The organism is Tenacibaculum sp. SDUM215027, from assembly GCF_050566205.1.
GTDB lineage: Bacteria > Bacteroidota > Bacteroidia > Flavobacteriales > Flavobacteriaceae > Polaribacter.
In genome coordinates this window covers 1,196,759-1,254,429 of sequence record NZ_JBNXUE010000001.1, presented here as the reverse complement: position 1 = coordinate 1,254,429, position 57,671 = coordinate 1,196,759, and the positions used below count along the sequence as shown (strand labels likewise).

The 57,671-nt window shown below is 32.8% G+C and carries 47 protein-coding genes, 2 tRNA genes and 1 pseudogene (1 of these 50 cut by a window edge); 19 read left to right on the top strand and 31 right to left on the bottom strand.

The annotated features are described in order from the left end of the window. Window positions 1-71 carry the final stretch of a T9SS type A sorting domain-containing protein gene (locus ACQYZ7_RS05910; protein ID WP_430728832.1) on the top strand. 1,717 nt of this gene lie to the left of the window's left edge, so the window shows 71 of its 1,788 coding nt (coding positions 1,718-1,788); the start codon falls outside the window, past its left edge; its stop codon occupies window positions 69-71. A gap of 68 nt (window positions 72-139) precedes the next feature. On the opposite strand, the gene ACQYZ7_RS05905 is transcribed toward ACQYZ7_RS05910, so the two are convergent. The 7 genes from ACQYZ7_RS05905 to ACQYZ7_RS05875 all read right to left on the bottom strand — a co-directional run bounded on the left by ACQYZ7_RS05905 (window position 140) and on the right by ACQYZ7_RS05875 (window position 7,790). After that, a complete protein-coding gene (locus ACQYZ7_RS05905) occupies window positions 140-2,257 on the bottom strand; it encodes a peptidylprolyl isomerase (RefSeq protein ID WP_430728831.1) in 2,118 nt (705 codons plus the stop codon). A gap of 107 nt (window positions 2,258-2,364) precedes the next feature. Further along, window positions 2,365-3,657, bottom strand: coding sequence for a hemolysin family protein (locus ACQYZ7_RS05900; protein WP_430728830.1), 1,293 nt, complete (start codon window positions 3,655-3,657; stop codon window positions 2,365-2,367). Then, on the bottom strand, window positions 3,657-3,854 hold the full coding sequence (locus ACQYZ7_RS05895; protein WP_099215922.1) for a hypothetical protein: 198 nt from the start codon (window positions 3,852-3,854) through the stop codon (window positions 3,657-3,659). Before ACQYZ7_RS05895 ends, ACQYZ7_RS05900 begins: the two co-directional genes overlap by 1 nt. Beyond that, a complete protein-coding gene (gene lptC / locus ACQYZ7_RS05890; protein ID WP_430728829.1) occupies window positions 3,854-4,426 on the bottom strand; it encodes an LPS export ABC transporter periplasmic protein LptC in 573 nt (190 codons plus the stop codon). Before lptC ends, ACQYZ7_RS05895 begins: the two co-directional genes overlap by 1 nt. A gap of 9 nt (window positions 4,427-4,435) precedes the next feature. Beyond that, the gene (locus ACQYZ7_RS05885; RefSeq protein ID WP_430728828.1) at window positions 4,436-5,746 is read right to left on the bottom strand and encodes a hypothetical protein; all 1,311 of its coding nucleotides are present in this window, start codon (window positions 5,744-5,746) and stop codon (window positions 4,436-4,438) included. 15 nt (window positions 5,747-5,761) lie between these two features. After that, window positions 5,762-7,030 (bottom strand): hypothetical protein, encoded by a 1,269-nt coding sequence (locus ACQYZ7_RS05880; protein ID WP_430728827.1) that lies wholly within the window; start codon window positions 7,028-7,030, stop codon window positions 5,762-5,764. Beyond that, window positions 7,023-7,790 (bottom strand): type III pantothenate kinase, encoded by a 768-nt coding sequence (locus ACQYZ7_RS05875; RefSeq protein ID WP_430728826.1) that lies wholly within the window; start codon window positions 7,788-7,790, stop codon window positions 7,023-7,025. Before ACQYZ7_RS05875 ends, ACQYZ7_RS05880 begins: the two co-directional genes overlap by 8 nt. Window positions 7,791-7,863: 73 nt before the next feature. On the opposite strand from ACQYZ7_RS05875, the gene ACQYZ7_RS05870 reads away from it, so the two are divergent. From ACQYZ7_RS05870 to ACQYZ7_RS05845, 6 genes are all read left to right on the top strand, one after another. Then, window positions 7,864-7,936, top strand: a tRNA-Phe gene (locus ACQYZ7_RS05870). A gap of 62 nt (window positions 7,937-7,998) precedes the next feature. Continuing rightward, window positions 7,999-8,071 (top strand) — tRNA-Phe (locus ACQYZ7_RS05865). A gap of 552 nt (window positions 8,072-8,623) precedes the next feature. Then, a complete protein-coding gene (locus ACQYZ7_RS05860) occupies window positions 8,624-10,444 on the top strand; it encodes an AAA family ATPase (protein WP_430728825.1) in 1,821 nt (606 codons plus the stop codon). Between the two features lie 4 nt (window positions 10,445-10,448). Next, window positions 10,449-11,084 carry a 4Fe-4S single cluster domain-containing protein gene (locus ACQYZ7_RS05855; protein ID WP_430728824.1) on the top strand — a complete coding sequence of 212 codons (636 nt, stop codon included), beginning with the start codon at window positions 10,449-10,451 and terminating at the stop codon, window positions 11,082-11,084. Beyond that, window positions 11,081-17,275: a protein kinase domain-containing protein gene (locus ACQYZ7_RS05850; RefSeq protein ID WP_430728823.1), complete on the top strand. Its 6,195-nt coding sequence runs from the start codon at window positions 11,081-11,083 to the stop codon at window positions 17,273-17,275. The genes ACQYZ7_RS05855 and ACQYZ7_RS05850 overlap by 4 nt, the downstream gene beginning before the upstream one ends. Further along, window positions 17,272-18,606 (top strand): hypothetical protein, encoded by a 1,335-nt coding sequence (locus ACQYZ7_RS05845; protein ID WP_430728822.1) that lies wholly within the window; start codon window positions 17,272-17,274, stop codon window positions 18,604-18,606. The genes ACQYZ7_RS05850 and ACQYZ7_RS05845 overlap by 4 nt, the downstream gene beginning before the upstream one ends. A 136-nt stretch (window positions 18,607-18,742) precedes the next feature. Here ACQYZ7_RS05845 and ACQYZ7_RS05840 read toward each other — a convergent pair whose 3' ends face one another. Beyond that, a complete protein-coding gene (locus ACQYZ7_RS05840; protein WP_430728821.1) occupies window positions 18,743-19,630 on the bottom strand; it encodes an endonuclease/exonuclease/phosphatase family protein in 888 nt (295 codons plus the stop codon). Between the two features lie 192 nt (window positions 19,631-19,822). Here ACQYZ7_RS05840 and ACQYZ7_RS05835 point away from each other — a divergent pair, with 192 nt between their 5' ends. Beyond that, on the top strand, window positions 19,823-20,287 hold the full coding sequence (locus ACQYZ7_RS05835) for a Spy/CpxP family protein refolding chaperone (RefSeq protein WP_430728820.1): 465 nt from the start codon (window positions 19,823-19,825) through the stop codon (window positions 20,285-20,287). An 83-nt stretch (window positions 20,288-20,370) separates the two neighbouring features. On the opposite strand, the gene ACQYZ7_RS05830 is transcribed toward ACQYZ7_RS05835, so the two are convergent. The 3 genes from ACQYZ7_RS05830 to ACQYZ7_RS05820 all read right to left on the bottom strand — a co-directional run bounded on the left by ACQYZ7_RS05830 (window position 20,371) and on the right by ACQYZ7_RS05820 (window position 23,912). After that, a complete protein-coding gene (locus ACQYZ7_RS05830; RefSeq protein ID WP_430728819.1) occupies window positions 20,371-20,886 on the bottom strand; it encodes a gamma carbonic anhydrase family protein in 516 nt (171 codons plus the stop codon). 6 nt (window positions 20,887-20,892) lie between these two features. After that, window positions 20,893-21,627, bottom strand: a complete 735-nt coding sequence (locus tag ACQYZ7_RS05825) for a LytR/AlgR family response regulator transcription factor (protein WP_430728818.1) — start codon at window positions 21,625-21,627, stop codon at window positions 20,893-20,895. An 83-nt stretch (window positions 21,628-21,710) separates the two neighbouring features. Further along, window positions 21,711-23,912 carry a tetratricopeptide repeat-containing sensor histidine kinase gene (locus ACQYZ7_RS05820; protein ID WP_430728817.1) on the bottom strand — a complete coding sequence of 734 codons (2,202 nt, stop codon included), beginning with the start codon at window positions 23,910-23,912 and terminating at the stop codon, window positions 21,711-21,713. Window positions 23,913-24,150: 238 nt separating this feature from the next. On the opposite strand from ACQYZ7_RS05820, the gene ACQYZ7_RS05815 reads away from it, so the two are divergent. Further along, window positions 24,151-25,281, top strand: coding sequence for a VWA domain-containing protein (locus ACQYZ7_RS05815; protein WP_430728816.1), 1,131 nt, complete (start codon window positions 24,151-24,153; stop codon window positions 25,279-25,281). Window positions 25,282-25,330: 49 nt separating this feature from the next. Here the strand turns inward: ACQYZ7_RS05815 and ACQYZ7_RS05810 are convergent, their stop codons facing one another. The 3 genes from ACQYZ7_RS05810 to ACQYZ7_RS05800 are packed head-to-tail and all read right to left on the bottom strand — an operon-like array spanning window position 25,331 to window position 27,962. After that, entirely contained in the window at window positions 25,331-26,125 is a 795-nt protein-coding gene (locus tag ACQYZ7_RS05810; RefSeq protein ID WP_430728815.1) for a glucosaminidase domain-containing protein, read from the bottom strand. Next, window positions 26,125-27,066, bottom strand: coding sequence for a 1-aminocyclopropane-1-carboxylate deaminase/D-cysteine desulfhydrase (locus ACQYZ7_RS05805; RefSeq protein ID WP_430728814.1), 942 nt, complete (start codon window positions 27,064-27,066; stop codon window positions 26,125-26,127). The genes ACQYZ7_RS05810 and ACQYZ7_RS05805 overlap by 1 nt, the downstream gene beginning before the upstream one ends. Before the next feature lie 32 nt (window positions 27,067-27,098). After that, window positions 27,099-27,962 (bottom strand): winged helix-turn-helix domain-containing protein, encoded by an 864-nt coding sequence (locus ACQYZ7_RS05800; protein WP_430728813.1) that lies wholly within the window; start codon window positions 27,960-27,962, stop codon window positions 27,099-27,101. Between the two features lie 480 nt (window positions 27,963-28,442). Here ACQYZ7_RS05800 and ACQYZ7_RS05795 point away from each other — a divergent pair, with 480 nt between their 5' ends. Continuing rightward, window positions 28,443-29,903: a serine hydrolase gene (locus tag ACQYZ7_RS05795; RefSeq protein WP_430728812.1), complete on the top strand. Its 1,461-nt coding sequence runs from the start codon at window positions 28,443-28,445 to the stop codon at window positions 29,901-29,903. A 52-nt stretch (window positions 29,904-29,955) separates the two neighbouring features. On the opposite strand, the pseudogene ACQYZ7_RS05790 reads toward ACQYZ7_RS05795, so the two are convergent. Then, a pseudogene (locus ACQYZ7_RS05790) lies at window positions 29,956-30,069 on the bottom strand (IS110 family transposase); the annotation flags it as partial. A gap of 462 nt (window positions 30,070-30,531) precedes the next feature. Here ACQYZ7_RS05790 and ACQYZ7_RS05785 point away from each other — a divergent pair. Then, on the top strand, window positions 30,532-31,653 hold the full coding sequence (locus tag ACQYZ7_RS05785; protein ID WP_430728811.1) for a sensor histidine kinase: 1,122 nt from the start codon (window positions 30,532-30,534) through the stop codon (window positions 31,651-31,653). A 32-nt stretch (window positions 31,654-31,685) separates the two neighbouring features. On the opposite strand, the gene ACQYZ7_RS05780 is transcribed toward ACQYZ7_RS05785, so the two are convergent. Continuing rightward, on the bottom strand, window positions 31,686-33,602 hold the full coding sequence (locus ACQYZ7_RS05780) for an ABC-F family ATP-binding cassette domain-containing protein (RefSeq protein ID WP_430728810.1): 1,917 nt from the start codon (window positions 33,600-33,602) through the stop codon (window positions 31,686-31,688). A gap of 119 nt (window positions 33,603-33,721) precedes the next feature. Between ACQYZ7_RS05780 and ACQYZ7_RS05775 the strand changes: the two genes are divergently transcribed. Next, a complete protein-coding gene (locus ACQYZ7_RS05775) occupies window positions 33,722-34,117 on the top strand; it encodes a DUF983 domain-containing protein (protein WP_430728809.1) in 396 nt (131 codons plus the stop codon). Between the two features lie 57 nt (window positions 34,118-34,174). Here ACQYZ7_RS05775 and ACQYZ7_RS05770 read toward each other — a convergent pair whose 3' ends face one another. The 7 genes from ACQYZ7_RS05770 to topA all read right to left on the bottom strand — a co-directional run bounded on the left by ACQYZ7_RS05770 (window position 34,175) and on the right by topA (window position 43,629). After that, window positions 34,175-35,224, bottom strand: coding sequence for an NAD(P)/FAD-dependent oxidoreductase (locus ACQYZ7_RS05770; protein WP_430728808.1), 1,050 nt, complete (start codon window positions 35,222-35,224; stop codon window positions 34,175-34,177). Between the two features lie 76 nt (window positions 35,225-35,300). Further along, a complete protein-coding gene (gldN, locus tag ACQYZ7_RS05765) occupies window positions 35,301-36,161 on the bottom strand; it encodes a gliding motility protein GldN (RefSeq protein ID WP_430728807.1) in 861 nt (286 codons plus the stop codon). A gap of 19 nt (window positions 36,162-36,180) precedes the next feature. Next, complete coding sequence (gldM, locus tag ACQYZ7_RS05760) at window positions 36,181-37,716, bottom strand: gliding motility protein GldM (RefSeq protein WP_430728806.1); 1,536 nt, start codon at window positions 37,714-37,716, stop codon at window positions 36,181-36,183. Between the two features lie 43 nt (window positions 37,717-37,759). Beyond that, window positions 37,760-38,398: a gliding motility protein GldL gene (gene gldL / locus ACQYZ7_RS05755; protein ID WP_115900183.1), complete on the bottom strand. Its 639-nt coding sequence runs from the start codon at window positions 38,396-38,398 to the stop codon at window positions 37,760-37,762. A 50-nt stretch (window positions 38,399-38,448) separates the two neighbouring features. Next, window positions 38,449-39,828: a gliding motility lipoprotein GldK gene (gene gldK, locus ACQYZ7_RS05750; protein ID WP_430728805.1), complete on the bottom strand. Its 1,380-nt coding sequence runs from the start codon at window positions 39,826-39,828 to the stop codon at window positions 38,449-38,451. Between the two features lie 96 nt (window positions 39,829-39,924). Continuing rightward, complete coding sequence (locus tag ACQYZ7_RS05745; RefSeq protein WP_430728804.1) at window positions 39,925-41,085, bottom strand: formimidoylglutamase; 1,161 nt, start codon at window positions 41,083-41,085, stop codon at window positions 39,925-39,927. A 57-nt stretch (window positions 41,086-41,142) separates the two neighbouring features. Next, a complete protein-coding gene (topA, locus tag ACQYZ7_RS05740; RefSeq protein ID WP_430728803.1) occupies window positions 41,143-43,629 on the bottom strand; it encodes a type I DNA topoisomerase in 2,487 nt (828 codons plus the stop codon). A gap of 200 nt (window positions 43,630-43,829) precedes the next feature. Between topA and miaB the strand changes: the two genes are divergently transcribed. The 7 genes from miaB (at window position 43,830) to groL (ending at window position 50,435) form a co-directional block, all read left to right on the top strand. Further along, window positions 43,830-45,284, top strand: coding sequence for a tRNA (N6-isopentenyl adenosine(37)-C2)-methylthiotransferase MiaB (gene miaB, locus ACQYZ7_RS05735; RefSeq protein WP_430728879.1), 1,455 nt, complete (start codon window positions 43,830-43,832; stop codon window positions 45,282-45,284). An 84-nt stretch (window positions 45,285-45,368) separates the two neighbouring features. Further along, on the top strand, window positions 45,369-46,601 hold the full coding sequence (locus ACQYZ7_RS05730) for a sigma-54 interaction domain-containing protein (RefSeq protein WP_430728802.1): 1,233 nt from the start codon (window positions 45,369-45,371) through the stop codon (window positions 46,599-46,601). 52 nt (window positions 46,602-46,653) lie between these two features. Next, complete coding sequence (locus ACQYZ7_RS05725) at window positions 46,654-47,163, top strand: LptE family protein (RefSeq protein WP_430728801.1); 510 nt, start codon at window positions 46,654-46,656, stop codon at window positions 47,161-47,163. 2 nt (window positions 47,164-47,165) lie between these two features. Then, a complete protein-coding gene (locus ACQYZ7_RS05720; RefSeq protein WP_430728800.1) occupies window positions 47,166-47,909 on the top strand; it encodes a hypothetical protein in 744 nt (247 codons plus the stop codon). Beyond that, a complete protein-coding gene (gene secG, locus ACQYZ7_RS05715) occupies window positions 47,910-48,254 on the top strand; it encodes a preprotein translocase subunit SecG (RefSeq protein WP_430728799.1) in 345 nt (114 codons plus the stop codon). Window positions 48,255-48,417: 163 nt separating this feature from the next. Further along, window positions 48,418-48,693, top strand: coding sequence for a co-chaperone GroES (locus ACQYZ7_RS05710; RefSeq protein ID WP_115900175.1), 276 nt, complete (start codon window positions 48,418-48,420; stop codon window positions 48,691-48,693). 107 nt (window positions 48,694-48,800) lie between these two features. Beyond that, entirely contained in the window at window positions 48,801-50,435 is a 1,635-nt protein-coding gene (gene groL, locus ACQYZ7_RS05705) for a chaperonin GroEL (protein ID WP_430728798.1), read from the top strand. A 94-nt stretch (window positions 50,436-50,529) separates the two neighbouring features. Here groL and ACQYZ7_RS05700 read toward each other — a convergent pair whose 3' ends face one another. The 8 genes from ACQYZ7_RS05700 to ACQYZ7_RS05665 form a co-directional block, all read right to left on the bottom strand. Then, a complete protein-coding gene (locus ACQYZ7_RS05700) occupies window positions 50,530-51,507 on the bottom strand; it encodes a polyprenyl synthetase family protein (protein ID WP_430728797.1) in 978 nt (325 codons plus the stop codon). A gap of 328 nt (window positions 51,508-51,835) precedes the next feature. Next, window positions 51,836-52,876, bottom strand: a complete 1,041-nt coding sequence (gene rlmN, locus ACQYZ7_RS05695; protein WP_430728796.1) for a 23S rRNA (adenine(2503)-C(2))-methyltransferase RlmN — start codon at window positions 52,874-52,876, stop codon at window positions 51,836-51,838. 68 nt (window positions 52,877-52,944) lie between these two features. Beyond that, complete coding sequence (gene queA, locus ACQYZ7_RS05690; RefSeq protein WP_303509811.1) at window positions 52,945-53,994, bottom strand: tRNA preQ1(34) S-adenosylmethionine ribosyltransferase-isomerase QueA; 1,050 nt, start codon at window positions 53,992-53,994, stop codon at window positions 52,945-52,947. 67 nt (window positions 53,995-54,061) lie between these two features. After that, window positions 54,062-55,291 (bottom strand): 3-phosphoshikimate 1-carboxyvinyltransferase, encoded by a 1,230-nt coding sequence (locus ACQYZ7_RS05685; RefSeq protein WP_430728795.1) that lies wholly within the window; start codon window positions 55,289-55,291, stop codon window positions 54,062-54,064. Between the two features lie 6 nt (window positions 55,292-55,297). Next, on the bottom strand, window positions 55,298-55,546 hold the full coding sequence (locus tag ACQYZ7_RS05680) for a hypothetical protein (RefSeq protein ID WP_115900168.1): 249 nt from the start codon (window positions 55,544-55,546) through the stop codon (window positions 55,298-55,300). Next, window positions 55,547-55,873: a nucleotide pyrophosphohydrolase gene (locus ACQYZ7_RS05675; protein WP_430728794.1), complete on the bottom strand. Its 327-nt coding sequence runs from the start codon at window positions 55,871-55,873 to the stop codon at window positions 55,547-55,549. 48 nt (window positions 55,874-55,921) lie between these two features. Then, a complete protein-coding gene (locus tag ACQYZ7_RS05670) occupies window positions 55,922-56,299 on the bottom strand; it encodes a VOC family protein (RefSeq protein ID WP_430728793.1) in 378 nt (125 codons plus the stop codon). After that, window positions 56,296-57,507 carry an MDR family MFS transporter gene (locus ACQYZ7_RS05665; RefSeq protein WP_430728792.1) on the bottom strand — a complete coding sequence of 404 codons (1,212 nt, stop codon included), beginning with the start codon at window positions 57,505-57,507 and terminating at the stop codon, window positions 56,296-56,298. Before ACQYZ7_RS05665 ends, ACQYZ7_RS05670 begins: the two co-directional genes overlap by 4 nt. Window positions 57,508-57,671 lie beyond the last annotated feature (164 nt).

Genomic DNA, 57,671 nt, shown 5'->3' with positions numbered 1-57,671 from the left:
ATAGTGGTTTTTATATCGCTATTTTATATAAAAGCGGAAAGACTAAAAGTTTTAAATTGATAAAACAATAAAAGAAACTTAAACCTAAAAAAAAACCGAACTTTAAAGTTCGGTTTTTTTTATTGTATGACATTATTCCTTATTGAATTCCATAAAAAGAACTCATGTTATCTTCAATATCAGACGCTTTTTTAACCGCCTCATACATTTGGAATGTTTTATTCTTTCTTTCGTTTACAATACGCTTTCTGTAAGTATCGTAATTAGGTAACGCTGTTGGTAATTCTTTCTTTTCAACAACAAAAGCAAATACTCCTTTATCACCTACTACATTTTTAACTACTTCGTTTTCTTTTGCGTTAATCATTGCTCCTACTACTTTAGGTTCGAAACCAACACCTGAAATAGTTGGTGATTGTAAATTTACATCAGTAGCAGCTCTTACTGTTTGACTTGTTGACTTAGCAATTTCATCTAATGTTGAACCACTAATTTTATCTTCAATCATTTTTGCTTTGCGCTTATTTGTTAAGATAGGACGTACACTTGCAGTTGCTTTATCAACAGGCATTAAACCTTTTACCGTTTTAGCAGTTAATACAGCTACTACATATCCTCCTTCAATATCAAAACGTTTAAAACCTCCTTCGTTTACTTCTTTATCAAATGCCCAAGTAATGATTTGTCTTTCATTTCCTAAACCTGGTACATTTTCATCTAATGATTTTAATCCAACAGCAGGCAAAGAACTTAAGTTCTTTTCTTTTACAGCTTCATCAAAAGCTTTTCCATTTGCTAACTCTAAAGCAAATGTTTCTGCGTTTTGAAATACTGCATTTTCTGTTTCTTCTGAAGCTTCAATCTTACGTCCAAAAGTAGCTAACTTCACTACTGGTTGAAAGTTCTTTTGTCCGTCTATTTTTATTACGTGAAATCCAAATTGAGATTTTACAACTCCCATATCTCCTTCTTTTCCTTCAAAAACAAAGTCTCTAAACGAAGGTACCATTCTGTTGTAAGCAAACCAATCGTAGAATCCTCCTTTTTCAGCAGAACCTTGATCTGATGACATTTCTTTAGCTAAATCTGCAAACTTAGATTTATCAGCCTTTACAACTGCTAATAAACTATCTGCTGTTTTCTTAGCTTCTTCCTCTGTTTGAACAACTGTTGCATCGGCACTAGCAGAACCTACAAAAGGAATTAAAATATGACTTGCTTGTGCAGAGTCTGGTAATTGCTTTACCTCAGTAATTTTAGATAACTTAAAGAATCCTGCATCTTTATATGGTCCAAAAACGTCTCCTTCTTTACCGTTGAATACTTCTTCAGCAATTACTTGAGGAACTTGAATTTTAAACTTGTAATTATTATCTAGTCTTAAATCAGATTCATTTTCTTCTAAAAACACACTGTAGTCTGTAGTGTTTTTTAACCCCTTAACAGGTGTGTTATTCACAACTGAATCTTCAATTAACTTCGCTATATTAGCTTTCATAGCTTCTTCATCTTCTGATGTTGGCTCGATATTAAATTTTACAAAGTTAATATCTCTTGAGGCTTCAACTTGAAAAGCATCTTGATGTTTGTTTATATAATCTTGAACATCACTTTTCTTTAAGGTCACTAAACTATCTGCAATTGTAGTGTAAGGTACATATACATATTTACCAGACACTTTAGTGTTTTCTGATAAATACCTAGACTCTCCTTCTTTTAATGAAGCACCTAAACCAGCAGCAACTAAATTATCGTATGTTGTTTTTTCTATATTACTTTTTATAGAAGCCATATATTTTTGCCAAGCTCCCCATTCTTGCCCATTTTCTTCTTTAATGGTAGCTAAATGCTCTTTTAACTTATTTTTATCGAAAATACCAGAAGTTTGAAATCTAGCATCATTTTGAATAACTGGAGTTTCGTATAATGCATTTAAAATGTCTGCATCACCAACTGTAATTCCTGCTTCTTCTAACTGCTTTTTGTATATTTTTTGACGGATTAAGTTATTCCATACTGCTTTTGCAGCTTGCATTTCAGACATGTTATTTCCTGTCTGTGCTTTGTAAGCATCCAGAGCTTCAGCAAACTCTTGACGAGAAATTGCTTCGCCATTAACTTCACCTATTTCATTTACTTTACTTGCACTAAAAAAGTCTGATATTGTAGAAGGGTCTAATACAAAAGCAAAAAGTGCTAAACCAATTACAAGAATTAAGAACATTGAACGTTCTCTAATTTTCGATAAAATTGCCATACGTCATTTATTTTATTAACAGTGTGCGAAAATACAATTTCACATTAAATAATGCAATGTTTTTTTATGCTGTTTTTGAGGGAGTTCTCTCAGGAAAAGGAGGAAAGTTAATCTTCTTTATGAATTACTTTAAAATATATATCATCAATCTTAGTTGCACTTACTTTTAATATTTTAATTTGAAAGTTTTCTATACGTAATATTTCGTCTTGTAGTGGTATTGTTTCTGTATGGTTTAAAATAAAGCCTCCTATTGTTTCGTATGCCTCTTCTTTTGGAATACCTAGATTGTATTCTTCATTTAGGTAATCAACCTCTAAACGAGCCGAAAAATTAAATTCATTTTCACTAATTCTTTCTTCTAATAGTTGCTGATTATCGTGTTCATCTTCAATCTCTCCAAATAGTTCTTCAACAATATCTTCAACCGTGATAATGCCTGAAGTACCTCCATATTCATCAACTACAACTGCAATGCTTTTGCGTTTTTTTATTAAGTTATTAAGCACATCGTTAATAATCATAGACTCTGGCACAAATTCTACAGGTAATAAAATTGATTTGATAGTACGTGGTTTTTTAAAAAGCTCAAAGGCGTTTACATAACCTAAAATATCATCTAACGAATTTTTATAAACCAAGATTTTTGATAAGCCAGTAGTAATGAATATTTTTTTAAGGTTGCTTACTGTCTCATGTAAATCTACAGCAATTATTTCTGTTCTTGGCACCATAATTTCACGAGATTTTACTTTGTGAAACTCTAAAGCATTTTGAAAAATTTGAATTTCAGAATCTACCGCTTCTTCATCATTTCCAGCATCTAATTGTTCCGATATATAATTACCAAGCTCCTCTTTACTAAATTCTGTTTGAACTTCATCTTCTTTTGTTCGGAAAAAAACATGCAAGCAAAAATCTGAAATTTTAGTAATTACCCATGTAACACCGTAAAAGATAACATAAAAAACATAGGCTGGTATAGCAAAAAACTTAAGCATCTCATTTGCATAAATTCTAAAAATAGCCTTTGGTAAAAACTCTGCGGTTACCAAAATAATTACTGTTGAGATGAGTGTTTGCGTTAGTAAGCTTATATCAGACAACACATAGTTTACAACTGTATAACCGGAGGGTAAAAAAGATTGAAACCACCTCATTAACATCTCACCCATAAAATAACTATAAATAACCAAAGCTACGTTATTACCTACCAACATAGTGGTGATAAACTTTGAGGATTTCCCAGTTAACTTCGTTAAGATTTTAGAAAGTATTCCATCTCCTTTTTTCTCTAATTCTATATGAAGTTTATTGGCTGAAATAAAGGCTATTTCCATACCAGAGAAAAAGGCTGAAAATAAAATAGAAGTAAGAATAATTAAGAGTTCGGGTTGCATTAACGTTCTTTGTTTCTTTTTTCTACTTTTCTTCTAAAATGTCGTTTAAAGAAGAAAATTAATATGATAAAGATAGCAAATCCAAACATAATAAACGCTTCTTGTCTATCAGAATTCCATTTTAAGATTCCCTCAACAAAAAAGATTACCCCTATAACTAAGTATCCGTATTGTAAATATTTCCAAAGTGCGTTCATTATATATCTTTTTGTGTTGTTTCTATATCTCCTGTGATATCTTTAGCTATCCATTTAGTTAAGTCTTCACTTGACTCAAACCCAAAGCCATTAATTACAGATTCTGGAGTTGTAAATCGGAAACCATCTTCTGTAAAGAAGTAATGTTCATTTTGGTCCCAAAATAACTGGTTGGTTTCTAGTTTTGATTGATTTGAATGATTGGTAATTACCACATTTCCTCTAATCTCTGATATTTTTGTTTTATTGTAGGTTAATGCATAATTACCTGAGATTGTTGTTGAGTCTGTCCCTGTCTTATCTATTGTAACAATTTCAATTCCTTTAGGAAACTCGCTATATGGGTGTTCTTTTCTGTTTGAATAATCATAAAAAATAGCTGCTTTTGTTTTTGAACTTATTCTCCCTGAATCTTTATGAACGTGATAAATATTTACTGCCGAACCTACTGGTAAGTTTTTATCAGCTAGAAAGTCTCGTACTTCTTTTTTAGAGTTGGTACAAGAAAAAAACATTGCCACCAAACAAATGGTAGCAATGCTATTGTATATATGTTTTGCTCTTTTAAGCATTAAATTCTATTAAGGTACACGAACAGTTTCTCCAATCCAACATCCTACTCTATAACTACCTCCTGAAGACATCCCTTTTTGGAATATTAACTTTTTAGATGGTACGTTCTTTTTGTAACTAGAAATATATCTTCCTGCTCCACATCCTGGGTCTACTTTTTTAGCTTTTAAAGCTTTATTTAAAGCTGCTACGTATACCATTCTTTTTTCGAACTCATCGCTACCACAAGAGTTTGCACTTCTTTGGTATAAACTTGCTATGAATAAATATGCTTTCCCCATATTAGGATTATACTTTAATGCTTCATAAGCTAAAGCTCGAGCTCTACTTCCCCCAGCATTTTGTGCTTCTCTTAACTTATATTTAGCCTTTTTAAATGGATCTGTCTCTAAGTCAAATGCCTTCTTTCTCATTTCAGCAGCTCCACCATTGTCTCCATTTTTAGCTAAAACACCAGCTAAGAAGTTATATGCATCTGCAGATTGTGTAACCTTAGCATATTCATTTGCTAATTTTTCAAACAAAGGATCTGTTTGACACTCTTTGTTATACATTCTCGATACTGCTCTTTTTAACCAAACACCATCTGTTTTATTTTGTTCGAAATCTCTAGAGTAAATAGGTATTAATCTTTCACATGTTGCTATTTTAGAGATTTTTGCATCTAAACCTCCTTCAACTTTACCTAACAACCCTGAGTTAATCGTATAAGCTCTTAAGTTTCTTTTCTCTCTAGAAGTAATTGTTCCTACAGAATCTTTCTCTTGTAATTTTGCAATCTTCTTACTGTAGTCTTCTAATTTTTCTTCTACAGATTCCATTACATCATCATAGGTATCAAAAACTTTTTGAGGATTAGAGTCTTGATACTTATCCGATATCATTTGGAAATACAAAAAGATATTTTTTACTCCCATATCTTTTGGAGAAATATCATAAGCCTTCTTTAGGATTTCAAAAACTTCATCATCTGACGCCAATTTGTTTTCAATTAAAAAATCTGCATAATCACTATGTGCTTTAGCAGGGTCTTTATCTGGAAAATTAGCTAACCTAGTTTCATATACTTTCTTAGCTAAAACTGGGTCTTTTAAGTTTTCAGCAACCTTAGCTCCATATTTATAAATATTAACAGATAATGTAGCACAATTATCTAATAAGTATTCTAAATTAGGTTTTGCTTGAGTATACTTCTTTGTAGTAGCATCTCCTTTAAAAAGATTATACTTGATATGACACTCTTGGCTTGCTTGCGCTTTCGCTCCATTTACGGCTACAAACAAAAATAATCCTGTTAGTAAATACGTAATTTTTTTCATCGTTCTCAGTTTTTGTTAATCTATTTGTTTTTTTTGGAACCAATTAATACTGTTCAAAGATAAACTTAGTCTTACATTAAAGTAGTTTTCTTTTATTAAGTTATTGTTAGTCGTTCCTCTTTGCCCGTACTCAAACCCTACATTTACGTTTGATAATTGTCTCGGTAATGGCAATCCTAATCCAACATTTATGCCAAAGTCTTTTACAGCAGTGAAATTATCAGTAGTTTTCACTAATAAACCTGTGTCTTCAAAACGCAAACCTGCTCTATAGGTCACTCTATCCCAATAACTTGATATTGAATTTATTTTCGGGATGTAGTATCCTCCTATCGCAAACTTACTTGAATCATCATACTTATGAGATGATCCATCAGCTATAAAAACACTATTGCTTCCTAAAGCACTTTGAAATTCTTGGTTAATTCCTACATACCACTTATTTTCTTTTCCTAGACCAAAACCATAAATACTTTTCAAAGGTGCATTTATGTTTCCGTCTAAAGACCTATTAAATAATTCGCTTCTTGGAACTTCTTGTCCTGAGTTACTAAATGACAATGAGTACATTTTCTCAGCCCCTTTTGCAGATAAATCTGTAGACATGGTAAATGATGCCCCTGTAGATAATTGTAATTTATTTTTTAATTCTGTTTTGTATTGTAAACCTAGCTTAAACTGTCCTCCTCTAACATTGAAAGATTCCTCATGTTTAGTTGCTAATGCTACATCTGCTCTTCGATTTAAAACGCTATTATCTATGTTTCCAAAAATAAAACCAGCTTCTGCACCGATAGACAAGCCTTTATAAACATACATACCAAAACTTGCATATATTTTGTTAGCTCCTCCTTCTCCAGTAAACAAAGTAACGTCATCAGCGTTAGCATCATCTAACAAAGAATACCCCACAGATGAAAAAGGTTGTAAACCAACAGATAAACCTGCTTTTTTTCCAACTGGAAAACCTAATGAAATGTACCTTAAACTTGTTGAATTTCCTGTTTGAGAAGCATCTTGTTCTTTAACAGTTAAAAAAGTTAAGCTACCTCCTATAGCATAAGTTGCAGCTCTTAAATCAGCGTTCGACGCTGGGTTTGTAAAATTTAGGTGATGATAATCTTTCATTGCAACACCAATACCTCCCATAGAAGCTTGTTCTACTGTTACTGCCTCAAAACTTTCACCTATACCAAAATAAGAATATGGCGAAGCACTATTTCTTTGTGCTAATATTGTTGACGTAGTTAGTATAAAAACTCCTAATATAAATCTCTTAATCATTCGCTAAATTGTGTATCAAAATAGTATGTAACCCCTCCAAAACAAAATTTGGATGGGCAAATATGACACTTTTTAATTGTTTTGACAAAAAATATGTATCCCCTCCTGTTAAAACTACTGTTAAATCTGGATATTTTTTTTGATATTGTGCTATAATTCCACCTATTTCATTAGAAACTCCATTGATAACTCCTGAATGGATTGAACTTTTTGTATCAACCCCAATAAAGTTTTCTACTTCCTCCATTTCTAGTAACGGTAATTTAGAGGTAAAAGTGTGTAATGCCTTATACCTCATAGCTACTCCTGGTGAAATAGCACCTCCTAAGTATTCCCCTTCATTAGTGATAAAATCATACGTTATACATGTACCTGCATCTAACACCAATACATTTTTATTTGGAAAAATATTTATAGCTGCTGATGCTAATGCTATTCTATCAACTCCTAATGTTTTTGGCGTTTTATATAAATTTTCAAATGGAACTTTTGTGTTTGAATCCAAAAAAACTGGATTCAAAAGTTCTGCTATTTTTTGCTTTTCTTCTTCTGTTAAATTAGCTACTGAAGATATAATACTATTAGAAATTGAGAATTTTGAAATTATTTTTTTTAGCTCCAAAACTATATTTACTTTCTCAAAAATAAATACTTCCTTAATAGTATCTATTTCAAAAACAGCCATTTTAACTCTTGTATTTCCAACATCAATAATTAGATACATATTTCTTTTCTTAGAGCTTGTAAATTTACGGTACATTTTTTTAAAGTTTTTACTTTGTATAATTAAAAAACGATTGTATATTTGCATCCGCTTAACGAAAGTAGCAACTGGTGCCTTAGCTCAGTTGGTAGAGCAAAGGACTGAAAATCCTTGTGTCCCTGGTTCGATTCCTGGAGGCACCACTATAAAACTTGTAGCACAGGTTACGAGTTTTATTTAGAAATGCTACTTTTTAAAAGCAACTGGTGCCTTAGCTCAGTTGGTAGAGCAAAGGACTGAAAATCCTTGTGTCCCTGGTTCGATTCCTGGAGGCACCACGATAAAAACCCGAACAAATTTGTTCGGGTTTTTTTAGTTTTAAAGAAAAAACAAAACGCCCCATAACTTAAACACTTATTAATCAATTATTTTAAACTTCAATTCTTACCCCCTACCACCTAAGGAGTATTTACTTTTATTTCACAGTTTGGGTACACATAGGACTACGTAATTACTGTTGAAACCCTTATTATATGTAACTTATAAATACTTGCTTTTTGAAAAACTTATATATGCTCAAATTTTCTTTAATCATTTTTGTAGTTATATCTTTGTTTATTTTTAATTTAGTCATGTTAAAATAAGACTAATAAATACTTTTGGAAACCTTATCATATCTTAAAAAGAGGCACGCTAATGAGTAAGGTTGAGAGAGAAGAAAAAAATTGCAAAGCATCAAAATATTAATCAACTCATTAAGTTTTTTACCCTAAATGCAGTAAACGTTATGACACTTTGGTTAACAGATCAAATGTATAATCTCGTAGTTAATGAGAATTAAGCATTGAATACTTTAGAAATTGCGATAAATGAGTTAAAACAAAACAAGAATGAATAATACCAAATCTCGTTGGTTACAAGATTTTAGAAGGTTTGTTCCCTTAAAAAGTCAATTTTTCCTTTCGGGTAATATTAAGGATTTTCAGTTACTGAAAAACGATTTTGGCAGCTACAGTTGGCATCGATTAGAAAATGTAATAGACTCTGAATTAAAAAGCATGGGGTTTGCACATGTAATTTACTACAATCCATTGAATGGTTTTGATATTCCCTTTTTTACAGAAAGCCCAGAAGACAAAAAAGCACTTTTTCAAAAACTTCAAATCCCACTTCAGCAAGAAGGTGTCTATAACGACTTACAAACCTTTAATATCGTATTGCAAAGGATTATTCATTATCCTGATGAGCCCATTGGATTGATTGTCGATTTCGCCTCTCAATTTTTAATGAATCCTGAAAATCTGGTAAAAGCAGAGCACGATTCGTTTAGTATAGCTCATATTTTATCTCAAACTACAGAAACCAGGCCTTACGGAAATCCACCAAATCCTTATTACAATGTCGTAATCTGGATAGTAGATAAAGAAGGCGATTTACCCGATTGGATGGTGGTTAACAACCCAAAAATAAGACATATACCTATTGGAAAACCTAATCACATTGCTCGCAGAAGGTTAGTGCACCCGATTGTGGAGAGTTTAAGTAAAGACAAAACTAATATAGATGCTATAGTTACCGAATTTGTAGACGAAACCGAAGGCTTATTATTGTTAGACTTGGTCGCGATTATAGAATTAGCGAGGTCAGAATCCATACCAATTTCCATGATTGCAGATGCTGTACGACGATACAAAGTAGGTGTGACTGAAGACCCTTGGATGAAAATTGAACGCAGTAAAATTGAAAACGGAGAGGCTTTTATCAAAGAACGTGTAAAGGGGCAAAATCATTCCGTACAACACATCATGGATATTGTAAAGCGAGCCATCACTGGAGTGGGTAATTCTAAAAGAAATAACCGTCCAAGAGGTGTAGTATTCTTAGCAGGACCTACAGGTGTTGGGAAAACCGAATTAGCTAAGACCTTGACCAGTTTATTATTTGGTGATGAAAATGCCTATATTCGGTTTGATATGTCCGAGTTCAGCGCTGAACATTCCGATCAACGGTTAATCGGCGCTCCTCCAGGATATGTGGGGTATGATGTTGGTGGCGAACTCACCAATGCTATTAGAGAAAAACCATTTAGTGTAGTCTTGTTTGACGAAATTGAAAAGGCGCACCCTAGAATATTAGATAAGTTTCTTCAAATTCTAGACGACGGGGTACTTACGAGTGGACGAGGGGACACCGTTTATTTCTCTGAAGCACTGATAATTTTCACATCAAACCTTGGGATTTATAAAAGCTCAACTACAGGTGAACGATTACCAAATGTAACTTATGAAGATAGTTTTGAAACGGTTGAAAAAAAAGTGCAACATGAAATTGGACGCTATTTTAATTTTGAACTCAATCGACCTGAACTCCTCAATAGAATCGGAGACAACATTATTATTTTTGATTATATACGTAAAGATGTTGGTGAAATGATTTTTGATATGATGATGAAAAATAATATCAAAGGGATTCAAAAACAATTAGGTATTATACTACATATTCACCCCGAAGTGATGCAAACGTTAAAAGAATTGTCTGTTGCTGATTTGAACAATGGTGGTAGAGGTATTAGAAATAAAATCGAATATCATTTTATCTCACCTTTTTCCAGAGCTTTGTTCACATTAAATCCAGACAAAGGAGAGACGATAGAAGTAACTTCTATTTCTTTTGAAAACCGAAGTACTACCATTCATCTAATTAAAAAATAATCGAATGGAAATAGGAATCTCACGTTTGCATTTTCCAGTAACTACACTTGGTCCAGGACAAAGAATTGGCATCTGGTTTCAGGGCTGTTCCATACATTGTGAAGGCTGTATTTCGGTAGATACCTGGCAATTCAACACCAATTCGATAAATATAAAAAAAGTGACAAATCTATTAAAAAAGTGGCTCCCCAAATGCGATGGCATTACTATCTCTGGCGGCGAACCTTTTGATCAAGAGCTTGCTTTAGAAGAGTTACTGAAATTTCTTAAACCTTATAAGCTTTCCACTCTAGTATATAGTGGATATTCTTTTCAGAAGTTAAAATATAAAAAAGTTATCCAAGAAGAATTGATCGATGTGTTGATTTCTGAACCTTACGACCATACAAAAACTCAAACCCAAGCCTTATTGGGAAGTGACAATCAACAAATTCATTTTCTTACTGATTTAGGAAAACAAAACTTTGCTAAATATTTGGACAAAAAGCCCGATAAGAAATTGGACATGCAGTTTGATGATCAGACACTTTGGATCGCAGGTATACCTATTAATGGGATGAATAAAATAACAGAAAGTTTTCGGCAAAATGGAGTTGAAATAACCAATACACAAGCGGTAATAAAGCAAAATAAGAAATGAAATACGTACGACTTTGCCCTGCATGTAATAGTGAACGACCAGTAACCGAAATGTATTGCCAAAATATAATCGGTGACTCAACTTGTAGTTGGTTATTGATGAATGTGACTCAAACTCCAGTAGGTGGCCGAGTCGAAATTCAACATGAAACTGAAGAATCAATCAAACGATTTTGTCAAAACGGACATGAAGTTGGAGAAGACGATTTTATGTGTATGGAATGTGGTGCTGATATTCTAGAGTCAACAGTTGAGGAAGAAGAAACCATCAAACAGATCGATGTATATACCATTATTAAATCTGTCAAGATTTCAGGAGCTACCAAAGAATGTTTTTTAGTTAAGGACGCAGATGGAAAACGCTTTTTTCTAACCTATTATCATGAAAATTCTGAACCTGATAAAGCAATTTATGATGTGCTTCACCGGGCAGATGTCGATCATATTGCCCGATTGGTTAAAACAGGCTATTGGAACAATCGCTTTTTTGAAGTTTGCGAACATATCCAAGGGGGATCACTCAATGAGTTAGGGTATATCAGAGAAAACAGAATTGAGACTCTGGTAAATGAAATTGGTCGAGCACTTCGAGATTTCTCAGAAGTGGGCTTTAGGCATCGCGATCTATGTCCCAAAAACATCCTTATTCGTAACAATGAAACCTTTGATTTGGTGATCATCGATTACAGTTCTGCAAGATTATCGGATTACGACCTCGATACCGATACACCTTTGCAATTAACTCGGTATACAGCTCCGGAAGCTATTATTGGTGGAGTAAGCCCTGCTTCGGACTGGTGGAGTTTAGGAATGATAGTTTTAGAACAAATTACCAAAGGAACATTCTTTGAAGGCATCAATGACAAGGCATTTATGATCCATTTGGTAACCAGAGGCGTCCAAATTCCAGAAGGTATTGATGAACGTATACTTTTATTACTAAAAGGGTTGTTGTGTAGAGACACTCTAAAACGATGGCATTGGGAACAAGTCGAAAAATGGCTGAATAAAGAATACGTTGCTCCTCCTATAGAAACTACTATTGGGTTTAATCAGAAAAACGAAAAAACTATACAACTCGGAGATGCATCCTATACTAATGTAAGCTATTTTGCACTTGCAGCAGCAGAGGAAAATAATTGGGAAGAAGGTTTGGCTTTATTTACTTCGGGTGAAATTTCAAATTGGGTAAAAGAAATCCTTGGCGAAGGTAAAATAGCTGCTATCATCAGAAACTTGCGCTCTAAAGAGGATATTGATTTGGAATGGCGATTTTCCTTAGCTTTAATGCACCTCAATGAAGCTTTACCGCTTACTTGGCGAGGGCAAATTATTATTCCTGCATGGTTACTTGGTAACCCAACACTCGCTTCAGAACTTATAGAAGGAAACATTCCTAATTATTTGGATACACTTTCACGCGAAAAATGGTTGGTCAATCTTAAGAACAGAAAGCTAAATGTTTTGCAAAAAGCAAAGAGTTTCGATATTGAATTAGATGATGATAAACTCAAGATCAATGCACTAAGCACCTCTAGGGTGCGATTAAAATCTGAATTAAACCTTTTACGTCAAATTTATCCTGATGCCAAAAACATCAGTCTATCGGATTTGATGGGAGACATCCGACTCAGTGAAGAAGATTTAATACTTATTTTAAGCGCCCAACAGGATCAATTTATTCCCTTAAATCAATTAGTGAAAGATGCCACTAATTTGGCGAGAAAAATAAAAATTGAGCCTAATGAAAACTTCTTTCGAGAGATTCTAATAAAACCCAAATTAGAGATTTACGAATCACTACATGAACATTTAGAGGGATTTTCGCAGAGCAATAACGATCGTTTAAATCGTTGGGCAGATCGTTTCAGAATAGAAAGACGACTACCAATATTGCAATCAATTTTGTGTTTATCAATTCCCAAAGATAAATGGGTTACCCCACCAAAGCATGAATATGCGTCTAGCTTATTGAACTTTTTTGAAAGAAAAATTATTCATGCTGCCTCTAGAGGACCTTTGGTAAGATTGATTATTTCTAAACATTCCCCACGTTTAGATTTAAAAGCATTGGGTACATCCTTAAAACCTTCTGAAAAACTACTCAATAGTATTATTAATCGCTCATCAAGTACGGAAAAAGTAGACCCACTAAGTTTCAGTCAAAACCCATTACTTAGTTACCGAACAAGAAGATTAGTTTTACGGACAGCAAACTTTAAGCGCGATACAGGTTTGGATTCTTTGTATTTAGGGTTTCCTTTCTTAATTAATCAATTCAAAAAAAACAATCGCCCCAGAATCTTACCTATCATCCTATGGCCAATTACACTGGAATTTAAACACCGTTCAAATCCTACATTAGAAATTGGTTTTGACAAGGTTCGTGAAGAAATCCGACTGAATCCAGCACTTTCAAGTTCTTTGGAACCTGAAGAACACAAAAGAATAACACAAATTTATCAAGAGATTTTAAGTAGACAATCTTTAAGTATTTCCGAAGTTATTGATGCTTTCGGTTCATTTGTGGAGTCCAAGACTTCAAAGCTTGTTACTCACCCAGAAATTACTTATATGATGGAAAATATAGGTTTGGAACTACATGGTTCTGGGGTGATTTTTAATGCCAATTTTACAGGTCAATCAATTAGTGAAGATTTGCGTTTGCTTCAAAAATTACCACATTCGGGAACGGCTATGGAACCCATTTTAAGAATAAGCACGCCACAAACACCCGAATATGAGCCTATACAATCAGAAAACGATCGATTTACTGTAGTAAATGTAGACCCGTCGCAAGAACGCGCAGTAATACATAGTCGATTAAAACCTGGTATTGTGATTGATGGCCCACCCGGAACAGGGAAAAGCCAGACGATTGTCAACATTATTTCCGATTGTATTGGAAGGAAAGAAAAAGTATTGGTAGTCTCTCAAAAAAGAGCAGCAATTCAAGTAATTATGAAGCGTTTGGAAGCCGTAGGTTTAGACAAAAGAGCACTATCTATCACTGATATTGCTAAAGACAGACAAGAAATTATCCGGAGTATTCGCGAACAAGTTTCTTTCGATTTAAACGAATCTGAACAACAAAATATACTCGAAAAAATCACATTTAAGCGAAGTGATCTAACCAAACAAATAGACAGACTGGAATCGAGATTGAATACAATTTCTGAAGAGATTCATGTACTTGATGAACAAGCAGGCGCAAGTTATCGAAACATCTTATCAGAACTCATTGAAATTCAATCTGATAACTACATTAACATTCCTGAAGCACGGAATTTTTTAGAAAACATTTCAGCAGATGAATTGAATATTCTTGAAACGGAAATCAGTGCGTTAATACATGATTGGTTACCTTCAAAATATGAAGATAATGCCCTTTCCAATTTAAAAATAACACAATATGATGACGCAACAAAAAAAGCAATTGAGCAAGATATAGAACGATTTTATGGGATTGAAGCAAAAAGATCAGACTGCATAAAACAAACCACAGGAGTCTATGATAATGAACACGCTCAATTCTATAAAACATGGTTGTATAAAAACGAACAAAAACTCCTGAATATTACTGATACAGAAGTCAAAAATGCTAAAATTTGGTTTGATTTAATTTGGGATGAATTCAATGAAAAATCCATTGGCGATGATATTCTTGATGATCTGAAACAATTATTGAAAGATCTCAAAACATTGATTTTTAACTATAAAAAAGTCTATTTTTCGAATTGGTTAATACAAGCTGAAGATGAAACCCTAGAAAAAATAATTCGAGCTTGTGATAGTCATCTAAATAAATCAATTTTTAAATTTCTTAATCCTTTAACATGGGGACATCAATTTCGATTGAAAAAAATTTTCAAAGAACTTGAACTTCATACTGATAAAGAAAATATAAACCTCCTAAAAACAAATTCGGAATACGAAACTACTTTTAGAACGTATCGAAATCACTTTAATACTGTATTAAGAAAGTTAAACAACACAGTAGAACCTATTACCGAACCCAAGTTTCTTGCTGTGAAGATTAGTGGTAAAACCAATGAACTACTGGAAACGAGTACTTTAGCAAAAGCACTAAAACAATGCCCTCTAAAAGACGAAGCTCAAAAAGTTTTGAAATCTGGTAAAGAAGTCGAGTTTCAGAACTTTATAAGAGAAATGAACAATGCCAGTAAACGTTTTGAAAAAAGACAAGAATCGTACGAAAAACTGACTGACTTAAAACAGTGGTTAGAAGATTCAAGTTTTAAAATTTTCCAATCAAACATAAAAAATAACGATACCGATTTGTCGGTTATTCAGAAAATGTCGCAAGACATAAACCACTTTATTCCGTATCAAAAATTCAGAATAAGGTTAGGAGATAAATCTAAACAAGATAATACTTTACAACTTTTAGCTATTTTTAGAAGTTACGAAGATCAAATTACTCAATATACTTCCGAACGTTGGTCTAAAATCATCCGAAAGACAATACGACGAGAAGGTTTGTTAGGTTGGAAACAACGTATTGAAAAACAAACACCAGCCTTACTAATGGCAGATAGTGAAATTGACCAAAATATACAATTGCTGGAAAATGATTTGGCTGAAATAAAAGCATTAAACAAAGAACTACTTAACCTAAACTATGATTTTGAAAAGATTGGCTCAAAATCACGATGGCACGGCATTACACGACTACGAGGACAGAACTATAAAAAACTTCGAGAATTTATTCATTTGGGTGACGATTTAGGTTTAATGGATATTCGTCCAGTTTGGATGATGAGCCCAGAAGTAGTTTCGCAAACCTTACCATTGCAAGCAGGATTGTTTGATGTGGTAATTTTTGATGAAGCCTCTCAAATGTTAATCGATCATTCTATCCCCTCACTTTATCGTGCAAAACGTGTAATTATAAGTGGTGATGAAAAGCAAATGCCTCCTGCAGGTTTCTTTGGACATAAAATGGATGATGACGAAGATGAAGACTTAAATATCGAACTCAGCGAGGATAACTCCGAAGAAGGATTAACACTATACGAAGAGGGTTGGAATAAAAAAGAAGTCAAAGATTGTCCTGATTTATTGACATTAGCCAAAACGGTTCTTCCCACCACAACGCTTCAGATTCATTATCGTTCTCAATACAAAGCTCTTATCAACTTTTCCAATCACGCCTTTTATGCTGGTCAATTACACATTCCTGCTTATCATCCCAAAAACGTAATTGAGAAGATAAAACCACTAGAAGTCATTCGAGTAAATGGTATTTATAATGAACAAACCAACGAAACTGAAGCTGAAGTACTGATTGAATACTTATCTAACCACTGGCAATTACCCGAAAATGAAATTTTGAGCACAGGTATTGTAACCTTCAACAAAAAACAGGCTGATCTTATTGAAGATAAAATTGAAGAAAAAGCACTTTCAGATGAAGTCTTTATGGAAGTTTTAAATCGTGAACGTAACAAACAGCAAGAAGGCGAAGCCATGGGATTTTTTGTTAAGAACGTAGAAAATGTCCAAGGAGATGAACGTGATATGATTTTGTTTAGTACTACATTTGGATTTAATAAACAAGGAGTTTTCCGCCGAAATTTTGGAGCCCTCGGTCATCGTGGAGGAGAAAGGAGACTCAATGTAGCTATTACAAGAGCAAGGCATAAAGTAGTTATTGCCACTTCAATGCCCATCAAAGATATTTCTGACATGCTTTCCACAGGGAGGTCACCATCAAAACCAAGAGATTATATTCAGTCCTATTTGAAATATACTGAAACACATTTTGGCAATCAAATAGAAATTGCTAATCAATCATTAAAAAGACTTTCATTAAGGAAAACCGAAGAAAGCAAAACACTAAAAAATGATGGTTTTAAGAATACTGTTAAAAATTACATTCACAGTTTGGGTTATGAAACCGTAGAAAATAATGATAACAATGTTTTTTATTTAGATTTAGCCATTGAAGACAAAAAAACAGGAAGGTTTGTAATTGGGATTGAATGCGATGTACCTCACAATCCATTACTTAAAAATGCAAGACATCGTGAAATATGGCGTCCATTGATTTTGAAGAAATCAATTCCTCATATACATAGAATCACCTCTTATAAATGGTTACAAGATACAGAGAGTGAAGAATTAAGATTGAAACACGCTATAGAAAATGCTTTAAACAGAACACCATGAGCGGACCAAAAATTGTACGAATCGTTACCCCAGCAGAGCGAAGATTAATAAAACGAAGGTGGTTAATTCGACTAAAAAACAAAATAGAACAAGTAAAGGCTTATGCCATTAAACACAATATGTTTACAGAAGAGCTTCAAGCTGCTTTGAATGAAACATTGGAATATTACCAAAATATTTCAGAAGATGATTATAGAAAAATAGAGCGAGAAGTTTCGGGACAAATTGAGTTTCTAGATAAGGAAAAGAAGGATTTGGTTAAAAAAGTAGTCAAAATTAGAACTTCTAAATGGGAATCATTTAAAAACCTAAAAAGTACACATAACGAATTACTATTCTTATTAAGAAATAAAAATATTGATTTTCAAGACTTTGACACTCCACCAAATATAGACGAAGTAGAAGAATACCGTGAAAAAGTAGATTATTTGTACAACCTTTTAAAAGAATCCTCTTTTGATTCTCAAACATTGACGGATGAACAGAAAGCAATTCAAGAACGGTTATCTTCTGGTGACAGCTTGCTTTCTGTACAAAAATGGCGATGCAATCGTCCTAAAGTGATTTCCAGACTAAAAAAGTTGGAAAACACATTGAAGGAAATGTATATTTCTGAAATTCCTCAGAACAAAATACAGGAGTTTATGGATCGTTGTGCCGAATTGAACGAAGAAGCTCCTAATTACGATTTATTATTGGATTCATTAACTATCCAAGTAGCCGAATTCAGTAAAAATCAATTAGCATTATGGGAAGCTAAAGAAGAACTCAAAACAGCCATTGACCAATTAGAATCTTTAGAATTGAATCTGAGTTTTATTGATAAATGGACGATATTACTTAATTCAAATAATCTAGATGACATAAAAAACACTTTAGAAAAAGCCAAATATTTGTACGCTGAAATTTCGGAGAAAATCATTGTTGAAACCCGACGAGAGGCTATCAAAAAAGCTTTACAAGGTGCAGGTTATGAGGTTAATGACACAATGGAAACTGCATGGGTTGAAAATGGAAGTTTGGTGGTAAAGAAAGCAAAAAGCTCTTTATATGGCGTAGAATTTATGAGCCCAAAAAACCTAAGCCGTATCCAAGCACGAGTTGTTGCCGATAAAAACAGAGGTCATGAGCGTAGCCCAGACCTCGATAAAAATCAGGAGGAGATTTGGTGTGATGAATTCCATGATATCAAAGCTATTTTGGAAAGTCATAATTTATCTATTATTGTAGATAAAGCGGAAGAAGCAGGCTTGGTAAAATTGAAAGAAGTTGCTCTAGGTGATGGTTATTTAAAAAGAGAAATTCAAACGAAGAAAAGAAAAAGGCTTTAAACTTAATAAGTATATGAGATTTAAGATTCTATAAATCGTTGCTCAAACCTTTATACAGCATTATGACAAAACATTACTATTTGAGAGAAAAAATAGAACGATAAAAAAACTCGGTAAACTACCGAGCTTTTTTTATCTATTTCAACTTAAATTTCATTTCTACTGGCAAATGATCTGATGCTTGTCCGAACTCTTTTAATACAGTTCCATCTATATATTCTATAGAATCTTCCGTATAAAAAATATAATCAATACGTTCTACTGGATTTTTTGTATCAAATGTATTTTCAGGATTCTCAACAAAAAAGGCTGCATTTCCTACCCCTTCAGTTTTAAACAGCTTTTTAACAACCGCTTCTTTATCTCTTGCTTTTGAATTAAAGTCACCTAGTAAAATTGTTGGATATTCTTTCTTATACTTATTAAAAAGATTCAATACATATTCAAATTGACGTACTCGTGTTGTTTTATCAAAAGCTTCTAAGTGTAGATTTATAACAATTACTTCTTTTCCTTCTAAAATAACTTTTACCACTTGTACCAATCTATCTAAATACAATGCATCTCTATAAAAAGGGTTGTCAGCTACTCGCTCTAAAACAATACGCTCGTAATCCTTTAAATCATATTTACTTAAAATTGATTGTCCTGAAACTATTTTACCAAAGTGCATACTTGGTGGCCAATAAGGAAAAGGCACATAATGCTCATCCCAATTTATGCCTCTTGCTACATAATTATAACCTAGCTCTGCTAATTTTTCTTCTTGATCTACTCCATAAGATCTTGCTGCATTATAATCAACTTCTTGAAGCGCTATAATATCTGGACTTACTTTTTTTACTTCAGCAAGTACTTTTTTCAAATTTGAATCAAATAGTTCTTTAGGTTTAGCAATTGCTCGGTTATTCGTCATTCCACTTAAATAACCAATATTAAAAGTTACTATACTATAAATTGAATCATTTTTAGTTGTAGTATTGTAATTGTGTGTAATAATTTTAGCGTATTCTTCCTCGTCCATTGTTGGAGAGGACGCCCAGAGAAAAAATATTGCAAACAACCCTATAACAAGTAGTAAAGACCTTAAAACAATTCTGAAAATTGATTTCATATAAAATTAAAAAAATGTTAAAAACGATTTCAAATTTAAACTTTTTTAATCTGGAATGGTCTTAGAAGCGTAAATAATTAAAGAACCTTAAAATTTTATAACATGAAGAAATTACTAACAATCTTGATTTTAGCAGTTGGTTTTACTGTTACTACTCAAGCACAAAGAGGAGATAAAGTTAAACATGAAAAATTAACTGCAGAACAAAAAACAGAATTGGCTGTAAAAAAAATGACCTTACAGCTTGATTTAACTGAAGCTCAACAGAGACAGATAAAACCTTTAATAGCAGAACAAGTTTCCGAAAGACAGGAAATGTGGACTAAAAGAAAAGCTATGAAAGAAAGCGGTAATAAACCTACTGCTGATCAGCGATATGCTATGAAAAGTAAAATGCTTGACAAACAAATTGCTCACAAAACTGAAATGAAACGTATTTTAAATGAGCAACAATATGAGCGCTATGAAAAAATGACTGCGAGAAAAATGAAAAGACATAAAAAGAAAGGTACTTATAAAAAATTCAAAAAAGGAGAACACCATAAAAAGCATCAAGAGGAAAAGTAAACTTTACCTCTTAATAAATTAGTTTTTGATTGAAAAAAGCTCGGTTTTGGAAACAGAACCGGGCTTTTTTATTAATTATCCATTTACTCTTTAAACCAACTCGAGTACTTCACATAGTTATTTGCTATTCTATCAATTTCTCCTGAAATTAATTCTTGTGAAATATCTTTTACTTTTTTTGCAGGTACACCTGCATATATGCTCCCGCTTTCCACGTGTGTATTTTTGGTCACCACAGCTCCTGCAGCAATGATAGAATTAGATTCTACTACACAATCATCCATAATAATACTTCCCATTCCTACTAACACATTATCATGAATGGTGCATCCATGCACTAGGGCATTATGACCAATAGAAACATTATTTCCAATAGTTGTTGGTGATTTTTGATATGTTGCGTGTATTACTGCTCCGTCTTGTATATTTACTTTATCTCCCATTTTTATATAGTGTACATCTCCGCGAATTACCGCATTAAACCATACACTACACTCTTTTCCCATTTGCACATCACCTACAATAGTTGCATTCTCCGCGATATAACAATCTTCTGGAATTTGTGGATGTTTTCCGTTTACTGGTTTTATAATTGGCATAAATTTTTATTTAAAATATGATAATAAGTTTGCTTTTTTAGATGCTGAAACCATAATCTCTTTTCCGTTTGATAGTATCACACTCCCTCCTTTTCCTTTTTTATATTTTGCTATTTCATTAACGTTAACTAAAAACGATTTGTGTACTCTAACAAAGGAACTATCTTTTAAAATATCTTCAAAATGCTTGAGCGTTTTACTTACTAACTTTTTAGAGTTTTCAAAATAGATTTCCGTGTAGTTATCATCAGCTTTACAAAATAAAATTTCTTCAACAGCTACAACTTCAAATCCATCTTGTTGAGGAATAGTAATCTTCCCATTTACTTGATGAGTCATTTTTGGAGTTAACACGGTAGTTTCTAACTCATTTTCTTTCTCTTTAATTTCAGTAACAATAGCTACGGCTTTGATTAACTCGTCTATCGAAATAGGTTTTAACAAATAATAGGTTGCTTGATTGTTTAACGCCTCAATAGCGTAATGGTCATAAGCAGTTACGAATACAGTTTCAAAGGTTTGATTGTCTACTTTTTCTAACAAATCAAAAGCATTTCCAAAAGGCATTTCTACATCTAAAAATACCAAATCTAATTCGTGCTGTTGAATCAGCTTATACCCCTCTTCAATATTACTTGCTTCTCCTAATAATTCTACATTAGGACAATATTTAGCAATATAATTTCGTAGAATATCTCTACTTATTTGCTCGTCTTCAACAATAATTGCTTTTATTTTCATCTGTTTTTTTAAAATTATTTATCAATAGTCAGATGTAACCTTGGATATTTAAAGTAATTATTTTAAGCATCTCGGTTTCATAGCTAATTTTCATCTTTTTTTAATATCAAGGTTACTCTGGTTCCGCTTCCATCTTCAAAAGCATCTGAAACCACTACAGAAACTTTATCTTGATACATATCGTTTAGAATGGCTATTCTATTTTTAATAGTACTCATTCCTTTTGATTTTTGCTTAAGCTGATTTTTGGTTTTCATTTCTATTGATTTCTCTCTTCCAATTCCATCGTCTTCAATCAGAATAGTAATAGCTTCGTTATTTTTTTGAAGCATCGAAATCTGTAACTTCCCTTTTTCTTTTTTATATCTAAGTCCATGCCAAATGGCATTTTCTATATAGGGCTGTAATAACATTGGTGGAATAGAATATTCATTGAGCGATATGCTTTCATCAATATGAATGTTATAATCAAACTTATCTTTAAATCGATTATGTTCTAACTTCACATATAGTTCTAATAACTCAATTTCTTTAGTTAACGGAATAAAATCCTCATCTGAGTTTTCTAAAACCGAACGCATCAGGGTTGAAAACTCCGATAAATATCTGTTAGCGCTTCGCTCATCACTTACTGCAATAAAGCTATTCACCGAATTCAACGCATTAAAAATAAAATGCGGATTCATTTGTGAACGCATCGACTTTAATGCTAATAAATTATTGGCTAATTTTTGTTGTTTATTGATTCTAAACATAAAATACACCAATAAACTCATCAATAAAAAACCTCCGATTAATGAATAAATAATCCATTTTTGACGCTTGTTACTTTCCTGAACCAATTGCTGATCTTTATACGCCAAACTTATTTTACTATCTGCTAATTCTTTATCTTTTTCTAAACTTGCTATTCTGTTCTGGTTATCTGAAATTCGTTTACTAAAACGTTTTACCTGCTGAATTTCCTGTTCTTTTCGCGAGTACAAACTATCTACCAACTCTACATAACCTTGATAAGTCTTTAACGCTCTTGTGTAATCTCCAACAGTCTCATAAACTTCAGACAATCTCTTAGTAGCATCTTTTTGAATAATCAAATCTTCGTTTTTATCAGCATCTTCAATACTCTTTTTTAAATACGGAATTGCTTCTTCGTATTCAGCTTTTTGCATATAGGCATTCCCGATTTTATAGTTGATTTTTTGCGAAGTAATTGAGTCAACCAATGATTCATTATTTTCAGTCTCAACAACCATATCATCTGCTTCTTTTAAACTTTCCTTTCGCAATTGAATTTCCTCATCGTATCGCTGAGATTTATTATAAAAATCGGCTACTTTTTGTTGTTCTTTTAAGGAACGTTTTTTATTTTCTTCTGATGCTAGCTTTAATGAGTTCTTATAATACCCATCTGCTTTTTGTGTGTTTCCTTGTGCTGCAAAAACTTCTGCCAGTTTGGAGTTTAAATCCGTTATTTTCGGAGTAATTAAGTTCTTTTTCGCAATCTCCAATGCTTTTTCATAATTAGCTTTTGCCTGATTGTAGTTCTTCTGTACTAGGTACACATCTCCCAATCCTTGATATGCGGTTAGACTCAAGTAGTTATTGAGTACTCCGCTTTGTAAACTTTGTAAATAGTTTTGCTCACTATTACTATAATCTTCAGACAAAAACGCTGCTTTTGCCAATTGCAAACGAACTCTAGGAGAGTTTACTTCTTGTAAAGAGATTTGATAATTTTCAACGGCTAAATCGTATTGTTTCCAATAAAAATATACATCTGCTAATTCTTTGAATACATTAGCTCTCTGATTTTTACTAGGGTTTGTCAGTAACGTCTTTTCAACAAAAGACAAACTTTTATCAATATCTTTCTTTTTATAAAACTCAACGGAATCTAAATATTGTGAGTATAAACCTACTTGCTTTCTTTTACTATAAGAGCTTGGTTTTGATTTTTTTTTAGATGTAAATCCTTCGACCTCTACCTTTATGTCTTCATCATCTTTAATCGTATAAAAAACACGATCAAAATCAGGATGTGAAACTTCTAATTGGCTTCCTGCTGTAGCTTTTACAGTATAACTTCCTTTTATTTCGGAAAATCGAAAAGTCCGCCCATTCACCTCCACTCTCGCATCTTTAATCAGTTGATGAGTTTCACTATTAACCACTTGAACTTTGACTGAGAATTCTTTAGGTATCTCTTTCTCTATTTGAGAGTATAGTGATGAAAACTTCAGTAGAAGCATAGGGAATAATAGTATGTAAAAAAGCTTTTTCATTCTTTATTTCTTACTGTAAACATACATACAAAAAGCCATACAAAAAAACGTCCACCTCTCTAAAACACTATAAAAAACAGTAGAAAATAAAGGTTACTCATTTAGTTGACCATTTCCCTAAACAAAATGACATGTTCACTCATTCTAGATTTTTTAAGAAAAAAGTTGGAGGTAGTTTTGAATAGAAATTAACACCAATCAAACTTTTAATCCAATTAATAACTAAAAACAAAAAATTATGAAAACGCAGGCATTAAAAGTATTTTTCATTTGCTTAGTACTACTAACAACAACTACTTATGCTAATGAAACGAAACCTACAACAGAAGCTAAAAAACAAACCGTTAAAGTTGCATTGTTACTTGATACCAGTAATAGTATGGATGGACTTATTAACCAAGCAAAAGCACAACTATGGGAAATTGTAAACGAACTATCGTATGCAAAATGTAATGGCATCACTCCAAATTTAGAAATTGCTTTGTACGAATACGGAAATTCAAATTTATCTCCTAAAGAAGGATATATCCGACAAGTTTTACAGTTTACCAGTGATTTAGATGAGATCTCTGAACACCTATTTTCTTTAAGCACAGATGGAGGAAGTGAATACTGCGGACAAGTAATTCAAACCTCATTAAACGAATTGGATTGGGGAGCTAACAAACGTGATTTAAAAATGATTTTTATTGCAGGGAATGAACCTTTTACACAAGGAAAAATTAATTACAGAGATGCTATTACCAACGCTAAAGAAAAAGACATTACGATAAACACTATTTTTTGTGGCGATTACAACCAAGGTATTACTGGAAGATGGCAAGACGGAGCGATTTATGGAGGTGGTGATTATATGACTATCAATCAAAATAAACACATTGTACACATAGTAACTCCGTATGATAATGACATTATTATTTTAAACAAACGTTTAAATGACACTTACATCCATTATGGTTCTTACGGATATTCTAAATACAGTAACCAGGCAAAACAAGATATGAATGCAGAAAGCTTGGATGAAGCTGTGGTGGTAAAACGTGCCGTTACTAAAAGTTCTAAATTATATAAAAATGCTGAATGGGATTTGGTAGATGCTTCGGAAGAAAAAGAAATTGATTACAGTTCTTTGAAAAAGAAACAGCTTCCTAAACAGTTACAAAACAAATCTGCCAAAGAAATTAAAATGTATGTTGAGAAGAAACGTAAAGAGCGTGCTGAAATTCAACAAAAAATTCAAGAATTAAATAAAAAGAGAAAGACTTATGTAGCAAAAAAACAACGTGAAAGTTCTAATAAGAATGAATTAGAAAGTGTTATGATTAAAGCTATCAAAAAACAAGCAAAAAAGAAAAATTACTCTTGGTAGTTTTGATTGGGGTTTGGTTAGTTGAAGCGGAGTTTTTACTCCGCTTTTTTTATTTAACTAGTAAATCTTGACCAATACTAATGTTATTATCGCTTAGTCCGTTTGCTTCTTTTAATCGTTGTACCGAAATATTATACCTTCTTGATATAGAATACAGCGTATCTCCTTTTTGAACTTTATGAGAGCTTGCTTTATAAGTTGGTGTTTTTGCAGCCAAAGAACCATCTCTTCTTACTCTATCGTACTTATCTAAGCTATACTTTCTAATAATCGATATTAATTTTTGAGGATATTTTCTATCCGTAGCATATCCTGCTCTTTTCAATCCATACGCCCAACCTTTATAATCCGTATGTCTTAACCTAAATAAGCTCGAATATCGCTTACGAGTTAGTAAAAACTGTGAATGATCTTCATACGAAGTTTCAGGATACTTATATTTTCTAAAACATTCTCCTTTTTCATCATCATCATGAGTTACGCTATGCCCTTGCCAACCTCTGTGACATTTAATTCCGAAGTGATTGTTTGATCTAAGAGCTAATGCACTTCTACCACTTCCCGATTCTAACACTCCTTGTGCTAGAGTAATACTAGCAGGAATACCATGTTCGTGCATTTTTTTTACCGCTATCGGTGCAAATTTTTGAATATACGCTTCGGTATGATTCGTCGTAGTTTTTAATGGTTTTTGTATTTGCTCTAACTGTGGTAACTCAGGTCTTTTTTCTTCTTGTTGTTCTAAAACTACTTCTCTAGGAGTAGATTTTACCACATTTTTACCTGACCCACAACTTGCCAATACTACAGCACATGCTGCTAAAAAAACTACCTTTATTCTCATTAAACCTTTATTAACTCTTGATTTTTATTCTTTAATTTCTGATTTACTCCTGCTATGCCTTGTAAACCACCTGTATGAATTACTAGTATTTTACTATCTCTCGGAAATATATCTTTTGCTACTAAATCTAGTATTCCGAAGAGCATTTTCCCTGTATAAAGAGGATCTAGTAAAATACCTGTTTGCTCTTTAAATTGGTTTATAAAACGGATTAACTCCTCAGTATATTTTCCGTAGCCTCCAAAATGATACTCTTTTTGTAAACTCCAATGATTATTCCTATTTACAAACGGCTTGATTTCATCCACTAAAAAACCACCTTTCAACGCTGGGAACCCAATTATTTTTTGATGTTTTTTAGCCGAATTTATCAATCCAGAAATGGTTCCTCCAGTACCAACTGCACAACAAATATAATCGAATTTTTCATCTTCATTTGTTAAAATCTCTTCACAGCCTTGTACCGCTAAAGCATTCGTTCCTCCTTCAGGAACCAAATAAAAATCACCAAACTCCTTTTTTAATTGATTGATAAATGCTTCAGAAGTTTTATTTCGATACGCTTCTCGCGATACAAACTTGAACTGCATTCCGTTGTCATGGGCGTTTTTCAACGTGGCATTTTGAGAAAGTGTTGTTTCTAAATTCTTCCCTAGTTCATCTCCTCTGATAATCCCGATGGTTTTAAAACCTGCTATTTTTCCTGCGGTAGCAGTAGCTGCAATGTGATTTGAAAAAGCGCCTCCAAAAGTTAACAAGGTGTCTTTCTCTTGTCGTTTTGCCTCTTCAATATTGTACTTGAGTTTTCTAAATTTATTTCCTGAAACAAACGGATGAATGGTGTCTTCTCGCTTTACAAAAAGTTCAATTCCTTTCGTAGTTAAAATCGGAAGATGGATTTGTTGATTTTCAGGAGTTGAAATTTCTAGTTGAAACAGCATTTTAAAAAAATTATCAGCGCAAAAATAAGCCTTTAATCTATTTCGAGCTTATATCCCACTCCGTGAATGTTGGTTATTTTTATAGAAGTATCGTCTTTTAGTTTTTTTCGGAGTTTAGAAATATAGGTATCTAAACTTCTGCCAACCACAACTCCATTATCTTCCCACACTCTTTTGGTGAGCTCTTCCCTTTTAATAATTTCATTGGGTCTGCTAATAAAGATTTCCAATAACTCACATTCCTTTTTAGATAAACTAATTTCTATTGCCTGTTTTACTAGTTTGTTCTGCTCAGGATAAAACTCAAAACTTCCTAAGGTTAACACAGTACTTAAATTATTAATTGTAGCTGTTTTTCTTTTTCTCTTTTTTTGATATACCGCCACACCAAGTACTACTATTAAAAACAGTAATCCGTAGAAAATAAACTGACTATTATTTGACGTGCTTGTTTTTATAAACTGAACTTCTATAAAATAACAATCCTCAGGTAACAGTCTTCCTTTACAGGGTATGATAGCTTTCTCTTCCTTTTTTCTCATTTCGTAGCTGTACACTACTTCTTCACTAGAGCAATTCTTAACTTCCAATATATAATTAGCCGAAAAATTAGACACTTTAAAATTCCTGTTTACAATAGTTACCAAACTATCGGGTTCAATCTTCAGATTGTTTTGAAAACTTAGCTTAAAGGTTAATTCATTCAACTGTTGTACAGGTAAAACTAATGAGGTAGTATCTTCATTGCTTAGTAATAACTGGTGTCCTACGTTTCGAAGTGAAACTTTTACGCGCTCTAAAAAGTTTTCATTGGTAGTGCACGAAGTAAACAATGCTATTACGGCAAATATGTATAACACTGTTTTGTTAGATGCTAAATTAAAATTCTTACTCATACGATTTACAAATATCTTACTTTTCAACATCTTTAAACAAGAGTTGACACTTCTTTTACACTTTTTTGACATTTTTCACCTCCCGTCATTGCGAAGGAGGAACGACTGAAGTAATCTGTTTATTGAGAATACGCGACTTAAAGATTGCTTCATTAGTACTCGCAATGACTCATTTTGTCATTTCAAACTGAAGTGCAACGGACGTGAAAAACCGCAAGGTTCAGCGGAGTTAAACCTCATTAATTAACAGCTGTCATTTCAACCAGAGGAAGAAACCTTATTAAAACAAGTGACTCACAACTTTGAGATTTCTCAGTCGCTTATAAAATCGCTTATTCGAAATGACATTATTTTACTATATTTAAACTCGAAAATTAAAAAGAAATAAAATTGCTAAAACTTCCGCTTATCCTACCATAACATGGAGTATAACAGTAATTTTATTCTGTATATAAACTAGTTAGGTCTAATTTGAAAAAAATGAAGTACACAAATTTAACATTAGTGCTTTTGATTATTATTTGTGGATGTAAATCGTCTGGAAAAATAGCCGAAAAACAAAATGATAAACAAGATTGGGTAAATTATCTTTTCAGAAATTATATCGGAGAGAAGCCGAGTGCAAGCTTTATAGTAATCAAAGAGGGCAAAACTTTAGATTGCCAAAGTTTTGGATACGCTGATTTAGAGAATAAAGTTTTAGCTAATTCCCAAACAAATTACCGACTTGGTTCTGTTACAAAACAGTTTACAGCAATGGGAGTTTTGATTTTGATAAATCAAGGACAACTAAATTATGACACTAAACTGAACGAAGTAATTACCGAATTTCCAGATTATGGCAAAGAAATCACGATTAAGGATTTATTAACACATCGTTCAGGTCTTCAACCTTATAATAAACTATATCCTAAAGATGCAGAAAAGCAAATTGTCGACAAAGATGTACTCAATCTTCTAATAGCTCAAGACAGCCTTTTATTTCCAGCAAATTCTAAATACAAATATAGTAATTCAGGTTATGCAATTTTAGCTATTATTATAGAACGAATATCTGGTAGAACTTTCAAAGATTTTATGGATAAAGAAATTTTCAATAAAATTGGTATGACGAATAGTACGGTCTACTTAAACGATTTAAATATAAAAAATCGTGCACAAGGTTATAAACTCAATGACACTCTATATGAAAATAATGACCAAAATACCTGGTCAGCCATACAAGGCGATGGTGGTATTTACTCTTCTGTTAGTGATTATCTAAATTGGGATAGAAGTCTATATGATGAAACACTTATAAAAACTGAATTGAGAAATGATGCTTTTTCAAATTGGGATAAAAATGGAAAAAACGACCAAGCAGGTTATGGTTTTGGTTGGCACATTAAAATCAAAAACAATATAAAATATTTAATTCACGGCGGACTTACAACTGGTTTCAGAAATTTTTCTTTACGTATTCCATCAGAAAAAATCACAATAGTTATTTATACTAATATATCTGATTATAGTTATAAAGATATATCCAATAAAGGATTTGCTTTGGCAAGTTTATATTCAGATAATAAATTGCCAATGCCTATTGATTTGGCTATAGAAAGAGAGATTAGCAATAATGGAAGTGAGAACATCAGCAAATATTATAATGAGTTAACTACAAATAAAAACAAGTACGAAATCAATCCCAAAGATTTAACTTCATTAGGTTTTGTTTATAAGAGAAAAAAAGAGGATGAAAGCTGTTTGAATATCTTTAATTTAGTGATTGAGAAATTCCCAGATTACTTTGGTGGTTATTATGGATTAGCTCAATATTATAAGGCAGAAGAAAATAACCAAAAAGCAATTCAATATTATAAAATTGTTACCGAATTAGGAACGAGTAATGACCAATTTCAAATTAATTATTCAAAGAAAATGATTAAACAATTGAGCGAATAAAACTGTGCCTAACAAAGAACTGAGGTAAAAAATAAGAAAATTTCCCAAAACTTTATACCAAAGCACTTTTATAATCAGCATCATACGGTAAACCACTTTTTACAATAGCAAAAGCTTGTTTTAGTAACTTATTACACACCGCTATTAAAGCAAGTTTTTTACTCATACGATTTACAAATATCTTACTTTTCTATATCTTTAAACTAGAGTTGACACTTCTTTTACACTTTTTTGACATTTTTCACCTCCCGTCATTACTAAGGAGAAACGACTGAAGTAATCTGTTTATTGAGAATACGCGACTTAAAAATTGCTTCGTTTTCACTCGTAATGACATATTTTGTCTTTTCGAACGGAAGTGTAACGGACGTAAGAAACCGCAAGGTTCAGCGAACCTAAATCTCATTAATTAACAACTGTCATTTCGACCAGAGTAAGAAATCTTATTAAAACGAGTGACTCACAACTTTGAGATTTCTCAGTCGCTCATAAAATCGCTTATTCGAAATGACATTATTTTTTTATCTTTAAAACTCAAAAAACTAAAATTATAAAAACTTTAGTTTGCCGAATATTACTTTTTTTTTCGATAACTAAACTAATTGCTACAACCTGAAAAGATACAAACATGGAACATTACTTAAAAAAAGAGCTTTATGATTTAATCAAAACAGATAATTCAATATTTTCTTTCATTCAAGAAGGATCTCTAGATGGTTTGTGGTATTGGGACTTAGAAAACCCTGAAAATGAATGGATGAGTGAAAAATTTTGGACAGAGTTAGGGTATAATCCAGAAGATATGCCCCATAAAAGTAATGCTTGGCAAGATATTATAAATAAAGATGATTTAAATATTGCTCTTGAAAACTTCAATAAGCATTGTAAAGACTCTAATCATCCATACGATCAAGTTGTTAGATATAGACACAAAGATGGATCAACAGTTTACATCAGGTGTAGAGGTTTAGTTATTCGAGATAGTCTTGGTACACCTATTAGAATGTTGGGGGCTCATAATAATATTACCACAATTATGACGACAACGACAAAACTAAAAGAAGCCAATGAAATACTGGCTGAGAAGAATAGAGAATTAGAACAGTTTGCATATATAGCTTCACATGATTTACAAGAACCTATAAATACTATTCAAAGCTTTGTTGATATATTATCGCAAGATTTTGAGAGTAGTATTAGTCCTGAAGCTGATGAATACCTCAATTACATATCTGTTTCTGCTGAACGAATGAAAAAACTTATTAAGTCATTACTCGATTTCAGTAAGCTCGGTACTGAGAGAAATTTAAGTAGTATAGATTGTAATAAGTTATTAAAGGACGTTTTAATTGATCTTAACCTGAAAATTAAAAATAGTAAAGCGATTATAAAAATTGGTCAATTACCTGAATTAAAAGGTTACGAAACTGAGCTAAGACTTTTGTTTCAAAACTTAATTGAAAATGCTATCAAATTTCAAAAACAAAACGTAAGCCCTGAAATATTCATTAATGCTAAAAAGGAAAACGGATGGACATTTTCAATTACAGACAATGGAATAGGCATTGATGAACGTTACAGTAATAAAATATTTTCTATCTTCCAAAGGCTAAACCAGAGATCTGAATACGAAGGAACAGGTATCGGTCTCGCTCATTGTAAAAAAATAGCATCTATGCACAATGGAAATATTTGGGTTCAATCCGAATTAGGTACTGGAAGTACATTCTACTTCAATATAAAGGTATAATTAAACCTACTAGTATTAACTAACAGGCTTTATTAGAAACCAGAAACTCTTTCCTCTACTTTCTCCCATTCTTCCATGAGTTCGTCTACTTTTGCTTTTTTAGCTTTGTAGTTTTCAAAAAAGTTAGGGCGTGAAGAAACTTCGTCGTAATTCTGAGCTAATTCTAAATCTATTTTTCCAATTTCAGCTTCTAATTTTGCAATTTGCGTTTCAATTTTATTAAGCTTGTTTTTTAGCTTTTTAAGCTCTTTTTCCTGCTCTCTCGATAATTGATAAACTTCTTTTTTAGAAGTGTCTTTTACTTCTTTCACTACGGTTCTTTTTTCAGCATCACGTAAGTTTTCCATTTTGTGTTGCTCTAAGAAATAATCGATATCACCTAGATATTCTTTTATTTCACGATCTTTAAATCCGTAAACAGTAGTCGTTAATCCTTGTAAGAAATCACGGTCGTGAGATACTACGATTAAGGTTCCATTAAAGTTTTGCAGTGCTTTTTTTAATACGTTTTTAGAAGCAATATCTAAGTGGTTGGTAGGCTCATCCATTATCAACACATTGAATGGTGACAGCAACAACTTACACAATGCCAAACGGTTTCGCTCACCTCCTGATAATACTTTCGCCTTTTTATCCACGGCTTCTCCACCAAACAAAAACGAACCTAACATATCTCGTACACGCATTCTATTACTATCAGTAGCTGCATCTTCCATGATCTCCAACACCGTTTTCTCTGGTGGTAATTCTTCCGACTGATTCTGTGCAAAATATCCTATTTCAACATTATGACCGAGTTTCAATTCTCCTTCAAATGGAATTTCACCCATCATCATTTTTGCTAAGGTTGATTTTCCTTGTCCATTTTGACCTACAAATGCAATTTTACTATCACGTTCTATTAATAAGTTTACATCTTTTAAAACCTCTTTTTCTCCGTAGTTTTTTGTTAAGTTTTCAGCTTCAACAATAATTTTACCAGGTTCTTTTGATATGGCAAAACGAACATTCATTACCGCATTATCATCTTGATCTACTTCAATACGTTCAACTTTTTCTAGCTTTTTCATTAACGATTGGGCCATAGACGCCTTACTCGCTTTAGCTCTAAATTTTTCTATCAGCTTTTCGGTATGCTCTATCTCCTTTTGCTGATTTTTCTGCGTTTGTAACTGCTTTTCTTTAATTTCAGCTCGTAATTTTAAAAACTCAGAATATGGCTTTTTATAATCGTAAATTTGACCTAATGAAATTTCTATCGTTCTATTAGTTACATTATCTAAAAACATTTTATCATGCGATACTAATAAGATAGCTCCTGCATAACTTTTTAAGAAATTTTCTAACCAAATAATCGATTCGATATCTAAGTGGTTGGTAGGTTCATCGAGTAATAAAATATCATTATTCTGTAATAGTAATTTTGCTAATTCAATTCGCATACGCCAACCTCCAGAAAAGGTATCTGTTAACTTATCAAAGTCTTCTCGTTGAAACCCTAACCCTTGTAATATTTTTTCGGTTTCTCCTTGATAATTGTAACCTCCTAGTAATTCGTAACGTTCTGTTTTTTCATTTAAATCAATAATTAACTGATTGTACGACTCACTTTCATAATCGGTTCTTTCAGCTAGTTGTCTGTTTATCTCATCTAAATCTAACTCTATTTCTTTAATTTCGGTAAATGCTTGGTAGGCTTCTTCTAAAATAGTTCTTCCATGAACAAAGTCGATATCCTGACGTAAAAACCCGATACGCACATCTTTATCAAATGCTAATGTTCCTCCACTACTTTCAATATCTTTTGATAAAACTTTTAATAAAGTAGATTTTCCTGCTCCATTTTTTCCAATCAATCCAATTCTGTCTCCTTTTATTAATTTAAAAGTGATTCCGGAGAACAAATCTGTTCCCATAAATGAAACTGATACATCGTGTACGTTTAACATATTTTTATCAAATTACTTTGGTTTTGTAACTAGAGTTACAAACGAGAGTTTTATTTTTGTTGAAATTTGTGCAAACTTACAAAAAGCAAATAGTTAATTAGACTTAATACATAGAAGAAATGTTTGGGAAAGGAAGTAAATTATATAGTATTTTCAATAGTAAATGTCCTCGTTGTCATGAAGGGGAGTTTTTTAAACACAAGCTTAACTTCAATCCTAAAAAGGTTACCACACTATACGACAACTGCCCAAAATGTAATTTAAAGTACATGATGGAACCTTCTTTTTTCTTTGGTGCTATGTATGTTAATTATGGTTTAGCAGTCGCTCTTTTTGTTGCTATTTTTATTATTGCTAAAGTATTTATTGGGCTATCTATTTTACATAGTTTTATAGCTATTGTTGCTGTCTCTTTGATTCTAACGCCTGTTACCTTACGACTTTCAAGAATTATTTGGATTAATCTTTTTGTGAGTTATAAAAAAGAGGCTAAAGAGTTGCAATCGGAAAAATAGTAGCTTTTAAATTATAGCCATTAGTTTCCTTAAAGTATAAGAGTTAATTTAGGTTGATTATTCAGCGAACCTTTTTATATCTATTTCTTTATCTAACTCTTCATTACTTTCAAGGTGATTAAATAGATTTTCAGCTACAGTTGGTGCAATCATTACACCTCGTGTTCCTAAGCCGTTTAAAACGGCTAATTTTGGATATTTTGGGTGTTTTCCTACTAAAGGTCTTCTATCTTTAACTGTTGGACGTATTCCTGCTGATTGCTCTATTATTGTATATGGAACAGATATAACTTTTTGTAGTTTTTCTTCTAACTCTTTTCTTCCTTCTTCAGTTGGAACTGATGTTTTGTCTGTCCAATTAAACGTTGCTCCTATTTTGTAATTATCGTTACCTAATGGCATAATAAAAACATTTCCTTTTAATAAAAAATCTATTTTCAATTCAGGAGCATGTATTGTTATGGTTTCTCCTTTTGTTCCGTTTAAAGGTAAATAGTTAAAAAATGGGTTTTTCTTTAATCCAAAACCTTCACTAAACACAATTCTTTTTGCAGTAATGTCTTCGTACTTAACTTTCTCTTCTTCAATCTTTACTTTTGAATAGTCAAAGGCTTGTTTTATGAGACTTTTTAATGACTTGATATATTTCTTATAGTATTTCACTAATAATGGTGTATCGATTCTCCCTGTATCTTTTAAATCTCCAAATCCATAATCACCTATAATACCTTTTATTTTTTCTTTTGAAATTTCTGAATTCATGTAGTAAGATAACATTTGTTTATCAGATGCTATAAACCAGTTGTTTTGATCTCCTACACTTGTGAATACCTTTTTTGTAGTAAATTTATAATCTAACGTGATCTGCAATTTTTCTTCTAATCCTCTATAAAAAGGAATTGCTTTTTGTAATTGCTCATGTCCATTCCAAACGGGTGTAAATCGTTTCAAAATTACAGGATTATATACACCACCAGCAACTACTGAAGACACTTGAGATTCATTTTCAAAAACTATAAAGCTTTTGTTATTTTTTATTAATTGTTCTGTAAAAGCTATTCCTGATAACCCTAAGCCAACGATAATATAATCTACCTCTGTATTCATAACCCAAAAATACTATTATTACAACAAAAAAGAGCTTGCAATGCAAGCTCTTTTTTGTTTATATTGAAAAGGAATACTAGTAATTCCACATATCCATTTCTCTATTACGGATACCTTCTTTAATTCTATTTGCTTCTAACAATTGAAATAAAGAGTTACCACGAACGTAATCAGAAATTGCTCTGTCTCCGTAGATATTCTCCTCTCTAAGAATAGTAGAAGTGAAACGTCTGGCATTTAACAGGTTGTCGTACGACAATGGTTGTGCCGAATTTTCTGGGTTGAATACTTTAGAGTTGTGTAATGTTTCTCTCGCAGCTGGGAAAAATACCCAAAATAACTCATAAACATTTTCACTATCATCAATTTCTTCAACTCCCATTACTTGTACATCTGGTCCCATTGGTGCTAAGGCTAATAAACGATATTTCAACTCTCCTTGACGTTTGTCAAAATACCACAATCCTTTTAACATATACCCTTTAATGTCCTGTGACTGTACATAATAAGGATCTATATAGTCTCCATTTTGACGCTCGTTGAAAGTCATCAAATTAACCTCTTCCATCCCTATTTTTGTAGTAAAGTAAGAATCATTATAGACCTCTGTTATTTCACCGTTTTTAATACCTTTTAATAAGGTATCAAACAAAGAACGTCTTGTTAACCCTGCATTCATAGTATCAATTGGGAAATAATAAGGAAGATTTATTTTTTGATTTAAATCTACATATTCCCACACCACTTTAGACCACAACACATCTCTATCACTAATATAGCCATAAGGAAGTGGTTTGTCATCTTCTGAAGCAATTTGAGCTTCAGATTTAAACCCAATTTCTTCTACCTTTTTTGCATTTAAAAGGTTAGCTTGTGCACTTGCATAACTTGTTGCTGCAAACGCGAATAAAACCATATAAAAACGCTTCCAATTCATACTTTCTTGTTTTTACTTATTAATTCGTAATTTCAATACTAACAGGCAATACCTTTTTGATTCTATAATTAGATCCAGAAACAGATGCTTTAATATCAAAGATAGTAATTACATCATTTCTTCTTGCCTTGTTAATTGCCGCTTTAGCTCTTGAATTCATAGATCTTCCATTAATAGGAATAGCAACTTGTCCAGGTACCTTAATTTTAAAACTAGATACGTTTAGTTTTAAATCGAATAAGAAATCTGGTAATCCAGCAGCTACACTTACTCTACCTACACTAGCTTTTGGCATTTTAACTGTACCGTATTGACCTCTAACCATACCAACCGCTGGCGGTATGTCTTTAATTCTAAATTTCTTAACAGAACGTACACCTTTTGATGCACCAGTTGGAGTTCCTGTAACTACAATGTTTACTTCACTACCTTTACCTGGGTACATAGCATACTTATCTCCTCTAACTCTTTTCAATCCTGGAGCTCTTGCGCTAACTTTATTTCCAGGTACTCCTGGAATAGAAATTGTTAATGGGTTAGATAAACCACGGTATACAACATTCATCTTGTCTGCAGAAACTAACGCTTCGTTTGGTCTAGGAATTACAGCATAAGCTCCTTTGATATCTATCTTTACAATAGAATCTCCTTCTTTAAATTGGAACTCTCCTTTTAACTCCTTGTCACCTACATTTCCTGCAGGCCCATCTAAAATAACTTGTCCTGCTTGAATTTTTTCTTGCTCAACTTCTTTATCATTAATAATAACTTTCTCAGCAGTTAAGTTAGGATCTTTTTTTCCTAATACAATTCTACCTGATAAGTTTTCTCCTGGATAATAAGCACTCTTATCAAAAACAACCATTGCTTCATACTTGGTCATAGATACAGCACTTTGTAATTCTCCTTGTAATAAAGCTGTTAAAGCATCAGATTCTGTAGCTTTAATGTCTGCTTGAATTTGAGTTAACTTAGTTAAAGATGCAATTAAAGGGAATCCTTCAAAATGATATTTTAACCAGTCAATTTTCTTACCATCTTTGTTCTCTTCTTTGGCTGTACTAAAGCGAGTTGCTATTACACCAGCTACTTCTGCACCTTCTAAAGCCGTTACTGCATCGTTTCTGAAGGCATCTATCTTAGCTACAAACTCTTGTCCTGCTTTTGATATTTTACCTCCTTTAAAGAATAACTCGTCTAAAAACTTAGACTTATCCATTGTTTCATATGCTTCCTTATCTTCTAAATCACCAGTCATTTGGCTCTTTAAGTCTCCTACATAAGCATATAATTCATCCGCAGCTACTTTTAACTTATCAGTTTTCTCTTTAGCTTCACCATACTGTTTAGCTTGTTCTGCTGCTTTTTGAGCTAACGTTTCGTAAGCTGTTTTATTTTTCTCAGTAGCCTTTTCATTTGCTACTGTTAACTTTTCATTCATTAATCCAAAGGCTGATAATACCTCTTTACTCATGTTCATTGCTAACATTGCAATAAACACTAAGTACATCAGGTTAATCATCTTCTGCCTTGGTGATAGTTGTCCTCCTGCCATATTAATTAGTTTGTTTAGTTAAAAAATTAGATAAACTAATTAATTATTTATTAGACATTGCAGTTAACATTCCTCCATATACTCCATTTAATGAAGATAAGTTTGTTGCTAACGATTGCATTTGTTCTTGTAAACGTTGAGAATTTTCAACCATTGCAGAGTTTAAATCAGCTTGTCTACTAGCACTTTCTACTTGTGTTTGATATAAACTGTTTAAAGACTCCATTTGAGCTGCTGCTCTAGACATTTGCTCATTGTAGCTATTAGTAGCTGAAATTGATTGAGAAGCTGAAGCTAATGGCTCTACTGCTCCTTGGAAATTTTTAATACTATCACCTAAACGAGAAACTAATTGAGCATCTAATTTAGCTTCACTTAAGATATTATCTAACTTTTGAGATAACATGCTTTGTGCTTCTTCTGGAGATGCTTCTTTACCTTTTATTCCTAATGATTGACCAGATGCTAACTCTGGGTATACTTTTGTCCAATCTAAATCGTCTTCAACTGCTTCAAACGCTGACAATGCGAAAACTGCTGCTTCAACAATCATACCTACCATTAATACTTCATTTCCAAAAGGCCAGTGTAAAATTTTAAATAATGCTCCAATGATAACTACTGCGGCTCCTAAACCGTAAGCCATATTGAACATTTTCTTAGTTGATTTTGATTGTGCCATAATTCTTGATTTTTAAATTTTGGGGATTAATATTTATTCTTGTTTTCTTGTTAATTACTTTTATTAGTACCTAAATAATCTTGTACTGTTCTAAATCCAATGTAACTTCTTGCTGTATCAGCATATTCCCAATCACGAGAACTTACCTCTAAGAAATACGCTACATCTTTCCAAGAACCACCACGAATTATTTTTCTTCTGTTTTCTTTAATCTCTACGTTTGGATTCATTGTAGACCCCATGTAGTAAGACATTTGATTGTAAGCTGTATTTGTCCACTCAGAAACATTACCTGCCATATTAAACAATCCGTACTCATTAGGATTATAAGACATTGCCTCTACTGTATATAAAGCTCCATCTGCAGCATAGTCTCCACGAACTGGTTTAAAGTTTGCTAAGAAACATCCTCTATCACTTGTTGTACTTGGCCCACCCCAAGGGTATTTACCATAATCTAGACCTCCACGTGCAGCATACTCCCATTCAGCTTCTGTTGGTAATCTGAATGCTGGTACTAATCCTAACTTCTTTCTTGATCTTTGGAAATTATTTTTTGTTTGAGTTCTCCAGTGACAGAATGCTTTTGCCTGATTCCAAGTAACTCCTACTACTGGATAATTTTCGTAAGCTTTATGCCCAAAGTATTCTTGGTGCATTGGGTCATTATATGAGTAATTGAAATCTTTAATCCATACTGTAGTATCTGGATATACGTTTATAACTTCGTCTCTTAAGAAATCTTTTCTATTCTTACCTGTTCTAGCAGCTGCCTCATTATCGAACCAGTAATATCTATAGTTTAACAACTTAGTATTAAATGTTCTGATTCCATTTAAGGCTTCATCTTTTTTGATATATAGAGAATCCATTACTTCAACATAGTCTGAATCTGGATACTCTTGAGAGTCCCAAATAAGTTCCTCTTCCCAGTTTAATGGCTTCAATGAGTCTAGTCCTTCACCTAACTCGTAGTAATTTTCACGCATGTATTTTTCATACGGAGTTTCATTTACTGTATCTTTTGAAGCAAAAGCGTATAACTGAATTCCTTGTGCGTTTTTACCTGCACCTTCTACATCATCACCTCCTAAAGAAGCAAAATCTGCTTGATAAGCTAATTTAGTTCTTGTAATAGAGTCTCTAACCCAATGAACAAATGCTTTGTACTCACTATTAGTTATCTCTGTTTCATCCATGTAAAATGGCTGTACAGTAACGGTTTTAGTTGGAGCGTTCATAGCACCCATAGGGTCTTCATCTTGTTTACCCATGGTGAAAGATCCTCCTGGTATTTTAGCCATACCATATGGTTTCTCTGCAAACCATTTCCTTTTAGACTTTACTCCTACCAATTCTCCTCTATCTCCACTTGAACCACAAGAGTAGATGATAGATGCTAACAATGCAAGTACTGTTATTTTTTTCATATTATATCTTTCTTATAAAAGAGGCGTAAACCTATTATTTTTTTTATTAAAAAACAATTACGAGTTATTATTTTTTACAGAACATACAACTTTCTTCTAAACAAGCTTTTGCAAAGCTTTATACCACCTTTCTGGTGTTTTTTGCTGCAATGCTTGTTCATAATCTCGATAGTTACATGGTATTAACGCATGTCTTTTGTGTTTATTATTCGATATTAAATTTATTTCCATCCACCAACGACCACTTTTATCACTCTTATAAAAGTTTATAGGGTCGTCATCATTCAAAAGTACTGTAAACTTTTGGTAACTTTCTTTTGTTACAAATGGATAATCTTTAGCTCTAGAATTTACTCCTTCAATGAAGTACCAAATTACTTGAGCTATTAAATTTGCTGTTTGACAATTTGAATCTAGCTTACTATTGTACTCATATATTCCAAAGGATGTTACTTTATCGCTAATCCCTGCATAACGTGCAATAGCACAAATTTCCTCTCCATAAAAACCATTTGGTGAAGCATTCTTATTTGCAGGAGCTTCGCTTTGTCGAATACTTCCTATATCTATACTTACAACGTCTGCATCACGCATTATAGGCTCAACTAAAGTTACATCTTTTACCTGCCCAAGCCTATATGCATCAAAATATAATTTATCTAATAAATTTATTTCTTCTTGTGAATTAAAATATGTCTGATAACCTATATTACTAAAATTGAATAAGTTGTTTGGTTGTTCCATAACAATCCTACTCACGTATGACCTTGAACTTAGTTCATCTTCTAATGTCCCTAAATCAAATCGGCTATCTACAGCTACTAAATTAACTGTTTGTTCTAATTCATCATAAGCTCTATAATTTGCGTAAGTTAAATCTTGCCCTCCACCAATTATAATTGGAAGTATATTTTTTTTTAGTAAAAATGCCACTGACGATTTAACAGCAAAATAAGTATCTTCTAGTGTACTTCCTTTTTCTATATTTCCAAGATCGGCTATATGTGTATGCCAATTACCAGGGAATAATTGATATAAGTGCTTACGTATTTCGTGTAGTTCTTTACCGCTACCAAAATTATCTATTGCTCCTCTATCATCTTTAACTCCTAAAATGGCTATAGAAACTTCTGTTAAATCTGGAAAACCGTCTTGAACAGTATGAAGTTGAACATTTCTTCCTAACACAGAAGATGGCTGTAAAACTACGTGAGCAGCTACAGAATCTTCAATAGGTGTAAAGAAGTCTATATTCATTATAAGGGGAATTTAAGAGTCGCAATATACTAAACTATTTTTTTTCTGAAAGCTTCTTTATTTTTTTTTGGTTGCTTTCTTTTTAGCTGCTTTTTTCTTAGGTGTTTTCGCCTCTATCATTTTAACAGCTTCTTCTTGTGTTAGTTTCTCTATTTCTGTGGTTTTAGGGAGCTCTACTTTTATTTTTCCTTTTATCACATTAAAGCGCCCCCAACGTGCTTTTTCGACACGAATACCAACTTCTTCAAAGTTATGAATTAGCTTTTCACGCTCTTTGCGTTTTTTATCTTCAATTAATTCTTCTAAATCTGCTTGACTTAAATTGTCAAAATCGTACTTTTTATTGACATTGATAAAAATAGAATTCCATTTAATAAATGGCCCGAAACGCCCTACTCCTTTTTGTATTGGCATACTTTCATATTCTCCAATAGGAGCATCTGCTTTCCTTTTTATTTCAATCAGTTCAATAGCTCTGTCCATATCTACTGACATTGGATTTTCTCCTTTATCTAATGACACATATTTACCATCAAACTTAATGTAAGGCCCAAACCTTCCGTTAGCTACAACAATCTCTTTCTCTTCATAGTCTCCCAATGTTTTTGGTAACTTAAATAAATCCATTGCCTCTTCATAGGTAATTGAATTCATTGTTTGATCTCCTTGTAAGCTGGCAAAACGAGGTTTCTCTTCGTCTGTTGCTTCTCCTATCTGCACCATTGCTCCATAACGCCCTAAACGCACATATACGTTCTTACCACTATCTGGATCAACACCTAACAAACGTTCTCCTTTTGCTCTTTCTGCATTCGCAGCAACATCTTCTACAACAACATGAAAGTTTTTGTAGAAATCTTTAATCATCTCTGTCCAATCTTCTTTCCCTTCAGCAATATCATCAAACTCATTCTCTACTTTGGCTGTAAAACCATAGTCTAAAATAGTATCGAAATTAGCTACCAAGAAATCATTTACAATGTTCCCTATATCTGTTGGAACCAGTTTTCCTTTATCAGAACCTACTCTTTCAGTTAAAAGTTGTTCTGACACTGTTTGATTTGCTAAACTTAATTGTGTGTAATTTCTTTCTTTTCCTTCTACTGTACCTTTTTCTATATACTGTCTTTTCTGAATGGTTGAAATAGTAGGTGCATACGTAGATGGACGACCAATTCCTAATTCTTCTAGACGTTTTACTAAGGCTGCTTCTGAAAACCTTGCTGATGGCCGTGTATAACGTTCAGTCGCTGTTATTAACTCATTAATTAACTGCTCCTTAACCTCCATCTTAGGTAACATACCTGCTTGCTCTTCTTCTTCATTATCGGTTCCTTCTAAATATACTTTTAAGAAACCTTCAAAAGTGATTACCTCTCCGTTTGCAGTAAATTGCTTCTTATTTTTATTGTTGTCTATTTTTACAACAGTACGCTCTAATTGTGCTTCACTCATTTGTGAGGCAAGTGTACGTTTCCAAATTAAGCTATATAATCTTGTTTGATCGTACTCGCCTGTAATTTCATGATTCTCCATATTGGTTGGACGAATCGCCTCGTGTGCCTCTTGTGCTCCTTTTGATTTCGTAGAGAAATTACGTGGTTTACTATATTCTTCACCATAAGAAGCAATGATTTCAGCTTGTGCTGCATTTTTTGCATCATCAGATAAGTTCACACTATCTGTTCTCATATAGGTTATTAACCCTGCTTCATACAAGCGTTGGGCTACCATCATTGTTTTAGCAACAGGAAAACCTAATTTTCTTGATGCTTCTTGCTGTAAGGTAGATGTTGTAAACGGTGGTGCTGGAGATTTTTTTGCTGGTTTTTTTTGCAAATCAGCTACAGAGAATTCTGCATCTAAACAAGAATTCAAGAAGTCTTCTGCTTCTTTTTTTGTTGAGAAATTCTTCGCCAGTTTTGCTTTAAACTTTTTTCCTTCTGCATTTACAAATTCTGCATCAACTCGGTAAGAAGCTACAGGAGTAAATCCTTCAATTTCTCTTTCACGCTCTACAATTAAACGTACTGCTACTGACTGTACTCTACCTGCAGATAAACCTGGCTTTACTTTCCTCCATAAAACAGGAGACAACTCATATCCTACAATTCTATCTAATACACGTCGTGCTTGTTGTGCATCGACAAGATTATAATTAATAGTACGCGGATTTTCTATTGCTTTTAAAATCGCCTTTTTAGTAATAGAGTTAAAAACAATACGTTTTGTGTTCTCATCTTTTAACTTTAATTGTTCCGCCAAGTGCCATGCTATAGCCTCTCCCTCGCGGTCTTCATCGGATGCTAACCAAACAGTTTCTGCTTTTTTTGCTAAATCTTTCAGTTTCTTTACCACTGCTTTTTTATCAGTAGAAACTATATATTTCGGTTTGAAATCTCCTTCTACATTTACACCTAACTCTTTTGATGGTAAGTCTGCAATGTGTCCAAAACTCGATTCAACCTGAAAGTCCTTTCCTAAAAACTTCTCTATCGTTTTCGCTTTAGCAGGTGACTCAACTATTACTAAATTTTTTGCCATACGTCTTATATCTCTTATCTCATTTTACACCTTATTAATATAGGCATAATTCAGTTTGCAAAAGTATATAGTTTTTTTTTAATGAGTCATTTTTAACAAAATTTTACTTTTTCTTAAAAAAACTATCCATGTCAATTTGTCACAAATTACACATTTTGGTTGTATCTTTGCACCCTAAATTTAGTACGATTTTAGGATTTATGGAACACATAGAGAAAGTAATTGATGAGAAAAAACAAGGAAAAGCCCTTGTTACAGAACACAAAGACGGAAACAGTAAAAAACTTTTTATTGAAAGTTATGGTTGTCAAATGAATATGAACGATAGCGAGATTGTGGCGTCAATTTTAGCTGAACAAGGTTTTAATACTACACAAAACCTAGAAGATGCTGATTTAGTATTGGTAAACACTTGTTCTATTCGTGAAAAAGCAGAAACAACTGTTCGTAAGAGACTGCAAAAATACAACGCTGTTAAAAAAACAAACCCAACTATGAAGGTTGGTGTTTTAGGTTGTATGGCTGAACGATTAAAAGAAAAATTTTTAGAAGAAGAGAAAATCGTCGACTTAGTTGTAGGGCCTGATGCATATCGTGATTTACCAAATTTAATAGAAGAGGTAGACGCAGGTCGTGATGCTGTAAATGTAATTTTATCGAAAGAAGAAACCTATGCTGATGTTTCTCCTGTACGTTTAAACTCTAACGGAGTTTCTGCATTTGTATCAATTACTCGTGGTTGTGATAACATGTGTACATTCTGTGTGGTTCCTTTTACTCGTGGTCGTGAACGTAGTCGTGACCCAAAGAGTATTATTGAAGAAATCCGCAGTATGCAAGAAAAGAATTTTAAAGAAATTACTTTGCTAGGTCAGAATGTAGATTCTTACTTATGGTATGGTGGTGGATTGAAAAAAGATTTCAAGAAAGCTTCAGAATTAGCTCAAGCTTCTGCTGTAGATTTCGCTCAGCTACTAGACATGTGTGCTACTGAGTTTCCAAAAATGCGTTTTCGCTTTTCTACATCCAATCCACAAGATATGACCTTGGATGTAATTCATGTAATGGCAAAACACCAAAACATTTGTAAATACATTCATTTACCTGTTCAAAGTGGAAGTAACAATATGTTAAAAGCTATGAACCGTCAACATACTCGTGAAGAATACATGGAGTTAGTTAACAATATTTATAAGATTATTCCTGAAATGGCTTTAAGTCAAGATATGATTGCTGGTTTCTGTGGGGAAACAGAACAAGATCATCAAGATACTTTAGACCTAATGCGTCATGTAAAATATAGTTTCGGTTTTATGTTTGCATACTCTGAAAGACCCGGGACTTTAGCTGCTAAAAAGATGGAAGACGATGTTCCTTTAGCTATTAAAAAACGTCGTTTACAGGAAATTATCGACTTGCAACAAGAACACAGTTTATACAGAACCAATGAAAATCTTGGTCAAATTCAAGAAGTTTTAATCGAAGGAACTTCAAAGAGAAACGAAAATGAGTGGAAAGGTCGTAATACACAAAACACCGTAGTTGTTTTCCCTAAGGAAAATTATAAAATCGGAGATTTTGTAAACGTAAAAATTGAAGATTGTACTTCAACTACTTTAAAAGGTATGCCCGTTGGATATTCAGAAAACAATTAATTTTTAGTAAAAGTTTAGCTGTTTAAAAAATTGAAGAATTGTAATCTTCGAACTTTTAAGCCAAAAAACTTTAAAACTATATAAATGGAAAATTTACAAGCTATAAAACAACGCTTTGGCATTATCGGTAATGATGTGCAGCTTAATCGTGCAATTGAGAAATCGATTCGAGTGGCTCCTACCGATATTTCAGTATTAGTTACTGGTGAAAGCGGTGTTGGAAAAGAAAATATTCCGAAGATAATTCATCAATTATCGCACAGAAAACACGCAAAATATATTGCTGTAAACTGTGGTGCTATTCCTGAAGGAACTATTGATAGTGAATTATTCGGACATGAGAAAGGAGCTTTTACAGGAGCTACACAAACAAGAAAAGGTTATTTTGAAGTCGCTGATGGTGGTACTATCTTTTTAGATGAAGTTGGAGAATTACCATTAACAACTCAAGTACGTTTACTTCGTGTATTAGAAAATGGAGAATTTATAAAGGTAGGTTCTTCTCAAGTACAAAAAACAAATGTTCGTATTGTAGCTGCTACCAATGTAAATATGCACGAAGCCATTTCTAAAGAAAAATTCCGTGAAGATTTATACTATCGTTTAAGTACTATAGAAATCCCATTACCTCCTTTAAGAGAACGCGGAGAGGACATACATTTATTATTCAGAAAGTTTGCTGCAGATTTTGCGCAGAAATATCGAATGCCAACTATAAGATTGGATGAAAACGCAGTAAAAATTTTATTAAACTATCATTTTCCTGGGAATATTCGTCAATTAAAAAATATTGCTGAACAAGTATCAATTGTTGAAGAAGACAGATTAATTACTCCTGAAAAACTAGTTCAATATTTACCAGAAAATCGCAGTAATTTACCTGCTGTCGTTGGAGGTAAAACTGTAAATCAATCAGATTTCGCTAACGAACGAGATATCATGTATAAAATTTTATTTGATATGCGTAATGACATTAATGATCTAAAAAAACTAACGTTAGACTTAATGCAAAATGGTGACTCTGAACAGGTTCAAGAAGACAATCATCGTTTAATTGAACGTATATATCAAGATCAAGACTTGCCGGAGTCTTCAAATATTGAAGTAGTACAAATACCTAAATCATCTTCACACCAAAGTGAGTATGATTATGCGGAAACAATTGAAGAAGATGAGAGTCTATCATTACAAGAAAAAGAAATTGAAATGATAAAAAAATCTCTTGAAAAAAATAACGGAAAACGTAAATTAGCAGCTAAAGAGCTAGGAATTTCTGAAAGAACCTTATACAGAAAAATAAAACAATACGACTTATAGCAAACAATAGTTGTATACCATTATAAAACTTGAATTGTTTACATTTGATTTCATGAAAAAGCTATTTTACATTATTACTTTTATTACCACAACCATTGTGATGTTAGGTTGTGGAGCATACTCTTTTACAGGTGGAGATACAGGAAATGCAAAAACAATTCAGGTTGATTTTTTTCCTAACCAAGCTCCATTAGTAGAGCCTACTTTAAGTCAAAAATTCACACAAGACTTACAAGATTTATTTACACGCCAAACCAACTTAACTCTGGTTTCTTCTGGTGGTGATTTACATTTTTCAGGTGAAATTCTTGACTACCGTGTTACACCAATGAGTGCTACCGCACAGCAAACTGCTGCTCAAAACCGATTAACAATTACTATAAATGTAAATTTTGTTAACAATTTAAATGAAAAGAAAAATTTTGAAAAACGTTTTTCTTTTTACTACGATTATGGAGCTAATCAACAGTTAACAGGTACTGTGTTAGAAACCGCGTTAGATGAAATTTTAGAACGAATTACACAAGATATTTTTAATGCTTCTGTAGGAGACTGGGGATAATTTTGAAAAAAGACACATACATACAATTATTAGAAAAACCTGAATTAATTTCGCAAGAACATCTTTCAGACATTACTACTATTGTTCAAGAATATCCTTATTTTCAATCTGCTAGAGCGCTTCGTTTAAAAGTTTTAAAGAATCAAGAAAGCTACAAATACAATAACGAATTAAAAATAACAGCTTCTCATACTAGTGACAGAACTGTTTTGTTTGACTTTATTACTTCTGAAGCTTTTAAAAAAACACCTAAAAAAGAAGAAAAAACTAGCTTAAAAGATAAAATTCTTCCTAAAAAGAAAACAACAAAAGTTTCAGTTATAGAAGAAGATTTAGCTATAGGAAAACCTCTTTCGTTCACAGAAAAAGAAACTTTTTCTTTTAATCAATGGTTACAATTATCTTCTAAAAAAGCTATTGTAAGAACTTCTGATAATAAGGTTCCAAACAAACAGCAACAAGAAGCTCCAGTAAAATCTGAACACGAGGCTATTATTGATCGTTTTATTGAAACTACTCCAAAAATATCTCGTCCTAGTAAAACAAATACTGCAGATATAAAAGTATCCGAGAATCAACAAAATAATCAATTAGCTACAGAAACCTTAGCTAAGGTATACTTAGAACAAAAGAAATATGATAGCGCTATTCAAGCATATAAAATATTAAGTTTGAAATATCCAGAAAAAAGTGGTTTCTTTGCAGACCAAATTAAAAGAATACAAATTTTACAAAACAACAAATAGATGACAACGTATACTTTACTTTTAGTTTTAATATTGATTGTTGCAATAGCATTAATCTTAATTGTAATGGTTCAAAATCCTAAAGGTGGAGGATTATCTTCATCATTTGGAGGTGGTGGTGCTCAAAGTATTGGAGGTGTACAAAATACAAATAGCTTTTTAGACAGAACTACTTGGACATTAGCTATTACTATGTTTGCTTTAATTTTATTAGCAAACTTTGCTATTCCAAGAGGTAACGCAGCTGACGCTCCTCAATTAAATGAAACTTTAAACAATATTGAAACTACAACTACTCCTGCTACACCGGCAGCAACAGGTACTGCTAAAGATAGCGCTCAGTAGTTTTTACAAAATACAATATGAAATGCCAACGTAAATGACACGTTGGCATTTTTTTTATTTATAAATCTAGTTAGTTAGAAAAATTGTCAGCAAAAATCTAATGGCATAATTTCTGACAAAACTTAATCAGTAAAAATTAATTTAATCAATCAAAATATATAAAATGGGATTAAACATTAAACCTTTAGCAGACAGAGTTCTTGTTGAACCAGCTGCAGCAGAAACTACTACAGCATCAGGAATTATTATCCCTGACAACGCAAAGGAAAAACCACAAAAAGGTACTGTCGTTGCCATAGGAAACGGAACAAAAGATGAGCCTTTAACTGTTAACGTTGGTGATACTGTTTTATACGGAAAGTACGCTGGTACCGAACTTAAATTAGAAGGAAAAGATTATTTAATTATGAGAGAAAGCGACATCTTCGCTATTATCTAAAAATCGCTTCCAGCTATTGGCTTTTAGCCTTTAGATACAACTTTAATAAATTAATAATTTTTAGCTAGCAGCCAAGTGCTAATAGCTATAAGCTAAAAACAACAAACATGGCAAAAGATATAAAATTTGATGTAGACGCTCGCGACGGATTAAAGCGTGGTGTAGATGCATTAGCAAATGCAGTAAAAGTAACTTTAGGGCCTAAAGGACGTAACGTTATTATTTCTAAATCGTTCGGAGCTCCTCACGTAACCAAAGATGGTGTTACTGTAGCTAAAGAAGTAGAGTTAGAAGACGAGTTAGAAAACATGGGAGCTCAAATGGTAAAAGAAGTTGCTTCTAAAACCAACGATTTAGCTGGTGATGGAACAACAACTGCTACAGTATTAGCACAAGCAATTGTAAAGGAAGGATTAAAAAACGTTGCTGCTGGTGCTAATCCAATGGATTTAAAACGCGGTATTGATAAAGCAGTTGCTGCTATTACTGAAGATTTAGCGAAACAATCTCAAGAAGTAGGAAACTCTTCTGAAAAAATACAACAAGTTGCATCTATCTCTGCTAATAACGACCAAGTTATTGGCGATTTAATTGCTACTGCTTTTGGTAAAGTTGGTAAAGAAGGTGTTATTACTGTTGAAGAAGCCAAAGGAATGGATACTTATGTTGACGTTGTTGAAGGAATGCAGTTTGATCGTGGGTATTTATCGCCATACTTTGTAACAGATGCTGATAAAATGATTGCTGATTTAGACAATCCGTATATCTTATTATTTGATAAAAAGATTTCTAACTTACAAGAAATCCTTCCAATTTTAGAGCCTGTTGCACAATCAGGAAAGCCTTTATTAATTATTGCTGAAGATGTTGACGGACAAGCATTAGCTACTTTAGTAGTTAACAAATTACGTGGTGGATTAAAAATTGCTGCTGTGAAAGCTCCAGGATTTGGTGACCGTAGAAAAGCAATGTTAGAAGACATCGCTATTTTAACTGGTGGTACTGTAATTTCTGAAGAAAGAGGTTTCTCTTTAGAAAATGCTACTTTAGATTTATTAGGAACTGCTGAAACAGTAACTATTGATAAAGATAATACAACTATTGTAAACGGATCTGGAGATGAAGCTCAAATCAAGGCTCGTGTAAACCAAATCAAAGCACAAATTGAAACGACTACTTCTGATTACGATCGTGAAAAATTACAAGAGCGTTTAGCTAAATTAGCAGGCGGAGTTGCTGTATTATATGTTGGTGCTGCTTCTGAAGTAGAAATGAAAGAAAAGAAAGATCGTGTTGACGATGCTTTACATGCTACAAGAGCTGCTGTAGAAGAAGGTATTGTTGCTGGTGGTGGTGTTGCTTTAGTACGTGCTAAAAAAGTATTAGAAGCAATCACAACAGAAAACTTAGACGAAACTACAGGTGTTCAAATCGTAAACAAAGCTATTGAATCACCTTTAAGAACTATCGTTGAAAATGCTGGTGGAGAAGGTTCAGTAGTAATTAACAAGGTACTAGAAGGTAATAAAAACTTTGGTTACGATGCAAAGTCTGAAGAGTATGTAGACATGCTAGAAGCTGGAATCATCGATCCTAAAAAAGTAACTCGTGTAGCCTTAGAAAATGCCGCTTCTGTTGCTGGTATGATTTTAACTACCGAATGTGCTTTAGTTGATATTAAAGAAGATAATCCTGCTGGTGGAATGCCTCCAATGGGTGGTGGAATGCCTGGAATGATGTAGTCGAGAAGCTCGACACCTAAATATTTAAAAACTTCGAGAAATTCTCGAGGTTTTTTTATTTGGTGTATTGTCACGTCCTGAAATAGTACTTTTTTTAAATCTTACGCTCTACAACATAATCAATCATTTGTAGTAGGGAGTCTTTATAATCTGAATTTGGAAAATTATTAAGAATAGCCAATGCTTTATTTTTATAGTCATGCATTTTGGCTGTAGTATATTCCAATCCACCATTTTCTTTTACAAAAGCAATGACTTCTTTTACTCTTTTTTTGTTTTTGTTATGTTTTTTTACGGAGTTAATTAACCATGATTTTTCTTTTGGAGAACAAGTATTCAGCGTATAAATCAACGGAAGTGTCATTTTTTGCTCTTTGATATCTATTCCTGTAGGCTTTCCTATTTTATCTTCGGTATAATCAAACAAATCATCTTTAATTTGAAAAGCAATTCCTATATACTCTCCGAACTTTCTCATTTGCTGAACCGTTTCATTATTTGCTCCAACCGATGCAGCACCAATACCACAACAAGCTGCAATTAGCGTAGCTGTTTTCTGGCGGATAATTTCAAAATAAATTTCTTCGGTAATATCAAGTTTACGAGCTTTTTCGATTTGCAATAACTCTCCTTCACTCATTTCTCGTACAGCGATGGAAATCAACTTTAACAAATCGAAATCCTCATTATCTATCGAAAGAAGTAATCCTTTAGATAGTAAATAATCACCTACTAAAACGGCTATTTTATTCTTCCAAAGTGCATTGATTGAGAAAAAACCACGGCGTCGGTTACTATCATCAACCACATCATCATGTACCAAGGTTGCCGTATGAATCAATTCTACCACAGAGGCTCCACGATACGTACGCTCATCAAAACCACCGTTAGAAACCATCTTTGCTACCAAAAACACAAACATTGGTCGCATTTGTTTTCCTTTTCTACGAACGATATAATAAGTTATTCTATTTAATAGTGGAACTTTAGATAACATCGAGTCTTTGAACTTAGTTTCAAAGAGTTCCATTTCTTTAGCAATCGGAAGTTTTATTTGCTCTACTGGCTTCATATAGTAAACAAAAATAAGAATAAAAAATGTTTACTTTTGATTAAAAACAAAATATGAAACATTTAAAAACAAGAGGGGTTATTTTTATTATAATCTGTACCTGTTTTATATTGTTTGGTATTTATATTTCTGACAGTAATCAACGTTCTTGTTTAGGTAACCCCGTTATTTTACCATACACTTTTTTGGGTGTTCCTTCTATATTTTTCTTAGGAATATTAGATGTAATTGTATTGGCTTTTTCAAAAAAACTAAAGTTTCACAAAGCTATCTTTAACTTAAGTTTAATGCTACTCTCTTTTCTTATCGTTTTTTTGTTTAGGTAAGCCTAAGATTTATTTGCTAATTGTCCACAAGCAGCATCAATATCTTTTCCACGAGAACGACGTACATTTACCACAATGTCGTTCATTTCAAGGTTGGAAATATAATTATTTAAAGCTCTATCTGAAGCTTGCTGAAACTCTCCATCATCTATTGGGTTATATTCAATTAAATTAACTTTACAAGGAACATATTTGCAAAATTGTACCAATGCATCAATATCTTCTTTCCTGTCGTTAATTCCATTCCAAACTACATACTCATAGGTTATTTTTCGATTGGTCTTTTCGTACCAATACTCCAGAGCTTCTTTTAAATCTTTTAGTGGAAAAGTAGAGTTAAAAGGCATTATAGATGTTCGAACCTCATCGATGGCTGAATGTAGTGATACTGCTAAATTAAAACGAACTTCATCATCTGCCATTTTTTTAATAATCTTAGGCACGCCTGAAGTTGATACTGTAATTCTACGAGCTGCCATTCCTAAACCTTCTTCTGAAGTTATTTTATCAATAGCTTTAATTACATTGTTATAATTCATTAAAGGCTCGCCCATCCCCATAAAAACAATATTTGAAAGTTTATGGTTATGGTATAGTCTACTTTGTTTATCAATTGCTACAACTTGATCGTAGATTTCATCTGCATTTAAATTACGCATACGTTTTAAACGAGCTGTTGCGCAAAACTTACAATCTAAACTACAACCTACTTGACTAGACACACAAGCAGTGGTACGTTTTTCAGTAGGAATTAAAACTGACTCCACAATTAACCCATCATGGAGCTTAATCGCATTTTTTATGGTACCATCATTACTACGCTGCATTGTATCAACTTCAATATGATTAATTACGAAGTTTTCATCTAACATTTTTCGCGTAGCCTTAGACAGACTCGTCATATCGTCAAAAGAATGGGCAGCTTTATGCCATAACCATTCGTATACTTGATTACCACGAAAAGCTTTATCTCCATTTTCAACAAAAAAATTACGGAGCTGTTCTTTAGTTAATGCGCGTATGTCTTTCTTCTTTACTATCATCAGGTACAAAAATACACAAAACCTCACAAGTAACTTGTGAGGTTTTGTTTTTGGTTTAAAAAACTATTTTATAAAATTAACATCGCATCTCCATACGAGTAAAATTTATATTTTTCTTTAATTGCTTCTTGGTATGCTTCCATCATAAAATCATGTCCAGCAAATGCAGAAACCATCATCAATAACGTTGATTTTGGTGTATGGAAATTAGTTACCATACAGTTAGCAATACTAAAATCGTAAGGAGGGAAAATAAACTTATTTGTCCATCCTTCATAAGCATTTAATTCATTGCTTGAAGATACTGATGACTCAATTGTTCTCATCACCGTAGTACCTACTGCACATACTCTTTTTTTCTTTGTTATTGCATTATTTACCATATCTGCACTAGCTTGAGGAATAACAATTTGCTCAGAATCCATCTTGTGCTTTGATAAATCTTCAACCTCAACTGGGTTAAAAGTACCTAAACCTACATGTAATGTAGTTTCAGCAAAATCTACTCCTTTAATTTCTAAACGCTTCATTAAGTGTTTAGAGAAATGTAGTCCTGCTGTTGGAGCTGCTACTGCACCTTCGTGCTTCGCGAAAATAGTTTGGTAACGATCTTCATCTTCTGGCTCTACCTCTCTTTTAATATATTTTGGTAACGGAGTTTCTCCTAATTCGATTAATTTCTTTCTAAATTCTTCGTAAGGACCGTCAAATAAGAAACGTAATGTTCTTCCACGTGAAGTTGTGTTATCTATAACTTCAGCTACTAAACTTTCATCTTCTCCAAAAAATAATTTGTTTCCTATTCTTATCTTTCTTGCTGGGTCTACTAATACATCCCACAAACGATTTTCAGCATTTAATTCGCGTAGTAAAAATACTTCAATACGAGCTCCTGTTTTTTCTTTGTTTCCAAACATACGAGCAGGAAAAACCTTCGTATTATTTAACATCATTACATCTCCCTCATCAAAATAATTGATTAAATCTTTAAACAATTTATGTTCGATTTTTTGGGTATCGCGATGTAATACCATTAAACGTGCTTCATCTCTGTGCTCTGAAGGATACTCTGCCAATAATTCTGGCGGCAATTCAAAACTAAAATTTGATAATTTCATTTGTAAAATTTTCTTAACGGTGGCAAATATACAACTTCAACATAGGGGTTGTCAAGTGATTGTCGTATTATTTTATGGTAACATTCTGAATTCCTACACTAAGCATATCTTTCCAAAAATTCCTATAGGATTTGGTTACTACTTCAGCCTCTAAAATTTCAATAGGAACTTTTAAGGCTAGCGGAGCAAATGCCATTGCCATTCGATGATCGTTATAGGTTACTATTTGAATATTTTCTTTAATTTTTGAAGATGTTTTTAAGCGTAAGCTTTCATTAGTGACTAAAATCTCTGCTCCTAGTTTTGTCAACTCTTCGCGTAGTGCTTCTAATCGATCAGTTTCTTTAATTTTTAACGTATGTAATCCTGATAAATCACAAGCAATCCCTAATCCGAAGCATGTGACTGCAATAGTTTGTGCAATATCTGGGGCATTTTTTAAATCTTGATTAAGTGCTGCTGAATTATGCTCTCTCTCTTTTGTTAAAAGAATTGAGTTTTCTTCAAATGTTGTGATTACACCAAAATGCTTATATATTTCTGACAGACAACTATCTCCTTGCAAACTATCTTTTTTATACGCTGAAAGTTTTACTGAAGAACCAATCTTACTTAACGCGATAATTGAATAAAAATAGGAAGCAGAACTCCAATCTGACTCTACAACAATCGCTTGCTTTTTTACAGTTGGTTTGGGCTTAATTTTAATAGTCTGTCCTTTAAATTCAGCCTCAATTTCTAATTGATGTAATAACTGCAAGGTCATATTAATATAAGGGATCGATGTAATTTCTCCTACTAATTCAATTTCAAGTCCATTCTCTAAACTTGGAGCAATTAATAGTAATGCTGAAATATATTGACTACTTACGTTTCCGTTAATTGAAACTTTATCCTTTGTTAATCTTTTTCCTAATATTTTAAGTGGCGGATATCCTTCTTTTTTTACGTACTCAATGTCTGCTCCTAAATCACGTAAGGCATCAACCAAAATTTGAATTGGTCGATTGTGCATACGTTCTGACCCTTGTAAGGTTTTTACAATTCCTTCTTGAGTTGCAAAAAACGCTGTTAAAAAACGCATAGCGGTTCCTGCATGTCCAATATCAGCAACTGTAACATCTGAAGATAATGCTTCTTGTAAATGATGTGTATCGTCAGAGTCTGATAAGTTTTCAATTTGTAAATATGGATATAATTGTTGTAATATCAACAACCTATTTGACTCACTTTTTGACCCTGAAATAACTATATGGTTCTCCGAATTAAATAGTTCGGTGTTTAATTTTAAATCCATAAAAAACTACTTCGTTTTTTTGTTTACAATATACATCCCATAAATGAGTGTAATTATAATTTTACTCAACCAAAAGCGAATCCATTGTTTATTAGCAAAGTGTACATTATATACTGTTTCAAAATCTCCTGAAAAAATAGCTCCCCCTGTTTTAAAGAATAGAGAAAAAACAGCTACGATTACTAAAAATGGGATTCCTACTTTTAAAACATTAATCCAAAAACTTCCTTTTTGTATATTTTTTATGAGACTCATTTATTTTAGTTTTTCATTATTATGATGACGATCGTGATCTCGTTTCGTTTTAATATCTAACTTCTTATCAAAGGCTTCTTGTAAGTTTACTCCTGTTTGGTTTGCTAAACACAACACTACGAACATAACATCTGCCAGTTCTTCCCCCAAATCTTTACCCTTATCGCTTTCTTTTTCGCTTTGTTCACCATAACGACGCGCAATAATTCGAGCAACCTCACCTACTTCTTCGGTTAATTGTGCCATGTTCGTTAGTTCGTTAAAATAACGAACTCCGTGGTTTTTAATCCAATCATCTACTTGTTTCTGTGCGTCTTGTATATTCATGTTGTATGCTTTCTTATTAAAGTATTCAAAGATAAAAACTTCTGTTTCTTAATTGATTCGCCAAGGCGGATTTTTTCTATCCTCTCCTGCTTTAAACAGAATTAATTTATTTCCATCAGGATCTAACAAATGAGCTTCTCTCCACAACCATGTTTGATCTTTGGGTAATTGAGTGAACTGAATTCCTTTTTGCTGTAGTTTTCCTACCAATTCATCCAAGTTATCATCTTCAAAATAAAGCGTAACCCCCTCTCCTTTGGGTAATTCTTCTACTTGATGAATTGAAAAAGTTGCTTCACCGTCTGGTACTTCAAACCGAACGTATCTAGGGCTTGCATCTACAATTAAATGCAAGCCTAGTTTTTTATAAAACTCTACAGATGTATTTACATCAATAGAAGGTATCGTTACTTGATTTAAATTCATGCTCTTACTTTTTCTCTTTTAACAACTCGTATCAACATGAATAAAAACAGCACTCCTATTACTGATAATAGAATCATAAAATTCCAAGTATTATCAAACCCAATATTGTCTATCAATTGCATTCCTGAGTTATGACCAAAAATATGTGACATTGAAAAAGCAATACTGTAGTATGCCATATACTCTCCTTGGTTTCCTTTTTTAGCTCGCTCCATCACAAAAGCATTTGAAAAAGGAAACGCAATCATTTCTCCTATTGTCATTAGCAACATTCCTACAATTAAAATTCCAACCCAACCTGTTAAGTTAATAACTACGAAACTTAACCCTGTTAATAACAAACCAAAAAACATTAAAAACTCTTTCGTGTACTTACTGTCTTCTAACCATTTAATTAGTGGCATTTCTAATAAAAATATAAAGAATCCATTAAGCCCCATTAATAAACCTATTTCTAATTCTGTTAAATGATGAACGTCTTTGTAATATAAAGGCATTGTAGAGAAATACTGTAAAAAGATAAAACCGAAAACGAACATCCCTACAAAAAAAATCCAAAAAGCTTTATCTATAAATACTGATTGTGGGTTTTCTACTTTTGCTTCATCTAAAACTTTTGCTTTCTTAGGGTTTAATACATTTACCAATAAAATTGTTGCTAAAATACAGGTAACTCCATCTACCCAAAACAATCCGTTATAATTTAATGAAGTTATTATTAGTCCTCCTACTGCAGGCCCTGCTGAAAACCCTAAGTTAATAGCCAAACGAATTAACGTTACCGAACGTGTTTTGTTTTCTGGCTTACTGTAAGTATTTAATGCCACAAACATTGCTGGTCTAAAAGTATCTGCTACTAGCATTACTAAGAAAATACCTACACAAAAACCTACAAAAGTATTTACAAATTGTAGCGCTATAAAAAGGATTCCCGTTAAAAACAAACTGGTTTTCATCACTTTGTAAAAACCTATTTTATCAGTTAACTTTCCTCCTAACCATGAGCCTAACACAGAACCTAACCCGAAACAAGTCATAATCCAGCCTACATCTTTTAGTGTAAAGTTTAAACTTGTGGTTAAATACAATGATAAGAACGGAATTACCATGGTACCTGCTCTATTTATCAAAGTTATTAAAGACAGCCACCAAACCTCGCTAGAGAGCCCTTTAAAGGTGTTTAGATAGTTAAAGTAGAGTTTTTTCATATGGTTATAGTTTAGTTGTTGTTATTAGTTATAAAAATAAAAAGTCCGACTTTTCAGTCGGACTTTTTGTAATAGTTATATTTTATTTAAACATAGTTATAATACATTAATAGCCCGATCGTTTCTGTGTCTTACCACAGTCGATTTACATTGCTTATATGTAT

Bases quoted from the DNA above. Each gene is read 5' to 3' on its own strand.
- ACQYZ7_RS05905 (WP_430728831.1), bottom strand. From the start codon at position 2,257: ATGGCAATTTTATCGAAAATTAGAGAACGTTCAATGTTCTTAATTCTT.
- ACQYZ7_RS05900 (WP_430728830.1), bottom strand. From the start codon at position 3,657: ATGCAACCCGAACTCTTAATTATTCTTACTTCTATTTTATTTTCAGCC.
- ACQYZ7_RS05895 (WP_099215922.1), bottom strand. From the start codon at position 3,854: ATGAACGCACTTTGGAAATATTTACAATACGGATACTTAGTTATAGGG.
- lptC (WP_430728829.1), bottom strand. From the start codon at position 4,426: ATGCTTAAAAGAGCAAAACATATATACAATAGCATTGCTACCATTTGT.
- ACQYZ7_RS05885 (WP_430728828.1), bottom strand. From the start codon at position 5,746: ATGAAAAAAATTACGTATTTACTAACAGGATTATTTTTGTTTGTAGCC.
- ACQYZ7_RS05880 (WP_430728827.1), bottom strand. From the start codon at position 7,030: ATGATTAAGAGATTTATATTAGGAGTTTTTATACTAACTACGTCAACA.
- ACQYZ7_RS05875 (WP_430728826.1), bottom strand. From the start codon at position 7,790: ATGTACCGTAAATTTACAAGCTCTAAGAAAAGAAATATGTATCTAATT.
- ACQYZ7_RS05860 (WP_430728825.1), top strand. From the start codon at position 8,624: ATGAATAATACCAAATCTCGTTGGTTACAAGATTTTAGAAGGTTTGTT.
- ACQYZ7_RS05855 (WP_430728824.1), top strand. From the start codon at position 10,449: ATGGAAATAGGAATCTCACGTTTGCATTTTCCAGTAACTACACTTGGT.
- ACQYZ7_RS05850 (WP_430728823.1), top strand. From the start codon at position 11,081: ATGAAATACGTACGACTTTGCCCTGCATGTAATAGTGAACGACCAGTA.
- ACQYZ7_RS05845 (WP_430728822.1), top strand. From the start codon at position 17,272: ATGAGCGGACCAAAAATTGTACGAATCGTTACCCCAGCAGAGCGAAGA.
- ACQYZ7_RS05840 (WP_430728821.1), bottom strand. From the start codon at position 19,630: ATGGACGAGGAAGAATACGCTAAAATTATTACACACAATTACAATACT.
- ACQYZ7_RS05835 (WP_430728820.1), top strand. From the start codon at position 19,823: ATGAAGAAATTACTAACAATCTTGATTTTAGCAGTTGGTTTTACTGTT.
- ACQYZ7_RS05830 (WP_430728819.1), bottom strand. From the start codon at position 20,886: ATGCCAATTATAAAACCAGTAAACGGAAAACATCCACAAATTCCAGAA.
- ACQYZ7_RS05825 (WP_430728818.1), bottom strand. From the start codon at position 21,627: ATGAAAATAAAAGCAATTATTGTTGAAGACGAGCAAATAAGTAGAGAT.
- ACQYZ7_RS05820 (WP_430728817.1), bottom strand. From the start codon at position 23,912: ATGAAAAAGCTTTTTTACATACTATTATTCCCTATGCTTCTACTGAAG.
- ACQYZ7_RS05815 (WP_430728816.1), top strand. From the start codon at position 24,151: ATGAAAACGCAGGCATTAAAAGTATTTTTCATTTGCTTAGTACTACTA.
- ACQYZ7_RS05810 (WP_430728815.1), bottom strand. From the start codon at position 26,125: ATGAGAATAAAGGTAGTTTTTTTAGCAGCATGTGCTGTAGTATTGGCA.
- ACQYZ7_RS05805 (WP_430728814.1), bottom strand. From the start codon at position 27,066: ATGCTGTTTCAACTAGAAATTTCAACTCCTGAAAATCAACAAATCCAT.
- ACQYZ7_RS05800 (WP_430728813.1), bottom strand. From the start codon at position 27,962: ATGAGTAAGAATTTTAATTTAGCATCTAACAAAACAGTGTTATACATA.
- ACQYZ7_RS05795 (WP_430728812.1), top strand. From the start codon at position 28,443: ATGAAGTACACAAATTTAACATTAGTGCTTTTGATTATTATTTGTGGA.
- ACQYZ7_RS05785 (WP_430728811.1), top strand. From the start codon at position 30,532: ATGGAACATTACTTAAAAAAAGAGCTTTATGATTTAATCAAAACAGAT.
- ACQYZ7_RS05780 (WP_430728810.1), bottom strand. From the start codon at position 33,602: ATGTTAAACGTACACGATGTATCAGTTTCATTTATGGGAACAGATTTG.
- ACQYZ7_RS05775 (WP_430728809.1), top strand. From the start codon at position 33,722: ATGTTTGGGAAAGGAAGTAAATTATATAGTATTTTCAATAGTAAATGT.
- ACQYZ7_RS05770 (WP_430728808.1), bottom strand. From the start codon at position 35,224: ATGAATACAGAGGTAGATTATATTATCGTTGGCTTAGGGTTATCAGGA.
- gldN (WP_430728807.1), bottom strand. From the start codon at position 36,161: ATGAATTGGAAGCGTTTTTATATGGTTTTATTCGCGTTTGCAGCAACA.
- gldM (WP_430728806.1), bottom strand. From the start codon at position 37,716: ATGGCAGGAGGACAACTATCACCAAGGCAGAAGATGATTAACCTGATG.
- gldL (WP_115900183.1), bottom strand. From the start codon at position 38,398: ATGGCACAATCAAAATCAACTAAGAAAATGTTCAATATGGCTTACGGT.
- gldK (WP_430728805.1), bottom strand. From the start codon at position 39,828: ATGAAAAAAATAACAGTACTTGCATTGTTAGCATCTATCATCTACTCT.
- ACQYZ7_RS05745 (WP_430728804.1), bottom strand. From the start codon at position 41,085: ATGAATATAGACTTCTTTACACCTATTGAAGATTCTGTAGCTGCTCAC.
- topA (WP_430728803.1), bottom strand. From the start codon at position 43,629: ATGGCAAAAAATTTAGTAATAGTTGAGTCACCTGCTAAAGCGAAAACG.
- miaB (WP_430728879.1), top strand. From the start codon at position 43,830: ATGGAACACATAGAGAAAGTAATTGATGAGAAAAAACAAGGAAAAGCC.
- ACQYZ7_RS05730 (WP_430728802.1), top strand. From the start codon at position 45,369: ATGGAAAATTTACAAGCTATAAAACAACGCTTTGGCATTATCGGTAAT.
- ACQYZ7_RS05725 (WP_430728801.1), top strand. From the start codon at position 46,654: ATGAAAAAGCTATTTTACATTATTACTTTTATTACCACAACCATTGTG.
- secG (WP_430728799.1), top strand. From the start codon at position 47,910: ATGACAACGTATACTTTACTTTTAGTTTTAATATTGATTGTTGCAATA.
- ACQYZ7_RS05710 (WP_115900175.1), top strand. From the start codon at position 48,418: ATGGGATTAAACATTAAACCTTTAGCAGACAGAGTTCTTGTTGAACCA.
- groL (WP_430728798.1), top strand. From the start codon at position 48,801: ATGGCAAAAGATATAAAATTTGATGTAGACGCTCGCGACGGATTAAAG.
- ACQYZ7_RS05700 (WP_430728797.1), bottom strand. From the start codon at position 51,507: ATGAAGCCAGTAGAGCAAATAAAACTTCCGATTGCTAAAGAAATGGAA.
- rlmN (WP_430728796.1), bottom strand. From the start codon at position 52,876: ATGATAGTAAAGAAGAAAGACATACGCGCATTAACTAAAGAACAGCTC.
- queA (WP_303509811.1), bottom strand. From the start codon at position 53,994: ATGAAATTATCAAATTTTAGTTTTGAATTGCCGCCAGAATTATTGGCA.
- ACQYZ7_RS05685 (WP_430728795.1), bottom strand. From the start codon at position 55,291: ATGGATTTAAAATTAAACACCGAACTATTTAATTCGGAGAACCATATA.
- ACQYZ7_RS05680 (WP_115900168.1), bottom strand. From the start codon at position 55,546: ATGAGTCTCATAAAAAATATACAAAAAGGAAGTTTTTGGATTAATGTT.
- ACQYZ7_RS05675 (WP_430728794.1), bottom strand. From the start codon at position 55,873: ATGAATATACAAGACGCACAGAAACAAGTAGATGATTGGATTAAAAAC.
- ACQYZ7_RS05670 (WP_430728793.1), bottom strand. From the start codon at position 56,299: ATGAATTTAAATCAAGTAACGATACCTTCTATTGATGTAAATACATCT.
- ACQYZ7_RS05665 (WP_430728792.1), bottom strand. From the start codon at position 57,507: ATGAAAAAACTCTACTTTAACTATCTAAACACCTTTAAAGGGCTCTCT.